Raw genomic sequence first — 57,671 nt, forward strand, 5'->3', positions numbered from 1 at the left:
TTATCTAAATGATCCAAAGCGATAAGATAACCCTCTAATAGATGTATTTTTTTCTTTGCATGTTCCAGATCAAAGGTAGTTTTGCGTACCAATACTTCATGTCTATGGTCGACAAAATGAACAATAAGTGCTTTGAGGTTTAAAATTTTAGGCCTACCCTCTACCAATGCCACATTGTTTACACTAAAAGAGCTTTGTAGCTGGGTTTGTTTGTAAAGGTTATTGAGTACGACATGAGCTATTGCATCGCGTTTAAGGTCATAGACAATACGCATCCCCTCTTTGTCGGATTCATCTCGAATATCGGCAATTCCTTCTATTTTTTTTTCGTTAACCAGCTGTGCGGTCCTTTCTATCATAACCGCTTTGTTTACCTGATACGGTATCTCTGTTACAATGATTTGCTCTTTCCCATTAGTGGATACTTCAACGGTAGCTTTCCCACGCAATAGGATACGCCCCCTGCCTGTTTGAAAAGCTTCACACACCCCACTGTAGCCATAAATTATCCCTCCAGTAGGAAAGTCAGGGGCAATCATATATTCCATTAAGTCAGGAATGGTTATATCATGATCCTCAATATAAGCGACAATAGCACTTAATGTCTCTGATAGATTATGAGGTGCCATATTGGTGGCCATACCGACTGCAATACCAGAAGCGCCATTTAAAAGCAAATTGGGAAGTTTAGCGGGTAATACAACGGGTTCTTCTAAAGAGGCGTCAAAGTTAAGCTGAAAATCAACAGTATTTTTGTTTATTTCTTTAATAAGCTCTTCCGAAATGCGTACCAAACGGGCTTCGGTATAACGCATAGCGGCAGGCGCATCTCCATCGATGGATCCAAAGTTACCTTGTCCTTCTATGAGCGGATAACGGAGTGCCCAACTTTGGGCCATACGGGCTAAGGTTTCATAGACGGGTACATCACCATGTGGATGGTACTTACCCAATACTTCCCCCACAATTCTTGCAGACTTCTTATAAGCTTTACTCTGACTGAGGCCAAGCTCATACATACCATACAATACTCGTCTATGGACAGGTTTTAAGCCATCGCGCACATCTGGGAGTGCCCTAGCGACAATCACAGACATAGAATAATCTATGTAGGCATCCCGCATTTCGTCCTCTATATTAATTGGGATAATACGATCGGCTGATGTTGGCTCCATAAATAGGGAATTAAAGTTTATAAATAGTTAAAAATAGAAATGCAACAGCTATGGTTTATCAGATCATAACACATAAGCTATTTAAGGATACAACCGCTTAGGATCACGCGGAAATAAGCTGCTGTAACGTACATCTGGTAACCCTAAAAAACATTTTAACATCCGTTCTAGCCCCATACCAACCCCTGCATGAGGCGGTGCACCATATTTAAATGCATTCAAATAATGCTCTATGGTAGTGACTTCTATGCCCAGCTGCGCAACACGTTCGGATAAAGTAGCATAATCATCTATGCGCTGCGCTCCGGAAAGAATTTCTACACCGCGTAACATAAAATCATAGGCATGGGTATACCGCGCATCATTTGGGTCAACCATGGTATAAAAGGGGCGTACAGCAGATGGATAGCCGGTAATTACATACAAATCTGTATGATACTTTTCTTTTACAATAGCACCTAGCTGCTTTTCATCCTCTGTAGATAAATCGTCGAAATCTCCTCTTTCCTTTCCATGGGCCTTTAGTAAGGCAACGGCATCTGGGAAAGGTATAACGACCAATTCTGATGCAAAAGTTAGTGGGGGGAGATCAAAACAAAATCGTATAATGGCGATTTCTCGATCATATTTTTTACTTAATGTATCAAACAAATCAACCAATAGCTGATATACGAAATGAACTACTTCCATATAGCTTTGATCGATAACCATCTCAAGGTCAACCCCTATAAACTCTGTAAGATGTCTATTGGTATCTGAGTTTTCGGCACGAAAAACAGGACCTACTTCAAATACCCGTTTGAAATCACCTATAACCGCCATTTGCTTATACAACTGAGGACTTTGTGCCAGACAAGCAGGTTTACCAAAATAATCTACCTTAAATACATCTGCTCCCCCCTCAGAAGCTCCTCCTATTAACTTGGGTGTTTTAATTTCTATAAACCCATGGTTTCGTAAATAGGACTGTATGTAAAAAAGCATGCCGTCATTGATTCGAAAAATAGCTTGTGCCAAATCGGTACGCAAATCTAATACGCGATTGTTTAATCGCTTTACATACTGAATAGAGGAGAATTCTTGACTTTCCCTTTTCTTATCTTCCTTAAGCGCTGCTTCTTTGAGTGTAATGGGTAAGTCTAATACAGATTTACTGAGTATGGTATAACCAATTATATTCAACTCAATCGATTGTTGTGAACAAGCGGATACAGGCTGATCCACACAGTAAATTTGACCGATGATCTCAATAAAAGACTCATTTTCAACTTTACGCAATACATTATAGTCTTCTGTAGATAGATGAGCATTAGCGCCTTCTTTATTTTTTAATAGAACGGCCTGCAAGCTATCCATACCATCCCGTAGAATCAAGAATAATATACGCCCACAATCTTTTTTAGAAAAAACTCTTCCTCTCACCCTAACTATTTCTTGATGATTTAAAATGGAAAGATTTTTTAGCGCTGAGAGTTGATACATATATTTGGTTGTCTGATTTTAAACTATAAAATATATTGAGTTATTTAATCTATCTCTGGAAAATGACAAGCTACCTGATGATTTTCCCCGCCTATTTTAGCCAATTCTGGCTGGATATGGCTACATTTTTCTACAGCCTTCCAACAACGTGGATGAAAACAGCAACCTGTAGGCAGGTTCCTTGGGCTAGGAATATCTCCTTGCAAAATAATCCGTTCCTTGCTCTTGGATGGATCCATAGTAGGTATAGCAGAAAAAAGCGCTTTCGTATAGGGATGTGTAGGGCTTTTATAAATTTCTGCTGCTGGGGCAGCTTCTACAATCTTACCTAAATACATTACGGCAACCTGATCGGCTATAAATTCTACAACCCTTAAGTCATGCGAAATAAAGAGATAGGTTAAGCCTAGTTCTTTTTGCAAATCCATTAAAAGATTAATAATCTGAGCTTGCACAGAAACATCTAATGCGGCAATGGCTTCATCACAAACGATAAAGGTAGGTTCAACAGCTAATGCTCTTGCTATGCAAATGCGTTGGCGTTGTCCTCCAGAAAGTTCATGTGGATATTTGTACAAAACAGTACTAGGCAACTGCACATAATCCAATAGTTGATAGATGCGCTTGGTAAATGCTACTTTTCCATTAGCCATATGGTGAATCTGTATAGGTTCCTCTAGGATTTCCTGAATAGCCATTCTAGGATTTAAAGCAGCATAAGGATCTTGAAAAATAATTTGCATTTTTTTCCGCATGCTGCGCATCTGGCGCGCACTACAACAGGTAATATCTACCCCATCAAAAACAATACGTCCACTAGTAGGCTCAAGCAACCGCAAAATGGTTCTACCCAGTGTGGTTTTACCACAACCGGATTCGCCCACTAACCCTAGTGTTTCTCCTTTATATAGGGTAAAACTTACATTATGCAGCGCAGATACTTTACCAATGGTATGGCCCAAGAGACGATGCAGTACTGGAAAGCTCTTACAAAGACGATGCACTTCTAATAAAACTTCTTTATGTTGCATAGCTTTAATCTTTAGCGATAGCTTGTAAGGGATAAAAACAAGCTACAGAATGGCCAGAACTGACTTCTCGAAGCGGTGGTTTACTAGCCCTACATAGCTCTTTTACATAAGGACAACGGTCTTGAAAAGCACAACCTATAGGCAGATCAGATAAAGGGGGGACTACTCCACCAATGGTACGTAGTCTTTCAGAGTGACTACCATCAGCTAAAGGAGGGATAGCATCCAATAACGCCTGTGTATAGGGATGTAATGGGCCATTAAAAATAGTTTTTACAGCGCTTTTTTCTACAATGCTACCACCATACATGACGGCTACCTCATCACATGTTTCAGCTACTATGCCAAGGTCATGGGTAATCAATATAATGCCCATATTTTTTTCTACTTGCAGTCTTTGTATGAGATCCATAATCTGAGCCTGGGTCGTTACATCTAAAGCAGTAGTTGGTTCATCTGCAATTAATACGGCTGGTTTACAAGCCAATGCAATCGCAATCATCACCCGTTGACGCATGCCACCTGATAGCTGATGTGGATAGTCCAACATGCGCTGATGGGGAGCGGGGATGCCCACAAGCGTTAATAAGGCTATACAACTTATTTTTGCCTCTTTTGGTGTAACCTGTTGATGCAACTGAATCGTTTCCATAATCTGTTCACCAATGGTAAAAACGGGGTTGAGTGCCGTCATAGGTTCTTGAAAGATCATCGCAATACGATTGCCACGTATTGCTTCCATCTCCTTGAGTGAAAGCTGTAAAATATCCTTTCCTTCTAGGAAAATACCCTCTGCGGTAATAGTACCAACAGGGGGAATAATAAGCCGCATAAGTGAAAGGGCCATAGCCGATTTACCAGAGCCAGATTCTCCAACAATGGCTAATGAACGACCTGCACAAAGAGCAAAGGAAACATTATTGACCACTGTTGTTCTCTTATTACTGGTGTAATACTGCGTGACTAAATTTTTAACTTCAAGAACTTCTTCCTTCATGGTTATCGACCTTTTAACTTTGGATCTAATAGATCCCGCAATGTATCAGCTAAAATGTTAAAGACAAATACCAGTAAAAACATGGCGATTGTGGCAAAAAAGAGCTCCCACCAAATACCTCTTAATAACCCTGTTTTGGCATCATTAATCATAATGCCCCAACTAGGCTTGTTTTGAATGCCAATACCCAAATAAGAAAGGACCACCTCATGCTTTATAGCAGTTTGAAAAACCAAAGAAAACTGATAAATCATCAAGGGTAGTAGATTGGGCAATAGATGTACAAAAATTTTACGGGCACTACTAGCGCCAATTGCTGAAGCTGCTTGGATGTATTCTCTAGATTTATGACGCATTACTTCAGCACGTATCAAGCGACAAGTTTCGGTCCATTCTGTTACAACCAGTGCAATACAAATGGTCTGCATACCCTTTCCCAGCACTAAGGCAACCACCATCAATAAAATTATAGTAGGAATAGCTGTTACAACCGTATAGAGCCAAACTATAGATGTATCTACTATACCACCAAAATAACCAGCTACTATACCAAAAGCAGCGCCAAGCAAAACAGCGCATAACGCTACTACACATCCAACAGTCATGGCTACTTCTGTACCATGTAAAATCTTAGCCAAGACACTTCTACCCAAGACATCTGTACCAAAATAATGGAGCCCATTAGGTGGTTGATAAGCGTCCCCCACTGCTCTATGCCAATCAGCGCCCAGCCATCCTACTTTAGTAGATACCGCCACGAGCACGTAGCCCAATAAGGTTACAAAACAAAAAAGATTTAATTTTTTACTTATTAAAATTTTTACACTACAACCAAATTGATGAAGCAGATTACGTTTATACATAGCTATACTATAATTTTATACGCGGATCTACTAAAGTATACAGCAGATCCCCTAGTATGTTACAGAAAATACTGAGCAGCGCAGCGATTATAGTAACGGCTTTAATCGTTGGAAAATCACAAAGGCTTACCGCATCTATTACGAGGTTACCTAGTCCTGGTATGCCAAAAAAATTCTCTATCACTACAGATCCAAATAATAAAGATGGAAAATCTTTTACCAAGGTTGTCAGAATAGGCACCATGATATTTTTAAAAACATGTTTAAATAAAACAACTTCTTCTGACAATCCTTTTGCCCGTGCAGTACGTACATAGTCTTGGTAGACCTCATCCAACATAATCGTTCTATAAAAACGATAGTTATAACAAAAATGGAGCAATACCAGAAGAATGGTTGGCAAAATGATATACGGCAGACAGGCGCAAAAACCATTTTTATAACCCATTATTGGAAAAAGCCTTAACTTAGAGGCAAAAAAGACCTGGCCAACTAGAATATACACCAATATAGAAATGCTACTCATGATCATGCAACCGATAACTAGAAGGCGGTCCCAAATGGTTCCTTTATATTGGGTCATCCAAAGGGAAACATATATCAATAAAGCATTTCCTATCAAAAAAGCAGGTAATGTAACGGTTAAGGAAACCAGTCCACCTTGTTGAAATATTTTTAAAATAGGCTGCTTGGTAGCCCAGGAGGAACCAAAATTAAAGGTGAAAGCAGATTGCAACACCTCCCAATACTGAAGATACCAAGGCCTGTCTAAGCCTAGTTGATGGCTGAGTGCAGCCATAGCTTTCGGTGTAGCATATTTACCCAATAAGATAAGCGTAGGATCTTCTACAAGCATGTTAAAGATCACAAAGACTAAAAAAGTAACACCTACCATAACCGAAAGCGCATAGAGCAACCTTCTTAAGAGATATACAAAAAGAAACATCATAAAAATAAGAAGCGATTATTTACACCTCGGGTAAATAATCGCTTCTATCTACCTACACTACATAAATACAGCATTAAAAATAAATATATGAAACTGAAGCGCTATTGTATACCCGAAGGTAGGATATACCTAGATTTAGGTAAGATTACTTGGTAGCTTTAACCTTTTGGGCCATATCTACTGCCATATATGCATCTAGAGATGCACAAAAGTCATTAGAGGGCACATTATTAACCCAGTTGTAATGTAACATTTGAAGAGAAGGATGAACAGCACAAATCATAGGTACTTCCGTTGCTACTACCTTATTTAACTCTACATATAAGCGCTCTCTTTCTGCTTGGTTGACAGTTTTCATAGCGTTATGAAACAACGCATTAAATGTAGTGTTCTCATATTGCAAACCAGCTAATTGCTTATTGACAAGCAGATCAAAAAAAGTAGAAGGATCAGGGTAATCAGCAGACCAAGTCAATGTATGCATCATAGTAGACCCTTTAGTAAACTTATTATATAATTCTGCCCAAATATTAGTTACAACCTGAACTTGTATGCCAATATGGGCCATACATTGGGCAAAAAATTCTGCTTTATCCTTATAACTTGTTTCTGAACGGGTGTCTAATGTAACAACTGGGAATCCTTTCCCACCTGGAAAACCTGCTTTAGCCAAATATTCTTTTGCACGCTCAAGATTATAGCCATATAGATCCTCCAAGCCATTGACATCATCCATTAATATAGGTGGCACTAGAGATTTTGCTACCTGGGCAGTACCTTTGTAAAATTTTTGGTTATAAGTGGCTCTATCAAAAGCCATAGACATAGCCTGTCTTACATAAGGATTTTTAAAGATTTCATGATTATGATTATAGACAAATAACTCAGTTCTAGCACCGCAAACTCGATCCAATACCAGATTTTTTTTGCTCCACTCTGGTAAAAGTTCACCTTTTGGCCCGGTAAGACCTAATATAAAGCCCGCGTCGTTAACCTGCTGGATATCAATCTTCCCATTGCTCATTTTTAACCAACGCGGCTGCTCTTCAACAATAATATCGGTGACGATTTTGTCTACCAAGGGCAACTTTTTACCGGCATAAGCCTCTATCATAGGCCTATACAAAGCATCTCCTTCAGCAGGAAACAATACTTCCCTAAAGGTAGGATTTTTGAGAAAGGTCAATTGCTTGGCTTGTGGATTAAACCCACCCTCTAGCATAAAAGGACCTGTACCCACCGGATGGTTTAAAAATTCAGGGCCATAATGCATCACCGCCTCTTTAGCAACCACAAAAGCAGCCGGCATAGCTAAAAAATTTAAAAAAAGCACCCAAGGTTCGGTGAGGGTAATCTGTAAGGTATAATCATCCAATGCTTTTAACCCTTCTACCTCTTGCGCATAATCTAACTGTTCCTTCCATCCATCCAATCCTTTGATTTTGCCATCTACCAGACCAAGATAAGGGACTGTATTTTTGGGATCTACCATTCTTTTTAAACTAAAAACAAAATCAACTGCTTTGAGTTCCCTACCTTTTCCATTTGGGAAACATGTATCATCTTGAAATACCACACCTTTCTTAATTTTAAAGGTATAGACCAAGCCATCTGAAGAAACGGTAGGCATCCCTTCAGCAAGGTTGGGCACCAACTGAAACGGCCTTCTTAAACAATGATAGGTATATAACCCTTCATATAGCTTACCAACCACCTCAGAAGAACTCCAATCATCAATTCTTACTGGGTCGGTACCATTAATGGCACGGACTGATATATTGTTTAAAGTAGGGGTAGCAAGCAACTGCTTCTCTTTATAGTCTTGATAGTAGATAGTAGCAAATACCCATACAGATATCAATAATAATATTGTTCGTTTACTAATCATAATTTTGTATAATGTTTGTAATTTTAGCCTTTAAAGTTGGGTACGCCAATGCCTAATGATGAAACGGCATCGAAAAGATTGGCAATAAAATTATAGCTTATAAAGCATAAGAAACATATCCATATATATGGGAGGCAATTTAACGTATTTTACAGTAATAAACAACCGATGAACTATTTTTTAGCTTATACTTATAACCAGAAGATTATCAGATTTTTTGCAACAGAAGCTCCTGTTTCGACTCATATTACAGATCCATTGATTTTTTTTACAATGCCTTTGGGACTATTGCGTATAAAAGAGAGCACCATCTCTTTTTCCTTAGAATGGATCACTTGGTTAGCTACCGCTTCTAATGCCAACGGCAACAACAATTTACTATGATAGATCAAACGGTAGATATGGTGTATCGTATCGGATTGTTCTTTTGTAAAACGATGCCGTTGCAATGCGATCAGATTGATGCCAGAATAGCATAAAGGTTCTCGTCCTACTTTAATAAAAGGTGGGACATCCTTACGCACAATACTTTTAGAAGCGACCATGCTATAGGCCCCTACGCGCATAAACTGATGAAGCGCTGCCATACCACCTATTACGGCATGGTGATGGAGTTGGACATGACCTGCCAACTGTGCAGCATTGGTAACGGTTACATGATCTTCAACGATACAATCATGCGCCACATGCACATACGCCATGAGTAATACATGCGCACCTATAATCGTATCACCCAAAGTGCCTCTATTAAGGGTGACAAATTCACGTATAACGGTATGATTCCCCACTTCTACATAGGTTTTTAAGGTGGTTGACTTGCGATCCTGCGCCACGGCACCAATCACTGCACCGGGAAAAATTTGGCAATTCTCCCCTATACGACTTCCAGACATAATGGTCACATGAGGTCCTATATAGGTACCATCACCTATGACTACATCTTCCTGAATCGTTACAAAATTTCCTATGGTTACCGATTTGCCCAGCGTAGCACCGGGATGGATATCAGATTGATTCATGTTGTTTGACCATTTGAGCCAATAAAACTGCCTCGCACGCCAAATTTTCACCTACAAAAATACGTCCTTTTACCTTTGCAACTCCTACAGACTGTTTTTGCGTAGTACTAAATTTTATAGCTGTCAGCAATACACAATGTAATACTAGGGTATCTCCAGGCACCACCATACGACGAAATTTACAGCTATCAATAGCAAGAAAATAGGTTAGATATCGCCCCGGATCTGGTACTTTATGCAACGCCAATATACCACTGGTTTGCGCCAATGCTTCTATCTGAAGAACGCCAGGCATAATAGGAGTACCAGGAAAATGGCCTTGAAAAAAGGGCTCATTAATGGTTACATTTTTAATCCCAATCACATGGTCCTCACCTAATTCCATAATCTTATCTACCAATTGAAAAGGATAACGATGGGGTAGCATTTTACTAATTTGTTCTATATGCAACCGGGGCGTAGCCTGTAGGTCATAAATGGGGGGGGCTTTGACGGATTGTCTGAACAAGTGATTTTTCAAAGCAGCGACAAAACGTATATTGGCGCCATGGCCGGGCTGATGGGCAACGAGTTTCCCTTGCAAAGGCTTACCCAATAAGGCTACATCACCGATAAGATCTAATAATTTATGACGGGCTGGTTCATTGATATAGCGTAAGACAGATAGACTGGAGGGACTAGGGGTTACTAAATTTTCAACTTTTTTATTAAATAAGTGGATGACCTGCTGCAACTGTTCTGTAGGGTCGGTATGATCAGAGAAAATGACCGCTTTGGTAGGATCTCCTCCCTGTAGCAATCCTTTCTGATACAAGGCAACGATTTCATCCAAATAGATAAAAGTGCGGGCAGCGGCTATTGCTTCCTTAAAATGGGCTAAGGTAAAGAGGGTTGCATATTGATGGCCAATGGGCCATCTATTGTAGGAAATGGTTGCATGTAAGCTATAATCTGTATCGGGATAAAGTGTATAATGGCTGCCTGTATCAGAGTCATCATACACAAACTTTTCCTTGATGGTAAAAAACTTTTGTGGTGCTTCTTGTCGTAGCAGCCCTGCTTCTAATAAAAGGTTTACAAAACCTAAGGCACTACCATCTAAATCTGGTACTTCTGGCCCATCTAGTTGCATACAAATATTATCCACTTGCAGCCCTGCTAGCGCGGCTAGCCAATGTTCTATCGTAGCCACTTGTACCTGATCTTTTTCAAGCATGGTACCTCTTTCTGTTGCGACTACATGGGCTACGCAGGCTTCTATAATAGGTTGATTGGGGAGGTCAATCCGTTGAAATTGTATACCGGTATCAATTGGCATAGGGGTTAATATAGCCTTAATTTTTTTACCCGTATGGAGGCCAATGGCTTCAAAGGAAATGATACGTTGAATGGTCTGTTGTAGCCGTTGCATCATAAATATTTTAAAAAATTGTATAGGAAATGCTTGAAAAAAGTATCATCTACATTCCTTTGCTACTTTTTTGATGGTACGAGATTTTTAAACCTGGCATAGCAAGCTAAGAATTTTTTATTTTCAAAAGCAGGTGTACCGGAAAGCGTAATATTTCCTTTTGGAAAAGAGCGGGTAATGCCGGCCCGACCAACTGCTGTAACATGATCACCCAACTGGAGGTGCCCCGCTACACCTGTTTGACCACCCAACTTACCATAATCCCCTACCCTAGTAGATCCAGCAATCCCGACCTGTGCCGCAATAGCGGTATGTTTCCCTATTTGAACATTATGGGCGATTTGCACCAGGTTATCTACCTTAGTGCCTTTTCCTACTATGGTGCGCCCTACAGTAGCGGCATCTACAGTAGTATGGGCACCAACTTCTACGTCATCCTGCAATAAAACATGGCCAACTGAGGGAATACGTTTGGCACTACCATCTGCATGGGTTATAAAACCAAAACCAGGGCTGCCAATGACCGCGCCAGCATGGATGACACATCGACTACCTATTACGGTATAAGGGGCTATTTTGGCACCACTATAGAGTATGGTATCATCGCCAATGGTTACATAATCTCCTACATACACATGTGGATAAACTTTTACCCCTTTGCCTATAACTACATGGTGGCCAATATAGGAAAAAGCGCCTCTGTAGATATTTTCTCCTACTATAACCTTCCTACCTATATAAGAAGGAAATTCTATGCCGCATTTGGGCAGCATTTTTTCTTGGTACACTTCCTCTATGAGCGAACAAAAACAGCTGTAAGGATCTTCCACAGCTATCAAAGCAGCGGCTACGGGGACAACTGGCTTGAAATCTTTGGCAACCAAAACAGCTGTGGCTTTGGTTTGGTAAAAAGCAGTAGTGTATTGTGGACTTGAAAAAAAACTAAGCCCTCCTGGGCTTCCTTCCGCCAATGTACAGAGATGGGTGAGGACCGCATCGACACCACCCATCTGCTTCGCACCAAATCGCTTTACCAATTCTGGTATGGTCCATTGCATGGTTTTACATTTTATGGTATAAAATTTCTAACATTACGCTAAATAGGCCTAAAGCATTCATAATGGCTAAATGCATCACTGATTCGCACAACCATTATTAAAATGCTAAACCCACTGGCTAGCTTATACTACAATTCCCATATTAGCTACTTCTGCACCAATTTGCTGGATAAAATCATTTAAACCCATACTGATTTGGTTGTTTTGTTTTCGAATGGCAACGGTTTCATCTGCCATTTCTTTTTCACCAACGACTAGGATATAAGGAACTTTGCGTAAAGTAGCTTCACGAACTTTTTTTCCAATGGTTTCACTTCGGATATCTAAGGCAGCACGTATTTCCTTTTCCAATAGCTTTTGGTGGACTACTGTAGCATAGCTGGCATATTTATCCGAAAGGGATAAAACTACTACCTGTTCTGGTGCTAGCCAGAGTGGAAATTTGCCCGCTGTATGCTCTATTAAAATGGCTATAAAGCGCTCCAATGAACCAAACGGCGCACGATGGATCATAACAGGGCGATGCTTTTGGCCATCCGCTCCTATATAGGTTAGGTCAAAGCGAATAGGAAGCTGGTAATCCAACTGTACCGTACCCAATTGCCAACTACGCCCCAACGCATCTTTTACCATAAAATCAACTTTGGGTCCATAAAAAGCAGCTTCCCCTAGGATAAGCGTAGTTTGCAAACCCTTTTCTTGGGCAATGGCTTGAATCGCTGCTTCTGCCAGATCCCAATCTTGGACAGCTCCCATATAGGTATTGCTATTGGGATCTCTAAAAGAAAGTTGCGCGGTGTAGTCCTTAAAACCAAATAGACCAAATACGTAGCGTACCAAATCAATTACTTTGGCAAACTCTTCTGGCACTTGGTCTGAACGGCAGAAAATATGGGCATCGTCTTGGGTAAAACAGCGCGTTCGGGTCAATCCATGCAAGGCACCATGTAATTCATAACGATAGACAGTCCCAAATTCTGCCAAACGGATGGGTAACTCTTTATAGGAACGGGGGGTACTGGTATAAATCTCACAATGATGCGGACAGTTCATAGGCTTTAGGAGGTATTCTTCCTCAGCGGTACGAATGGGTTGAAAGCAATCGGTTTGATATTTTTCATAATGGCCAGAGGTTATATAAAGTGCCTTATGGCCAATATGCGGGGTAACAACTGGCTGGTATCCCCGTTTGATTTGCTCTTTTTTAAGAAACTGGACCAGTGTATCACACAATAGTGCTCCCTTAGGCAACCAAAGGGGTAGCCCTAGGCCTACCTTTTCAGAAAAGGTAAAGAGGCCAAGTGCTTTTCCAATTTTTACATGGCTTCTTTTTTGGGCTTCTTCTCGTCTATGTAAAAAATCAGCTAGTTCTTTTTTAGTTGGAAAACTGATACCATAGATACGGGTGAGCTGTTTATTTTTTGTATCCCCGCGCCAATAAGCAGCGGAAACATTTAAAATTTTAACCGCTTTTATCCACCCAGTATGGGGCAAATGGGCGCCCTTACATAAATCAACAAAATCACCTTGCTGATAAAAGGTAATACTCTCCTCTTCCAGTCCTTCTAACAGCTCTAATTTATAAGGATCTTTTTTTTTAGCAAAAAAAGCAATAGCTTCTTGTTTGGAAACGACTCGACGGACAAATGGATCTTTGCGCTGGGCGATTCTAATCATCTCTTTTTCTATGGCTGCTAAATCTAAGGTATGCGCAGGATGAGGGCCTAAATCGACATCATAATAAAAGCCTTCTGCAATAGGAGGACCTATGCCAAAGGTAACAGCTGGATAAGATATGGCCAATGCTGCAGCCAAAAGGTGGGCAGAAGAGTGCCAAAAGAGCTGCTTGCCTGCTTCATCTTCCCATCTAAGGAAATGGAGGGTAGCATCTACCTCAATAGGGCGTGTAAGGTCATAAACAACCGCATTGACCTGAACCGCTAACACATCAACGGCTGCACCAAGTTGCTGGGCAATGGCTAAACCAGTAATCCCTTTGGGAAATGATTTTGTTTGACCATCTATTAAAATATGAATCATTTTATTGTATTAACTGCTGTTATATGGTACAGGATACGATGGCTATGAAAGGTGCACTGAAAAATTTGCACTGAAGAAAGGAACTACTGCTTTTTTTGCTAAAGTAGTAGACCAAAAGTATAGCTTATGTACAAAGTTACGGAAAGAAAAGCGACTTTAGAACTGGGAAAAATAGAAGGTATACGTGTCGTACCTCTCGCTAAAGGGTTTGGTGCGCTATCTGTAAGCAGTGCTTTTTGACCGCAATCTTTTGCAAGCGCTCTTTTACGCTGAAAAAAGGTTATACTAAGTATGACCAAACTACTGCATAAACCAGAGAGATCAATATAAACACAAACACCATAGTAAAACAGGGAACATCATGTCCCCTGTTTTTTGTATAGGTCTTTAAAAGGTTTCCTTAAGATGGAAATCCTGTAGTTAAGACCTTCGCGTGGCCTAAATAGATATTTAGGTGCTAGTGTTATTCTATTAAGAACTACTTGGCCAATAATTTTATGATCTCATAGTTATTGGAAGCAATGGCATAGTCCAAAGCAGCTTTGTCCGATCTATCCCTCATATTCTTGTTTGCCTGTTTATCTATCAACTCCTTAGCAGACTCTATATTATTGTGTATTACTGCATGCATCAAAGCAGTTTTTCCTTCCTTATCTTGCACATCTAGCTTTGCCTTACTGCTTATCAACTCCTTGACAACATCTGCTTTACTTTGTATTACTGCACGCATTAAAAGAGTCTTGCCTTCATTATCTTTTATATCCATATCTGCCTTCCTCTCTATCAATAACTTAACAGCATTTATACCTGTGTTTGCTGCATACACTAATGCTGTCTTTCCTTGACCATCTTGTACATCCAGACTTGCTTTGCTGTCTATCAATAATGTAGCAATATCTAGTATGTTATTTTTTACCGCATGCATTAAAGGAGTCACCCCTTGGTCACTTTGTGCATCCAGAACTGCTCCACTTTTTATTAACAATGTGATAGTATCTCTTATCCTTTTAGGTTCTATCTTTTGTACTTGTATTACTGACGAAATCAAAGGGGTTCTTTGTTCTTTATCTCTTGTCTCGAGATTTGCCTTTTTGTCTATTAATAATTGTAGAATGTCCACATGCCCAAATATTGCTGCATATTTCAAAGCAGTATGTCCTTCGTCATCTTTTATTTCTAAATTTGGATTATAATTAAGCAATGTTTCGACCATATCTTTTTTATCATTAACTACTGCATGAATCAACGCTGTACGGCCTTCTTTATCTTGTTGGTCTATAACATTATTTGAAAAAAGCCCAATTGTAGGCAATGATCCGCTTTTTTCCAACAGTAACTTTACTGCATCTATTCTATTATCTTTTACTGCATACATTAAAGCAGTTCTTCCATAGTTGTCTTTGGCATCCAGATCTGCCTTCTTTTGTATTAAAGATTTAAGATCTTCTAGACAACCATCTGCGACTGCATCCATTAAAGGGGTCATCCCGTATGGACCACGCTTTGCATTCAGCATATCAATACCAATCGAAGCATTCTTACATCCGTATGGATGTGCTTCAGTTGCGTTGAACACCCCTATCGTTGATAGCTCATATGGATTTAATGTTGTAGCCATAGAAGTAGTATGATTCAACCCAGTTGTATTGGATACAGATGGCGCATTTGTAGGAACAGGTGTAGCCATTCCATTAGAAAATAGAGCGGCGCCTAACATGGTTTGCATCGGTTTTTTAAGCTTCTTTGTACCTATTCCTTGCTTTATGCTGGTACAAGAAGACAAAGCATGGACGGTCAGTAATCCAATGCATAGACCTACTCTACTGTTTATTTTTCTCATAGCTATTAATGTTTAAATATGAATGATACTTTATCGTAAACCATTCAACAGCAAGCAGAAGCATTACAATAGAGTAGACTGCCATCTATACCTAATTATGCCCACTGCTTAAGCTTAATAAAGGAAAAAGCCGCAATTATAAAAAACAAATCATACGGAAATATTTCTTTCCTTTTTTGTTGACTGGTAACTATAATCGTAAGAAAAAATAAATACCATTCCAAATGGAATGGACTAGAAAATAGATATTAAGTATAATACACACGTTTTACCCTTTGGCTTATTTGGGTGAGTAATTCATAAGAAATAGTACCCAACCGTTCGGCTACCCTATCTATTGGATGTTCCGCACTAAAAATAATCACTTCATCACCACGTTTTAACGCTAGACCTGTGACGTCTACCATCGCCATATCCATGCATACATTACCTATAATAGGACATTCATGGCCTTGGATGACCACAGTGGCTTTACTGCAGCCAAATGATCTGCTTAAACCATCTGCATAACCTATAGGTATGGTTGCAATCGTCATCGCTTGTGTAGCTATGGCTTTGCGATCATAGCCTATGCTATCGCCTTTTTGAATAGACTTAAGCTGTGAAATGGTGGTTTTAAGCTTGCTGGCTGGTAATAGATGGGGCTGTATGGTTTGATCAACCCCTACACCATGTAAGCCAATGCCTAGTCGTACCATATCAAATTGAAATTGTGGAAAACGTACAATACCATTGGTGTTTAAAAGATGTTTCAAAGGGTTTATGGCCAGCTGTTCTTCTATATATTGCGCCATTTTTATAAATCTTTCTGCCTGCACGAGGGTATATGCATCGTGCAGGTCTGCTTGTGAAGCAGCTAAATGGCTAAAAATACTCACTATATGGAGGGCAGGTATTTGTTTCAACTGCTCTATCAGCTGGTCTAGCTCTGTTGCTGCTATACCCAAACGGTGCATGCCTGTTTCTAATTTAAGGTGAATGGGTATGGATTGGACTGATCTTTCTGCTATAAAACAAGCCAATGCATCTAATAATGGCAAACTGTATATTTCTGGTTCTAAATGATGATCTAAGATGCCATCAAAATGATCATCGGTTGGGTTCATCACCATAATCGGCAAGGTGATGCCTTTTTGGCGCAAACAGATGCCCTCGTCCATATAGGCGACCCCTAGGTATTCCACACCATGGCGCTGTAGTATAGAAGCTAGTTCAAAGTTACTGCTACCACTGCCGTAGCAGGAAGCTTTTACCATAGCCATAATTTTGGTGCCTACGTTTAGTTGTCTTCTAAAGTAAGAAAGATTATGTCTAATCGCATGCATATCGATCTCTAAAATGGTTCCATGGTTGTTTTGTTCTATTGTTTGCACCACCCGTTCCAATCGAAATGTACGTGCTCCCTTTACTAAGATGGTTTCATCTTTAAAGGATGGCTTTTCTGCCAAATAATCTTCTATCCCATTAAAAAACATGGTTTCTGGTATGGAAAAAAGCGTTTTATACTGGCAGATAATGGGGCCAATACCGATCAGTCGATGGATGGTATGTTGGGTCAATAAGGCAGATAGTTCCTGATAAAGTTCGTCATCAGGTGTAGCAGATTGTAGTATATCAGTTAAAATAACGGTTCGTTTCATTGGCTGTTGTTGTTGCATAAAATCTAATGCAATGCTTAAACTGACCATATCATTGGTGTAGGTATCATCTATGATCTGGCAACGATGGATGCCCGCTTTAAGGGTCATACGCATTGGTATAGAGGTAAGCTGCAGCAGTGAACGTTGCAATAGGTGGGGATCAAATCCATTGTCTAGTAGGTAGACCAGACAATGGGTTATATTCTCTATCGAAGCCTTATCCCGAAAGGGAATTACAAAAGTGTTGCTTTGGGTGGTTCTAGTAATTTGTAGGGTGGTTTGGTTGCTTAGCCGTTTGTAACGCACCCTATAATCTGCTTTTTGCTTATGAAAAGACCAATTTACCAGTACTTTTTTCCTACCATATAGCTGCACCATGGCTAGATGAATCAGATGATGGTCTTTACAATAATAAATGGTTGTACAGCTGCTAAACAATTTTATTTTCTCTTCAACTTTTTGAATGATGTTTTGAAAGCCTTGGCTGTGCGCAGGTCCAATGTTGGTAAACAGTCCATGCGTCGGTTGAATCAGTGCGGCTAATTTAGCCATTTCACCTGTTTGCGCAATACCCGCTTCAAAGACACCATATGCATAGCTGGGTTTTAATAGGCTTATTGAAAGTGGTACGCCAACCTGAGAATTGTAACTTTGAGGGTTGCTAACCGTTTTATACTTTCTGGATAAAAATTCATGCATCCATTCTTTTACAATTGTTTTGCCATTGCTACCCGTAACGCCCAATAGAGGTAACTGATATTTTGAACGGTAAAAAATAATAAATTGATGTAAGGCTTCTAAGGTATTGGTTACTTGTAGGATATTAACCGCATTGAATTTTTCTATGATCGCGCAATGGTATGGGTGGATTACAACAAACTGCCGTATGCCTTTTTCATAAGCTGCTGCTATATAATCGTGTCCATCGTGGTTAATGCCTACAATGGCAAAAAAAATAGGAAATGGGGTAGTGGTTTTATTTCTGCTGTCTATGCTTAATTCTGTTATGGGAAAATTAGCTGCTTTAACAACTACTCGGCCAGCGGTAACGACTACTAAATCACTGAAGGAAGCAAGGGTGTGATGAAGATGCATCTTTGACTAAATTGGGTTGTATATGCCAAATGATAGTCCCCTTAGGGAAAAGTAATGTAGCTTATACAGCAGCAAAGTTATTATCTTTCTCTGAATAAGGAATCAAGGTGATCGGTTGGATACCGATCACCTTGATTAGACCAATAGGTGGTAGTCAAACAATAGGTTACATCATGCCACCCATTCCACCACCCATTTGAGGCATAGGAGCAGCTTTTTCATCTTCCGGATTATCTGCTACTACACAAGCTGTTGTCAGTAAAAGAGAAGCAATAGAAGCTGCATTCTCTAGCGCCAATCTAGTTACTTTAGTTGGATCAATAATCCCCGCTTTGTAGAGATCTTCAAACACATCTGTACGCGCATTGTATCCAAAAGAATCGGTACCTTCTTTTACACGTTGGACCACTACAGATGGCTCACCGCCTGCATTGTCTACAATGGTTCGCAAAGGCGACTCCAATGCAAGCCTCAAAATTTTGATACCTGTTTGTTCATCTTCATTTTCTACAGCTAGCTTATCCAATGATCCAGAGGTTGCTGCACGCAACAATGCAACGCCGCCACCTGGTACAATACCTTCTTGTACAGCAGCTCTTGTGGCATGCAACGCATCATCTACACGGTCTTTTTTCTCTTTCATTTCTACTTCTGTAGCTGCACCAATATACAAGATGGCTACACCACCAGATAACTTTGCTAAACGCTCTTGCAGTTTTTCTTTATCATAATCAGAAGTAGCATGTGCTATTTGTGCCTTAATTTGCGCGATTCTGGCTTCGATATCTTTCTTATTTCCGCCACCATGTACAATAACCGTACGATCTTTATCGATATTGATTTTTTCTGCACTACCCAAACAGTCCAAAGTAACACTCCCCAGTTTGCAACCTTTTTCTTCCGCAATTAAGGTACCTCCTGTAAGTACCGCAATATCTTCTAACATTGCCTTTCTTCTATCACCAAAACCAGGTGCCTTTACAGCAGCTACACGTAAAACACCTCGAATTTTATTTACAACAAGGGTAGCCAATGCTTCACCATCTATATCTTCGGCAACGATTACCAACGGTCTTCCACTTTGAGAAACAGCTTCTAAAATAGGCAGCAGATCCTTCATAGTAGAAATCTTCTTATCACAAATCAGGATATAAGGATTGGAAAGCTCTACTTCCATTTTTTCTGTATTGGTTGCAAAATAAGGAGATAGATAGCCGCGATCAAATTCCATTCCCTCTACTACTTTTACTTCTGTTTCTGTACCTTTTGCTTCCTCAACTGTAATCACGCCATCTTTACCTACTTTTTCCATAGCATCTGCAATCATTTTACCGATTTTGGAGTCGCTATTAGCGGAAATAGTGGCTACCTGTTCTATTTCCTTGGAGTCATTAATTTTTTTAGAGATTTCTTGTAACTTTTTAACAACGGCTGTTACACCTTTGTCTATACCACGTTTGATATCCATCGGATTAGCCCCTGCAGCCACATTCTTAATACCATGTGTAAAAATAGATTGGGCCAATAGGGTGGCAGTAGTCGTACCATCTCCAGCGCTATCTGCTGTTTTGGAAGCTACTTCTTTCACCAGTTGTGCACCCATGTTCTCTACAGGATCTTTTAGACTAATTTCTTTTGCGACCGATACACCATCTTTGGTCACACTAGGGGCACCAAATTTTTTATCTAAAATAACATTCCTACCTTTTGGACCTAGGGTAACCTTCACTGCATTGGCCATGGTATCAATGCCTATTTTTAGCTTTTCTCGTGCTTCTGCATCAAAAATTATATTCTTTGCCATTGTATATTAGTTTAATAAGGTTATAAGAATTTAATTGATTATGTATACTATGAATTAGGTAATAGCATAAATATCTGATTCTTTCATAATGAGATAGGATATACCATCTATATCTAACTCTGTACCACTATATTTTCCATAAAGCACCTGATCCCCCACTTTAACCGTGATAGGCTCATCTTTCTTTCCTGGACCTACTGCAACCACTTTTCCTTTTTGAGGTTTTTCTTTAGCACTATCAGGAATAATAATTCCGCCAACTGTTTTTTCTTCAGCTGCTGCAGGTTCTACTAGAACTCTATCAGCCAATGGTTTTATATGAACTTTGCTCATAACTTATATATTATAATAATAGTTGATCGTATACATCTACATTAAGATATGTGTACAACAGACGAACTTGCTTCCACACATTTTAATCTGACCTGTACTAAAGCAGATTTCATGCCAAACCCTTTAAACGGATAAAATTATAAAGTATAGATGAAGAGGTGCTGACAATTAGTCAGTGTTTAGCCATCATGCAATTGTGTCGACATCCATTCAACGATGTTATAAAGGCGTTTCAGGCTATGCAGTGACCATATAATTCATAGCGATAAGTAATGATTTTGGATAAAAAGCATCTAAATTTAGAGTCGTATATTTTTAATTTAAAATCTAGTAAGCAGTTTGCACTACAAGAAGCATATGTTAAACGCCTTATCCATTACGCCTACTGAAATACTGAATGACTATCGAATAGCTTGTGAGAGCAGAGCAGCAAGTGTCTTGGCACGCAAAGAAGTCTTTGCAGGAAAGGCCAAATTTGGCATTTTTGGAGATGGTAAAGAAGTGGCTCAACTAGCTATGGCTAAATATTTTCAAGCTGGAGATTGGCGTTCCGGCTACTATAGAGACCAAACTTTTATGTTTGCCATTGGTGCCCTGAGTTTGCAGCAATATTTTGCGCAATTATACGCACATGTTTCTATAGAGGCTGATCCGGCTTCTGGGGGAAGAATGATGAATAGCCATTTTGCAACAAGATTTATAGATGGAGCAGGCAATTGGTTGAATCAACTCACCCGTAAAAACGTTTCCGCTGATCTATCCTGTACGGCCTCACAAATGCCCAGATTATTGGGCCTAGCCTATGCTTCTAAATTATACCGCGCTACTGCGTTTCAGAATATACAAAAAAATTTCTCTCATAAAGGGAATGAAGTGGCTTTTGGCACCATTGGTGATGCAAGTACTTCAGAGGGTATGTTTTTTGAAACCATTAATGCAGGGGGGGTTTTACAAGTACCTATGTGTATTTCTATTTGGGATGATGGATATGGTATCTCTGTTCCCCAACCCTATCATACTACTAAGGGAGACATTTCTGCCGTTTTAGCAGGCTTTAAACGGACGAAGGAAAAAGCTGGCTATGAAATATTTGTTGCGAAGGGGTGGGACTATCTAGCTTTATGTCACACCTATCATCAGGCGGTAACCATCTGTAGAACGGAACATGTTCCTGTATTGATTCACGTTAAAGAACTTACCCAACCACAAGGCCATTCTACATCTGGCTCTCATGAACGATATAAGTCGGCAAAACGATTAAGATGGGAAAAGGCATATGACTGCCTACCAAAGATGGCAGCATGGATGATAGAAAGTGGCATAGCCAATGAGGAGACAGTTCAAAAAATTGCTTTAGAAGCATATAAAAAAGTAAAAGTAGCACAACAAGCTGCATGGAATAGTTGTATCCATGACCGCAACCAAGCAAAAAATGAGCTACTTGCCTTGTTAAACGATATCGTATTACCCCAAGAGATAGCAGACGCCAACGAGTGGCCTAGTATTAGGCATACCCTTGCACAACCACATCTCCGTCACTTAGATATCAGCCAAGCAGTAGATAAAGCTCTCTATGCATTACGGGAGATACCTTATATCCATAAAAAGGGTCTACTGGCTTGGTGGCACAAAAATATAAGAAACAACACAAACAGATTTAGTAGCCATCTTTATAGCCACTCTAGAAGTGCTGCTTTATATGTAAAAGGAATACCTCCTATTTATACAGAAAATCCTCCACAGGTAGATGGTAGAGAAATATTATGCAGTTGTTTTAAATCGTTATTAGCGCGTGATGGTCGTGTTTTTGCGATTGGACAAGATTTAGGCAAAATAGGTGATGTAAACCAGGGTTTTGCAGGTCTACAGGCGTTATATGGTCCACTACGCGTAACCGATACCAGCATTCGAGAATGTACTATGATCGGCCAAGGCATTGGTGCAGCGATGCGTGGGCTAAGACCAATCGTTGAAATACAATATTTAGACTATCTTCCTTATGCTCTACAGATTATACAAGATGACTTAGCTACGCTACTATATAGAACGAAAGGAGGACAAAAAGCACCTATGATTATTCGGACAAGAGGCCATCGACTAGAGGGTATTTGGCATGCTGGTTCTTATATATCAAGCATTATGCATGCCATAAGGGGAATCTACCTACTAGTGCCCCGTAATATGACCCAAGCAGCTGGTTTTTACAATACTATGATGCGTTCAGATGACATTGCTTTAATCATTGAGTGTTTGAACGGTTACCGCTTAAAGGAGCCTATGCCTAACAATGTAGCAACCATGGCCATACCAATAGGTGTACCAGAACTACTTCGTGTAGGCAAAGATGTGACGATTGTGACCTATGGTGCGATGTGTCGAATTGTTTGTGCCGCAGCGGATAGACTCTCAAATTTAGCCATTGAATGTGAAGTCATTGATGTACAGACCTTATTACCCTTTGATATACATCATAGCATTGTACAATCATTGGCAAAAACCAATCGTATTGTTTTTGCCGATGAAGATGTACCAGGCGGTACAACTGCCTATATGATGCAACAAGTATTGGAAGAACAGAACGGTTATGCTATGTTGGACGAAGCACCGGTAACAATTAGCAGCAAACCACATCGCCCAGCCTATGGAGACGATGGAAACTATTTTTCTAAACCTAACGTAGAAGAAGTAGTCGGTAAAATATATAGAATGATGCATGAAGTGGATCCCTTGCGCTATCCAGCTATTTTATAGGTGAGACAGAGGCTACGCAAGGCGCATAAAAATTTTTAGATCTATGAAAATTTCTTAAAAATCTATGGCACGCTTTTGGGGTGTGATGCCGCTTGCTTAGTACCCATATCTACTGCTTTGAGTTGAGCGATCACCTTGGACTTTTTTTGCTTCGCAACTGCAATATTCTTTTTATTTTTCGATTGCTGAATCACAGAGTCCAAAGTAGCTTTAGCTTGTATAAGATTTCCTAACATTATGTAATTGTCTGCCATTAGCAAAAAAGCTCCATCTATATAATGTATATTGTGCGGATATTTTTCCACTAGATCAAATAAAATATCTAAAGAAGTGGTATAAGCTTTTTCTTTAAATGCTGTATGGGCCAATAGATATTGTGCCTCTGATGCGGTAACGGTATGCAATGGCTTACTAGCTTTTAAAAAATGGCTTGCAGCACGTTTATATTCTGATCGTTGCATCGCTATTTTGCCTAGATAAAGCGAAGCCTGTTGCATGATTTCAACTGGTGCATCCTTAGGACTATTCAACAATTGTAAACAAGCTGGTGTGGTAATTTGATATTTTTTTAGGACAAAACTAGCTTTTATAAGCCGCATTAAGGTATGATGATATTCTTTGTTTGTCAGTTCCATCTTCTGTAATTTTTGGTAATGGGTAATGGCTTCTTGAAAATGCTTGCCTTGATAAGCTAGATCAGCCATTCTTAACCATGCTTTTTTATGGAAAGTAGTTTGAGGGTCAGCTATTATCTTTTTATAATAACGTATAGCTGGACCCTGCTTTTGCAGCCTATAATAGCTTTCTGCTATTAAAAAATAGGCTTCTGGAAGCCAGTGACTAGAGGGATAGTGCTTATCAAAAGCAGCCAGTTTTTGCAACACTTTATGATAAGCCTGATTATAAAAGAGCTGTTTGGCCACACCAATGGTCTGCTCATCGGAATGGCTAGCCAGTTTTTGCGTTACATGGGCATACTTTTTTAAATATACATCTGATTTTTCAGGGATTCCTTGCGCAGCAAATAGGTTGCATAACGCCATTAAAGCACTTTCTGCATGGAAGTGAGTAGGATATTCGTCTAAAATCGCCTGATAGTCTGCAGCAGCGGATTCATATCTTTGAAGATTTTCATAAGCAAGTCCTCGTTTGATTAATAACTCTGGTTGTAAATCACTGGTTGGCTGCCGTTGAATAAGATGGCTAAATGATTGAATGGCTGCTTCATAGTGGCCTGCGTTGAATATAGTACAAGCTTTATGATAACATGCTTTTTCATAATACTTGGTCTCTGTATGATGGATGAATATTTCTTGTAGGCAACGCTCTGCCTGCAGTTTGTCTCCTAATATCTGGTAAATCAGAGCTTCTTGGTAGCGAACATGAGCAGGATGATAGGTATACACAGGTGCATACAGCCTAAGCGCTTCCTTGTAATCTTTCTTTACATAATAACAATCAGCCAACCGAAGCATGGCATCATAGTGGGTAGCAGCAGGCTGTTTTTGGGTAATCGTTATATAGGCTTCAAAGGTTTGGGCTGCAGTGGTATAATGGCCTGTTTTAAAGTAACTATAGGCTAATCCATATAGGTTTTTTGCATAATAAAGTGTATTCACATCATCTTGTTGCCGATATTTTTTATAAAAGCTTAAAGCTTTTTCATATGCGCCAACGGCAGAAAATGCTTCTCCTAACCAAAACTGGGCTTGTAATACCAAAGCAGGTTTAAAAGGAAAAAGTAGCGATTGATTTAAGTATTGTATAGCAGCATCGAATTTATCTGCATTGTATGCTGCTAATCCTTCATAAAAGAGTACTTTTTGGTATAATCTTAAGAGTGGTTCTGTTTTATAGGATAGTGCCGCCATATAATCTATGGCCCTTTGATACGCCCTTATTTTATAGTAACAGGTTACCAGTAAGGTTTGTGCAGCGGAAAGATTTTTACTGTCTGGTCGGGCTTGAATAAAAGCCGTCATTGTTTCTATAACCTCTGCAATGGCGCCCTGTTGGTAACGTAAGCCTGCAGCTTTGATAGCTGCTAAATCGCTTATAGCCGGATCAAATTTTAGCCGTGCAGCTTGGAAAAAAGCAGCTATTGTGGCTGGAAGGTTACCTTCTTTTTCATAGATTAGGCCACTATAGTAGGCAGCAATTTGACCGGCATGATCCTCCTTTTCTAACAATTGCTGAAAACAAGTTTTTGCTTGAGGGTATTGTCCCGTTTTATATAACGCATGGCCCAGCTTAGCCCATGTCATACGGGCGGTATCTTTATCTAAGGCTGCCTGATAGTGGACAACAGCTGCTTGATATTGCTTGAGGAAAAAATAGGCATCCGCAATAAGAAGTTGATCTTGTTTGCCAAAAGATGAGCCCGGACAACTTTGTACATAGGCTAATAATGATGAAAAGTTGCCTGCTTTATGGTATACCTTTAAGGTCAAACTTTGGGTTTCCTGTCTATATTTTTTCTTGGCTGCTTGTAGTGCAACCAACGCACCATCATAATCTCCTTGCTCAAAAGCTATATAAGCCATCTGTAATTGTGCAGGGTAATAGTAAGGATGGGTTTTGTGGTTAATAGCTAAAAAGCTTTTTTTTGCATTTCCCCAATCTTTTAATTGCAAATAGGTATGTCCTATCGCATATTGAAAAGCTGCGCCTGCTTTAGGTGTTAAGCGATCTAGATTAATATTTTGATATAGGACAAGGCTTTTATCCCACAAGCCTGCTTGAGCAAAACAATGGGCCAAATGATAACGCACAGTTTCTAGATGTGGACTGGTAGGATGCTTTACTATAAAATATTGTAATAGCATAACTATATTTGGATCTTTGTTTTCTAAAGCAGATAAGACTAAATAATAAGAAGCTTCTTCTTGCTTATATTTTTTGGACTGCTGGTTTGCATAGCTTTCAAAGTACTTTTGAGCCGCTTCATATTGCTGTTCGTCAAACTGCACCAGCCCTTCATGAAAGATAGCCTCTGGAAATGCAACAGAGGAATGATTGGTTAAAGCAGATCCTTTATAAGGGATACTCATTAAGAAAATGGCCATTGCCATAACCACATATATTGGTTGTATCATAAGTATATTAGCTTCAAAGTAAACCACGATAACAGTTTTGGTGCTATAGCAAGCTGGTCAATGTGCGTATACCACTAAACAGCATAGAAAGCGCCCACAATGTACTACTTTTATAAAAATGGTTCGTACATGCTATAGCTCCAAAATAGGAATTTCTATTTTATCTAGCTACGCTAGCATAGCTATTTTACATTTTGTATGCAAAATAGCAGTTACTGAATAGAACTTCTTGGCTTTTTACAAGTCAATTTAAGGGTGCATTAATTTAAAAATTAATTCTTTCATAATTTGGTAATCATCTATATTGGAATCAATGCCTTTTAATTGTAGATCCGCTTGATGGAGATAGGTTATGTTATGCATGGTTTGGTGCAACGTATACTTTTGAACTGCATCAAGATACCCTTTTATAAAATAAGGATGTATATCAACTTGTTGGGCAATCTTAGTAGGAACAGTTTCTTTGGTTTGGTGCAGTACCAGTAGCTTAGCAAAAAGATTGTATAAAATGGTTAGAATAGGCAACGCAGCATGTTCTTTGCCACTAGATGCACAAATACCAATCATTTGGTAACTTTTGGGATAATCTTTCTGCATAATCGCTTTTTGTAGTTCAAACATATTAAAAGGCTTGTGCAGCCCTATATAAGCTTCTACGGTATCATCGGTAATTGTACTGTTTGGGATGAGGTTAATACGTAACTTATGGAGTTCACTAGCTATTCTTGTTAAATCATTACCTATATAGGCCTCTACTAAGCAAACCGCTTGTTCTGTGATAGATAGCTGAAGGTTTTGTACAAAGGACTTGATAAAAGAAGGCAATTGTGCATCATATAGTTTTTTAGAAGTAATCAACATATTGTGTTTGTTTAACGCTTTTCCAAAAGTACTCCTTCCATCTATTGTTTTGTATTTGTGTGCAAAAACCAATAGCGTAGTAGGTTGTGGATGCTGCACATAATGTAATAACAGCTGTTGCCCCATAGCGTTTTTTAAGTCTGCCATCTCTTGTGCTTCTTTGACGATAACCACTTGTAGCCTAGCGGCCATTGGAAAACGGCGTGCTTGGGTAAGCAGTGTAGCCATGCTGCATTCTTTCCCATAGAAAATGGTTAGATTAAAATTTTGTTCAGCTGGCGTCAGTAGTTTTTCTTCGAGATATTGCGTAATCGCATCGATATAATATACTTCTTCTCCTTGCAAAAAATAAATAGGGGCATAGCTATTTTTTTGCAAATCGTCTAGAATCATTTGTGGAGATTGCATGATAGGGTTGGTTTTTTATACTTAAAAACGAACTATTTTTTTACGCTTTAAGCGATCCTAATCGCTTTATGCTTTAGGATTTCCCGCTAGAGCTTTAAGTGGGCTGCAATATACCATCTTCTAATAATAAAATTTTATCTGTAATAGTTGCCAACGATTGGTTATGGGTTACCAAAACGAAAGTTTGCTTTAGCCGCTTAGAAAGATCTAAGAAAAGCGCATGTAGCATTTCTGCATTTTTCGAATCAAGATTACCACTGGGTTCATCAGCAAAAACAATAGATGGGTGATTGATCAATGCCCTAGCCATAGCGGCACGCTGTCGCTCTCCTCCAGAAACAGCCTCTGGTAAGTGATTTTTTCGATGGCTAATACCGAGTAAATCTAAAAGTTGACTGGCTTTTTGTACCACCTCTTTTTTAGAAAAAGCGCCAATATAACCCGGCATACAAATGTTTTCAAAAAGTGTAAATTCGGGTAAAAGGTTATGAAACTGAAAAACAAATCCTATTTTTTTATTTCTAAATGTCGCCAATGAATGGCCCTTCAGTGCTATAAGATCTATGCCATCTAGCGTTAAAAGGCCACTATCTGGTTTGTCTAATGTAGATAAAAGATGTAATAAGGTAGTTTTTCCAGCTCCAGAGGGGCCCATAATGGCCACCATTTCCCCAGTATGAATGGATAGATCGATCTGTTTCAGGATTTTATATCCATGATAAGATTTACAGACTTGTTTGGCTACAAGCATATATATGCATAAAATTTTGTATTTTTAGCTGAGCTTTAAGACTCTGCTGTAAAAATAGACTGTAAATATATAAATTTTGGTCACGCGCTCGTAGTTCAACTGGATAGAACGTCGGATTTCGGCTCCGAAGGTTGAGGGTTCGAGTCCTTCCGAGCGCACAATCTGAATTATAAGGAATCCACACGACTAGTCTAAGCAAATAAGGTGTAAAAATAGACCCAATCTCCCTCAATGGGTAATATTGTCCTCCTAGCGGAAGGAATCCTCATCAACCAATTGGATATCTTTTTGAATGTGATGTCGTGCCAATAGATTGGCTACCAAAGCGATAAATGGAAAAAAGATGCCTATTTTATAGCTGCTATATCCATCTGGCAAATAGGCAGCATTAGCCTTGTTAACCAACATCCAAATACCCACCCCTAGTATAATTAATAGCAAGCTGATATGGGTAGTTAAATGGAGTTGTAATTTTCTATGGTTATGCCGCATGATGGCATACACTGCTGTTCCCATAAGGTAACAGCAGTATAAAGCGCAACAGCCATAGGGGAATATAATACATTGATCTGTAGAAAGAATAAGCGCATAGGGCTTCATGGTACAAATACCGTCTAAGCTTACCTTTACCCAAACTGAAACGTTCAAAAAAGCAGCCATAGCCATACAAACTATACCTAAATATAGCGATTGAATTCTTTGAATCATGTGCAATGGTATAAAAAAATAGAAAAAGCCAGGGAAGTAGCAGGTTAAATAGCGATGTGAATAGGCCATACATCCAAATATTTAGCTATGATTTATAGAACTAACTACTACCTTATTCATCGATTAGGCTATTAATGTATAGCTTATACTACATCTACATATAACTTTATCTATATAGGAAACTTTTATATGTATTAGCAGAACGGTTTTTCTATCCTAATCTCGGATAAAAGCGGTCTGGACGGGACTCGAACCCGCGACCTCCTACGTGACAGGCAGGCATTCTAACCAACTGAACTACCAGACCGTAAAATTTCTACGAACTGCTACGGTGAAGTACAAATTTAATGTATAAATTATTATTTATCAAAAATAATAATCGTTTTATATAGGAAAATAATTGCAAGTTCAAACTGTCTCATGTAAATTCACAGCATAATAATGAACTTGTTATCATAGCATAGTGTGAATGGGTTTAACACTAACCCACCCATCTACATAAATGGCTATATAATTTTTAAATCTGTATATACCATGACCAAATCAGAAGTAATTTTAGCAATCGCTCGGAAAACAGGAATTGATAAAGAAGATGTTAAAAATACGATCGATGAATTATTTCGTGTTATTCAAGATGCTGTAATAGATGATCATCGCGTACATTTTAGTGGTTTTGGTAGTTTTTCTAAAAAGAAACGTGCTAAAAAAATTGGGCGTAACATTAGTACGAATACAGCTATTGTTGTAGAGGAACACTATATTCCATTTTTTAAGCATTCTAAGTTTTTTGCAGCAAAAATTAAAGCGGCTGGTGCTACATGTTAAATAAGAAAATAGTATCTTCTTTTGCGATGGCGCTCTGAAAATAGCGCCATCACAAAAGAAGATTAAGTGTTACTTTTTGATTGCTTAGTGGCCTTGATGAAGTAAAAGGTGGTGTGAACATAGCGGGGCTGTTAGGTGCTAGGAAGCGGCAAGTAAAGTTGATGACTTTAGTAGCCCTTATGGTATATCTGTTCAGTCAGCTGTAAACATTAGTTTTTTAAGAAGTACAAAAGTGGCGCTGTATAAAAAGTTTTTAAAGCGCTGCTTATAGCTGGAAAACAAAAGCCACTCCTTAGATTCCGTACTAAACGGGTTGGCGGGCTATCTACAAGCACTGGCTGCAAATTTTTTTAACAAAACTTGACTTATATTTTATTTTTTGATCCACCGAATTGATCTAAATAGATACGCTATATTTTGTTTAATTAAACAAGTTCATAGCATCTACAATGCCTTTATTACACCAAGTCATTAATATTTCACAAGCTTTATCCAAGTGGTCATCTATTGTTTGTAATTCTTTTTCATTAAAGTTATTTAAAACAAAATTCGAAAGTTTCCCTTTGGGAAAATCATTCCCAATACCTATTCGAAGACGTGGGTAGTGGTTTGAAGCTAAAGCATGGGAAATGCTTTTTAAGCCATTGTGGCCTGCATCAGCGCCTTTCCTCCGCAAACGCATTGTACCGAAAGGGAGGGTGATGTCATCTACAATCGTCAAACTTTGTTCAACCGGTATTTTTAAGTAGTCCAACCAATAACGAACCGATTTACCACTATTATTCATATAAGTGGTAGGTTTAATCATATATACTTGATATGGATAGTGGGCAAAAGAAGAGATAGTAGCCAACCGACTTACTTGAAAAGCAACTTTTTTTTGAACTGCTAGATGGTCCACCACTAAAAATCCCATATTATGCCTAGTATGAACATATTCTAGACCAATGTTTCCCAATCCAACTAGTAGTAATTTCATAGGTTATTTTAGACGCTATGACTATTGATGGTACTTCTTCAAAACCATCCCAAAAGGCAATTTATGATTACTTCCCTTTTTTCTCCTCTTTACTAGCTGCACTACGCAATGCCCTTGGAATCTCAATAGAGGCTACTGGTGTATTAGGCAAGGCTAAAATAGTATAATTTGCCATTGGAATTTGATGCACCCGTACAATTTGCCCCAAATCAAGATGCGAAACATCGATATCCACCATCGATGGCATATTCTTTGGATAAGCTGAAATAGACAGTTTTCTTTGCTTTTTAGAAAGCACGCCTCCTTTGGCTACACCAATTGCTTTGCCAACAAATGCGGTTGGGATATCCATTTTAATTTTTTTACTATCAAAAATTTGCAAAAAATCCACATGCAACATCATTTCACTTACTGGATGGAATTGCATTTCTTGTAAAATACATCTGTAGATAGAGCCTTCAATATTGAGGTCTACAAAATGGGCATGAGGCGTATAAATCAAATCACGTAAAAGCACCATAGGTACATGGAAATGTACTTGCTCGGTACCACCATATAATACCCCTGGGACTTGTGCCACTGCTCTTAGTTTTTTAGATTCAGCCTTACCGAGATTTGCTCTTTTATACCCTAAAATCTCTATTACTTTCATATTTGTGCCTTGTGATCAATTAAAAAGTTAACCCACCCTCTATTGCAAATACAGGGCTTAAAATTACGCGATGAATGGCTTGGCTACAGCTGGTTTTCAACTTGAAAGTATCCAATTTTCTTTTCTCTTGATTTATATATATCAATATAATTCTTGATCATTTCATACTGCACCTATACATTCTATATATTGAAACGACGCACTGCAAGTGCGGGGTTTTTCTCCCAAAGTCGGACAATAAAATCTTCCTGATGGGTATATATCTAGAATGTAATGCATGACTAGTAGGTACCATCATGTAGCCATTACACTGAAGAACCAAATTTAATAAAAAAAGCGTGCAGATAAAAAGTATAGTGGAATGAAAAAATAGTAACCCGAAAAATTCGGCTAAACTTTTATAAATTTTGTTTACTTCTTTTTCCTATTTCTTAGCCATATAAATTGGTAATTTACTAATCTGATTTACAATAAATTAGTATTACTTACTTAGTATTTACACTTATTTAATAAGTATTTTTTCTGCCTTTATTAGGGTATTATATATTAATACCAAAGCCGTTGCAATAGAAAATTAAATTTTATAAAAAATATTCATTTAAAAGTTTCTTATATGTATTTAACAGGAGCTCAAAATATTTTTTAGTCCTAAAGGTTTACAAAAATGTCGGTAAAAAGGCTAATTTTTTATGATAAATCTGTTAAGGTTATATCATTAGCAAAAAAACAGATCTAATATAACGTTACCTGAAAGCACTTAACAAACACTTAGGTCATTATCTTGCTTTTTATTAAGTTTGGATGATTTATTTTTGAAAAGATAGAAAAGTGTGTAAACGAATTATTTATTTTGTGGCATATCTACTTACTTTGCCCCTTTCTATTTGGGCTGAAGTGCTGACCTACAAAGCGGATCGGTTAAAAAGCGACGTGATAGATAATAAGCCTTGTAAGAAACTAGAAGGGAATGTGGTCTTTACTTTCCATACGAGTGGTATGGTATTGACTGCAGATAAGGCCTATCAATATGATGATCAAGAGCTTATAAAAGCGCAGGGCAATGTCAAAATTATGGATCAAGAAGGTGGCATTGTAGAAAGTGTTTTCTTAACCTATTACTTACTACAAAAGCGAGCTATTTTCGAAAAAAATGTACGCTGTTCATCTAAAAAATCTACATTTTATACTCCTAAATTAATCTACGATGTGGAAAAAAAACAAGGTAAGTTTTTGCAAGGGGGAAAGTTGGTACAAGATCAAATGGTTTTAACCAGTAGTATAGGCCTATATGATGCTGCCCATCATCAAGTTACCTTTTCCGATAAGGTGGTCTTAGTAGACCCTAGTTATACCTTCCATTCTGATCAGCTGGACTACGAAACTGAATCAGAGGTCGCTCACTTTCGAGGCGCTACCAAAATTATTTATCGTGATGGGATACTTACGACCCCTAAGGGGGGGTATTATTCATTACCTAAAAAACAACTTGCTTTTGAACAAGGAGCACTTACTACAGAAAATATAAGGCTTGCTGCAGACCACTTAGAGATTGTTAATGGAGAAGATTGCGCAGCTACTGGCCATGTCTCACTTCGTTCGCAAAAGCATGATGCATTAATAACCGGTGCTAAGGCTAGTTATAGTAGAAAAGGGAAAAAAGGGGTAATAACAGGTAGCCCATTATTAACGAAAGTAGTAAATAATGAAACGATCTATTTGCGTGCAGATACTTTTGTTTTTTTGGAAAAAAATGAGCCACCCGAGCAAGAAATTCATGCTTTAAACCATGTTAGGCTCTACCAAGAAGTTTTACAGGCTGTTGCAGATGGCGCTGTTTACAATACCAGTAAAAACACAATTTATTTACATAATAAGCCGGTTATTTGGTGCGGTCAATACCAAATTACAGGAGAAGCAGTACACTTGGCTATAGAGGAAGGAGAACATGTACGTATGTTTGTAGATAAAAATCTATTTATGGCCTCAGAAAGTTTAGTTGGTCACTACAATCAAGTAAAGGGGAATAAACTAGTTGGAATTTTTAAAGAAGGTGTAATTGAGAAAATGTCGATAAGTGGTAATAGTGAGAGTATATATTTTGCGCTCGGGGATAACAATGAGTTGGTAGGTATGAACCATATCAAGTGTAATAGTATGGAAATGACTATGGTTGATAATACATTGGCGCAAATGACTTGCCAGCCTAAACCAATAGGGGTCTTTTATCCAGCAGAAAGTTTAAAAGAAGCGCAAATGAAATTACCTGGTTTTATTTGGTTTGGTAAAAAATGGCCTACGAAAGCAAATATCTTAGAAGGACCTGCTTAAAGATGTAACGGATCAAAATCCCTAGTTTTAATTTGTAAATAAGATTGTGTAAATGCTTATTAAGGTCAGTTTTGGATTAGATATTAAAAAAAGAGAGTAAAAATCGGCTCTGTCGCATCTGTATTTAATTTTGTATAGTTCTCTCCCTTGTCTTCAAATTTGGATATTATGGGGTCATTAGTTGTATCTATATATTTTACTTAATATTATGAATATCAGAAGGGTATAAACCAGTAAGGAGCGTAATGTGTAGTAGTCAGGATTTAATCTGACAGGCAATAAAAAATTATTAGTTTATAGTTGTCAGTTAAGTCTAGGTTGTCAGCCATGTTTTTAATATAGGCGATTTGATTATTTTTTCAAGTACTAATTTTTACTATCCTCCCAAGTTTGCATCGGAGTTTTTCCGTAACAATATTTTCCAGAGTGAGGTCGCTCATAATTGTAGTAATACAACCAGTAATCTAAATCTTCTTGTAAATCATCTAGATTGCTATAGATTTTTTTACGCATGGCTGTATCAAAAAAATTCCTGTTTCATAGTTTTATTAAAACGCTCACAAAATCCATTGGTTTGCGGTGAATAGGATTTAGTAACCGTATGCTCTATACCTTCAATACTTAAAAATAACTCAAAAGCATGATGTTCTATTTTTCCTTTATACTCCGTACCTCTATCTGTTAGAATACGTAAGATTGGTATGCTTTGCTCTTGGTACCAAGGTAATACTCTGTCATTAAGAGAATCAGATGCTGTTAAAGCTGTCTTATCAGTATATAGTTTTGCATTAGATACTCTAGAATAGCTATCTTAAATACTTGCGTATATACTTACCTATACCTTTATAGGTACCCACATAATAAGTGTCTTGATAACCTAAATAAACAGATGTGCCGTATCTATTTCTCCACATGATTCTTGTTTATTTTTACGTCTTTCTAAGGCTGATAACTGGGATTCAGTCAAAACAATACCATCTTGAGTCATCTTGGCTTCCATAGCCTTAAGACGTTTCTTTATATTATTTAAGTCATTGCGTAACCAGATAGATCTTACTCCTCCAGGAGAAACAAGTATACCTTGCTGCTTTAACTCGTTTGATACCCTAAGTTGACCATATGCCGGATAATCTATGGCCATATCAATTACTGATTGTTCTATCTTAGAATCTACTCTATTAGCTAATATAGGTTTCTTGCGACTTATCTCATGTAGGCATCCTGACCACCTAGTTCATACAAGGACTTAAAACGGTAATAGCTATCTCTGCTATAACCCATGCTTTTACACGCTGATGAGATGTTACCCAACGTTTTGGCTAACTCTAATAAACCTAGTTTCGGTTTAATTATTTTTTGATCTAAGTTCATAATAATTAGTCCGTATTTATATCAACACAATTTAACAATTGTTAGATTAAATCCTAACTACTACATATTATGCGGCCATAAGTTTAGAAAAATTCTCAAAAGTAGATACCTGTTTTTTAGCTCCGAATTAGTTGTCCTTTTTGAAATGATTCTAATATTTTCTATTCCTTAATGCTAATGTTAGCCGAATGGAAACTTTTAAACCCTAGAATGGGTTTTATCCATTTTAATGAATCTATGATCTTGTTCAACTCTATTGTTCAAGTATTTGTTTTGAAATATTTGAATCTTGTGACCTTTATTCCAATTCTATATTTAAAGCATCAAGAGCAGCCTTATTACTACCGCTTTTGTCAACTACCACTTTGGATGGAGTGTTATTATCTTTGATAGCCTTACGAAAAAAAGAAAGAGCTGCAGAATTGTCTCTACGTGCACTTAGAAAAAAATCAACTGTATCTCCTAACGATCTACTGCTCTATATAAATAAATCCACTTACCATTTAGTTTTACGTAAGTTTCATCCATTCTCCAGCTACTACCAACTGGGCGTTTTCTTTTTCTTACTTCTTGATCTATAAGGGGAATGAACTTAATGACCCACCTTTGTAAAGTAGAATGATCAATATTTGCGCCTCTCATATGCATCATCTCTTCCAAGTCTCTATAGCTTAAAGAAAAACGACATTTCATATACACAATAGAAGGATTAACTCGGGTGATGAACAAAATCCTTTAAAATAGCGCAATAATCTACGGGTAATAGTAAACATTTTAGTCAATTTTTAACTAAAATTACTAAAATAAGAGATCCCTTGAAACAAACGCGACAGAATCATACAAACGTACGACTCACGTTAAAATACTACTACCATGTTCAATATAGATCAAAATCGCTTAACTAGTTGGTGGAATAGCAAACTATTAAAATTGAATCAACCATATCCTAGTAACGAAGGATACGATACTACTTCTAAAGACGAAGATGATTTGATAGTGGTTTTATATGGAGGTCATTATAATAATCAAAATAATAGTACTGTCAAGTTAAAATCTATTTTTCCTGCACTGATCATAGATCCTAATGCAAAGATAATACTTCATTATTGTGACCTATTAGATAATGATGAAAAGACTAATAAATATTTTGAGTGTGCTATATATATAAATGAAATTGCAAAAAACCATGATAATGTACAATTAGTTCTTGCTATCAGTTGTAATAATTTAGAAAAAGGATATGTGTATAATGTACCTTCTTGGTTAAGTTTTTCCCATTTTAGGGTTGATCCATCACGTATAAACTATTTTTCTATTGGAGTTATAACATTTGATATTCAGAATGTAAAAAATAATACCAATTGCATAAACCTATCCTCTACAGGTATTTCCACTGCAAATATACAATCAACTATTGTTGGTTTACTTAAAGGATGGAAACCTATTTCTAACGGAACACACGTACTAGAACCTAATTACAACACGACAAAAATAATTATTGAAGATTTATTGCGAAGATATAGTGGAGATAAAGAATATCCATTTGTCTTAAACCTACGTAATACTCCTATAGTTTCAGATGATAGAATTATAGTTCAGAATGACACAGATCTATGCAGTGCACTAGTAAAAATAAATCAAAATTTAGTAGATTTTTTTGTAATGAAAATTCACAATCATGTTATTGCTATAGAAAATAGTTCAAATGATTACCAATATATACATAGTGAACTCCAATTAGTAAAATCTAATCTTGAAAATATTATTATTAAAATAACTAATCATTCTCTTATTACTATACCTTTGGTGGAATCAGTTATTAAAAATTTAAACTTGACTATTTCGGAAAAAGATGTACAATACATTAGAAATAGTAATCAAGTTATAAACTTTGTACTTGACATAAAGAAACGTTCTGATGAAGAATATAGGGGAAATATATCTAGTTGTAATTCACTACAACCATACGAAATAAAAGAATTATTTAATAATAGAGAAATTGTTCATGCAGTAACGTATTATAATTTTTTAAATGAACTATATACTTGGTTATCAGAATATTATGTACAGAAAAATACTAATCAATATAATGAAGGATTAAATCATGTTCAGGATGAAATTAAAAGATCTCTTAACCCTAGTGAAACAGTAGACATCAATAATGTTATACATCAATTTACCACTAAATTCGCTTCCAATTCTGATAGGTTGCAAATAACTGATAGTATTAAAGATGTTACGTTAAGCCCAAAAAGAGTTGCTTTTTTAAACAAAATATTAGACTGGACATTAAAAGATGAAACTAAGTTATTTTGTAATGATAAAGAATTAGTTATAAAAGGAAAATATATTATACTAAGTAATTTTACCAACCATTACTGTATTGAAGAAAAGGAAAATATAAAAATATATGCATTAAATACGATATTTGTTGATGCTGACCTTAATTTAACTCAAATAAGTTTTGATGACCTATATGTTTATATGATAGCACCCAAATGGGAGGTTGTAGGTAATCATACAATAACATTAGATGGTAGTGATAATAATTATTATCAACATAAAAAACCAGTTAGGCCCACTACTTCAGGCTCTAGTGGAAAATATGGTGATCCAGGATTACCTGGTTATTCTGGTGGATATTTTTTAGGTATAGGGAAAACTTTTATTAATTCTGAAAATCTAGTTATTAGTTCTAATGGTGGTCAAGGTCAACGGGGACAAGATGGCGGGGATGGTAGTGATGGTATTGATGGTAAGGATTTTATATCAGATGATACAGTAGAATTCGAATATGTTAAGTTATCACGTAAAAACTGCCAACGTTATGGAATAACATTTACTCTAAAAAATAAAAATGATCCTGATGCTAATGAACCATTATTTAGCAAAAGAAATGCCTTGGTATCAAACTATTTTTTGTACTATACTAATCGTAATTGCTATTCCCAATGTTATATTGAACCTAAAAATGCATTATCATATACTAACTATACAAATAAATTACTAAGAGAATATTTAGGAGAAAGAGATCTAGACATACATATAAGTACAAATAGAAAATTAGAATATAAGAATGTAAGAATTTATAAGTATTGTATTTATGGTACACAAGGTACAAGAGGTGGAGATGGAGGAAATGGTGGATCTGGTGGAATAGGAGGTAAGCCAGGGATAATTAATATAATTGGATTAGATAGTAATAATATCCCGAAAATTTCAGTTAATAATTTTTCAGGGTTAAAAGGAAAAGATGGTCTTGCAGGTAAGGGGGGTAAGGGAGGTAAATATGGTGATGATATTATAGCATATTACATAAATTTCTATCCATATGAAGATGGTTATCAAGGTTTTTGTTATTCAAGATGGTTTGACGAGAAAGAAGTAATTTCTTCAAATACTTATGCTTTACCAGGTACTCCTGGTATTTATGGTAATAATACTAAAGGTATTATAGAACCTAAAGAAGTAGTTTCGTATGATCGTAACGTAACAAATGAATATACAAGTTATGTAGTAGAAAACTTAAATGGATTAGATTTTGAACCAAAATTAACAGATTTTTTTAATGATTTAAAAAATAATAAGGATATAATATTTACTACAAAATATAATAAAAGAAAACGTCGTAGTGTAGATTCATATCAAAGTATTGAAAATATAAGACCTATAAGTAGTGGATCTAGTAGTAATATGCATTCTTCACTGATAAAAAGTATATCTGATTTATTCCATAAGAGTTTTCTGAGATTAAACCCAATAAGTCGAATATCCAATTGGTTTAGTAAGGATAGAAATAATGTTTATCAAGAAATCCTAAATATGTTAGATAACAATCTACTTTATGGAAAAATGATAAATATTGAATATTCTTCTATAGAATTACCACCATCGTTACCAAGAATTTCAGATAATAAATCATCTACTAATGTAAAATAGCATAGACAATAATTTAGTAAGCAATAGCACTCTATTATTAAGTGACTTCTTTATTCGCTTGAAAACAGGTGTTAAATACAGAAATCGTTACTATTTCAGAAAAAAATAATAGGCATACTGCGTATGCTCAAACATTAGCCTATAGAGGATATCTACCAAAAGACCTAAAAGAATCTACTCATGGATCCTAATTACCAAGAACAAGCATTAACATAAATCTGATGGTCAAGAATGTAGTGCAACGCTTCAGTTTATCAGAATCTGGTCCATTCTATGTCATCTTTACCTATAAATAATAATATAGGATATGGGTCAGACAACAGGTTTACATTATGGAATCGAACTCCTTTAATAAATAACATAAGTGATGGATCTGAGGAATCCTTTAACGCATCTTGCGAACAATTTAAGTATAAGGTAGCATAAGTGGTTCTGTCGCGTTTATTTTATAAATAATAGGTTATCTATTGAAGCCCCTACATTTTGTAGTGGTTTTATAAGGTATATAATATACCCAAAATGTTTAATCATTTAAGGTCCGTTTAACTTATACAAAGTATGGCCGAAATAGCGATATTAGATTCTTTTTTAGAAGTATAGACCTACTATAAGCCTAAAAGTTATTATATTGAGCGTTTGTGATTGATATCTCTTTTCTATCCCTATTGGTAACTTCAAGTTTTTAAGTCCAAGAACGACGTAGCCTTTCGTAAGATATTTGGTAGCGAAAAACATAAAGATATTCTTATCCACTTTATCAATGATGTGCTCAATTTAAAGGCTCAGATAAGGTTGAAAAAGTTAACATTCTTATCCACGATTCAGGATCCAGATATTGCCTATAGAAAGAAAGTGTAGTAGATGTCTATGCACAGACCAGTATGGGAAGCAAATAATTGTAGAGATGCAGGTTTCCCCCCAACAAGGTTTTGAAAAAGAGCGCAGTATTATGCCTCTAAGGCCTATTTCGAGGCAACTCAACTCAGGACAAGAATATAGGAGGTAGATACCAAGATCTTAAAGCAGTGATCTTTATAGCTATTACGGATTATGTTATATTTCCTGATAAAAAGATTACTTATCTAATCATGTTATTCTAGACGCAAAAACGTATGAAAGAGATTTAAAAGACTTTTCATTCACTTTTATAGAGTTACCCAAATATTAATATCAAGTTGTATAGAAAGAACTCTCTACTATTATAGAAAAGTGGTGGTTACTTTTTTAAGTATGCTCCTTCTACTAGAGGAGAAGACCTAAAAAAACTAATAGGCTCTGATTAGTTATCCAACGCGCCTATGAAGCGTTAAAATAGATTCAACTGGTCAGAAAAAGAATTGTTTACCTATGAACAAGAGATCAAGCGCCCATCATGGATAATCAAGCGGTAGAAGATTATATGAAACAAAAAGCTAGACAAGAGGGTAGAGAAGAGGGTAATCCGAATAGGGGAAGAAAAGGGTGAAAAAAAGAAAATCTCTTTCTATAGCTAAGGCTATGCTTAAAGATGGCTTCCAATTAGATAAAGTAATTTTATTTACTGGACTATCTAAGTATGATATTCAGTCTATTATGTAGATTTTTGTTCTGTCTCATCAAACAATCGTTTTTTAATTACTTCATAAATTCGCGTTCCATTTAATATCACGAACTATCAAAAATGAGTCTAAAATCGAATGATCTTTTATAACTCATTATCTATTGTATTGTTAATCCATACAAATTAATTACTGATTTCATAAATAACGAATTAAATTCGTAAATTTCAAATTTTTACGAACTTAAACGAAATGGTTCTGTCGCATCTGTTTTAAGGGGTCGGTTATTTTAGTAATTTTAGTCAAAATTTACTAAATGTTTACTATTACCCATAGATTATTGCCCTATTTTAAAGGATTTTGTTCTTCACCGGAGTTAATCTTGTTATTCTGTCTACATGAAATGTCGTTTTTCTTTAAGCTATAGAGATATAGAAGAAATGATGCATATAAGAGGCGCAATATTGATCATTCTACTTTACAAAGGTGGGTGAATTAAGTTCATTCCCTCATAGATCAAGAAGTAAGAAAAAGAAAACTCCCAGTTGGTGGTAGCTGGAGAATGGATGAAACTTACGTAAAACTAAATGGTAAGTGATTTATTTATATAGAGCAGTAGATCGTTAGTGAACCGTAGAGACAAGTCTGCAGCTCTTTCTTTTTTTCGTAAGGCTATCAAAGATAATAACACTCCATCCAAAGTGGTAGTTGACAAAAGCGATAGTAATAAGGCTGCTTTTGATACGTTAAATACAGAACTAGATCAAGATCTACAAGATTCAAAATATTTCAAAACAAATACTTAAATAATAGAGTCGAACAAGATCATAGATTCATTAAAAAACGGATAAAACCTATGTTAGGATTTAAGAGTTTCCATTCGGCTAACATTAACATTACAGGAATAGAAAATATTAGAATCATTCAAAAAGGACAACTAATCGGAGCTAAAAAACAGGTATCTACTTTTGAGAACTTTTCTAAACTTATAGCCGCATAATATCCAAAATTCAAGACAAGGGAGAGAACCATACAAAACTAAATACAGATGCGACAGAACCATTTTTATTGATGGTTAAAGTAAGATTTCAATAATTCATAGCATTTTATATGTCCATTCTGTAATGCCAAATAAGCAGGTGTGCGATTAAATTTATTTTTCTTTGATAAAGCCGCTGCACTTATTAGTTCTTGCACTACTTTAGTATGACCATTTTGAGCAGCAAGGTGTAATGGTGTATTTTTATAGCGATCCAATGCATTAATGTCTGCATTTGCTGCTATGATAGCCCTTGCGGAAACTGCACAGCCATTTTGAGCAGCAATATGTAAAAGCGTTTTCCCCCCTTTTACTTTAATATTTACCTTTGCACCATGACGTATAAGCAATAAGACACAATCTATATGTTCATTTTTAACTGCAGCATACAAAGGGGTTTCATTAAACTGATTCGCTACATCTAGTTTAGCCTTGTTTTTGATAACTTTATTCAGAAGTGGTTGATCCTGGAATTTTTTTTTGATCTTTTTAGTAATAGCGTCCTGACCCTGATCGGCTTCAATCAATGCCTCTAGACAATCCAAATGACCATTAGCAGCTGCTAAATATAATGGACTTTCCTTAGCCTGATTGTAGACCCGAACCTTTCCATTTGCTTGTAGCAATTCTTTCAAACAAGCCAGATGCCCTCTTTTTGCAACTACATGCATAGCAGTGGCGCCTGATTTTTTTGCAGTATTTACTTTAGATTTTGCTTTGATAAGTGCTTGTAAAGTAATCAAGTCTCCTTCCCTAGCAGCAATATGTAGCGGTATGATTCCCCATTCATTGGGGATATTTACTGGTGCACCTGCTTTTATAAGTTCTAAACTAGCATCTATATTTTGAAATGCCACAGATACATGCAAGGGTGTATTTTTAAATCTATCGACAGCAGAGCGCTTAGCACCCGCTTCTAAGAGTATTTTTAAACATTTTATATTGCTACTTTTAGTGGCCATATGTAATGGTGTAAATCCTATATGAGTAGTAGCATGGAGATTTGCACCAGCTTTTAAGAGGGTAATCAGACATGTATCATGTCCATAGAAAGCACTTAGGTGTAGAGGAGTTTTATTGTGAAAATCTCCTACATTTATAGCTGCCCCTGCTTCGATAAGCTGCTGAACACAAGTAACATGACCCAATCGGGCCGCCCAGTGTAAAGGCGTTCGCTGCTTTTCACCTGTTAATTGTACATATGTTTCATTAATGGCTATCAATGCTTGTAAACAATCACTTTTACCATAATAAGCTGCCAAATGTAAAGGAGTATTGCGTTCTTTATTGCGAACAGATGAATTGCCCCCTTCCTTTAATAATAGATTCAAACAATCTAAATGACCATTTAAAGCGGCAGCATGTAAGGGTGTATTGAGACCTTCTACTGCTTGGATATCTGCTTTATAATGTAATAGTTCTTTTAATACGGCAAGGTTACCATGTTGCGCCGCGCAATAAAGGGGGGTAAGGCCATCTTGGCTAATAGCATTTACGTTCGCATGATGATGGACCAATAACCGAATCGCTTCTACACTACCACCTTGTGCGGCAGCATGTAAAGGGGTAAATTTATCTTGCTTAGTAAATACTTCCACCTTTGCACCTGCACGTATTAGGGCTTCAATAGATAAAGATGAACCTGATAAAGCAGCACAATGTAAAGGTGTAAGCTGTTCTTTATCAAATCCATTTACATATGCGCCTTTTTGAATTAAGTAGTGTATACATTGGGCTTTCCCCCCTTCTGCAGCAAGATGAAGTGGGGTTCTACCTCGGTAATCGGCAGACCGAATAGTGGCACCAACTGCAACCAACTCACGAATAATGGCCAAATGACCATTCTGAGCAGCAAAATAAAGTGGTGTCCTTCCTAGAGAATCTACTACATTGATTTTAGCACCGACATTAATAAGCTCTTGTACACAAAGCAAATGACCTTTGGCTGCAGCAATATGCAATGGAGTAATTTTATTTTTGTCCAACACTTGTATATTCTTACCATCAGCAATTAAAGAACGAAGATGGACTACATCTCCTTTAGCAGCTGCTAGATGCACTGGTATAGGCGCAACATGGCTTTGTATAGGTGGTGATTTACCAATACTTATTGTCTGATCAAGTGGTGGTACAACCACTTGCTGGTTGTGGGCATAAATGGGATATATGGAGTGAATATATAACCCAATAGAAATTAGCAATAGGAAGACTTTTCTATGAACCATATGATTTTTTCGTAGATAGCGAATTTATAGCTACAGTGTAAACTTTTAAAGTATAACCAACATGGTATGGTTACAGTAATAGCAAGCAATTTTTTGATAAAAACGGAGGAAAAATTTGATAGAAAACTCAAGTAAAAAAATATCTATCATTTTATATCTTAACGCAACATAAAGCCTTTGTTTAACTTCAATAAAGCAAACATTAGATCTATCCATTTATCTATTACTTCATAGCTACGCTATGCATTAAGTGCTTCTAAACTAGGTAATTTTCTATTTGCTGCAATATAGGCCAGTAAAGCTCCTCCCCCTGTAGAAATATAAGAAACATGATTTTCATATCCTATTTGTTTAATGGCAGCAGCTGTGTCTCCACCACCTACTATGCTATAGGCACCCTGTTGCGTAGCTTTTGCAATGGCCTGAGCAATAGCTACTGTTCCAGCCGCACATTTATCCCATTCAAATATCCCTATAGGCCCAGCCCATAATATGGTCTTAGCTTGTAGGATCAATCCAGCAAAGTGTGCTTGTGTAGATGGCCCTATATCTAATACATAGGTACCGTAGGGTATATCAGTAAGCGATAAGGTAGATACCATAGCTTCTACATGTATTTCAGGAGCAGTTATGGCATCGGTTGGCAACCACAGTTGACAGTGGCTGTTGTGCATCAACAGATCAAACAACCTACTGGCAATTACCTCTGCTTGTTCATCAATACGGGAAAGATGTAGCCCCTGTTTTGCACGGGAAAAAGGTAGTATAAGGCCTCCAGCAATCAATATATGGTCTACATAAGATATTAAGCCTTCAATAGGCTTTGCTTTATCTACCAGTTTATTGCCCCCCATAATGGCCATAACAGGAGATGATTCTTTTGAAAAAAGTTTATCAATAATGGCTATTTCCTGTTGCAATAAATAGCCCGCATATCGTTCTTTAAAATAAGTAGGTAGTAAACTAGTAGAAACATGATTTCTATGGATGGTTCCAAAAGCGTCATTAATATAGACATCTGCTAATCCAGACAACTCTTGCGCAAAATGTTTATCATCTAATAGTTCTTCTGCATAAAAACGTATATTCTCAAGCAATAAAATACTTCCTGGTTTTAGTGCTTCTATGCAGGTTTTTACCGCGGCGCCTACACAATAAGGTACAAAAGCAATAGATACTTGCAATAAACTAGATAGTGTAGGTAAAAGCTTACTTAATGAATAACGTACATCATATCCATTTTTGGGTCTACCAAAATGGGTCAGTAAAATAGCTATTCCACCATCCTTTATTACTTTTTGAATCGTTGGTAAACTACTTCGAATACGTCGGTCATCCGTAATGATACCCTGATCCGTTATAGGTACATTAAAATCAACCCGTATAAGTACTTTTTTATTCTTAAAAGAAACACACTGAATACCAATCATAAAAATATATAATCATCTGCGTAAAGGTAATAGAACACAACTAAATAGCAATATTTTACATAAATATTAGATACTATTATGCGTCAATATATCATAGCCAAAGCCACTGTTCCATTTGAATAGTCTACTTGTTAGCTACCCCATCCTGCTCGATCTAAGCTACGATACTGAATCGCCTCTGCCAAATGTACCTCTGATATATTTGCACTACCCGCTAAATCGGCAATCGTTCTGGCTACTTTTAAAATCTTTTCATATGCTCTTGCGGAAAGACCCAGCTTTTCCATAGCCGCTTGTAACAGCTTTTGTCCAGCTATTGAAATAGGACAAAACAGCTTAGTTAGCTTAGAAGACATCCGTGCATTGGTATAGAGTTGTACATGATCTTGAAAACGCTTTTGTTGTATTTGCCTTGCCTGCACAACACGTTCCCGAATCAAATGACTTGCTTCATTTTTTTTTGAAGCAGTCAATGTTTCAAATAGTATAGGTACGACCTCTACATGGAGATCTATTCTATCCAATAGTGGTCCACTAACCTTATTGAGGTAACGTTGCACATGAACCGTACTACACATACATGGTTTTTCAGGATGATTATAATAACCACAGGGACAAGGATTCATGCTGGCAATAAGCATAAAGTTAGCTGGAAATTCAATGGAAAACTTAGCTCTTGAAATGACTACTTTACCATCTTCTAAAGGTTGACGCATAACTTCCAGTACGCTCCGTTTAAACTCTGGCAATTCATCTAAAAAGAGGACTCCATGATGGGCCAAAGAAATCTCACCAGGTTGTGGGAAAGTACCTCCTCCTACTAACGCTACATCACTAATCGTATGGTGTGGCGCTCGAAAGGGTCTTGTAGAGAGTAGTCCACCACTACTATCCATACGCCCTACTATCGAATAGACTTTAGTAGTCTCTAATGTCTCAGCCAAAGTAAAAGGGGGTAAAATAGAGGGCAACCGCTTGGCCAACATGGTTTTACCTGCACCAGGAGGTCCAATCATAATAACATTATGTCCGCCAGCTGCTGCAATTTCGAAGGCTCTTTTAATATTTTCTTGTCCTTGTACATCTGCAAAATCTACTGCATATGCATCTGATTGGGCTGCAAAGAGTTTACGTGTATCTACCTCTATAGGATGAATGGCACGTTCTCCAGACAAAAAGGCGATTGCTTCTGTAATATGGTTGACAGCAATGACCTCTATTTTACGTACAACAGCCGCTTCTACCCCATTCTTTTCTGGAACAATCATACCTTTAAATCCATTTTTATGGGCCTCAATAGCAATAGGCAATACCCCCTTTACCGGTCTAAGCGCTCCGTCTAAAGCCAATTCGCCCATAATAATATAAGTAGACAAACGAGCTAAATTATATTGTTCTGAAGCATGTAAAATAGATAAAGCAATCGGTAGGTCATAAGAAGCGCCCTCCTTGCGTATATCCGCAGGAGCAAGGTTTACAATGACACGTTGCCGAGGCATCGTACATTTAATCTGCTTTAATACCGACTCTATTCGGTGTTGACTCTCCTTAATAGCACTATCTGGAAGCCCTACCATAAATAGGCTTGTGCCATTCACAATGCTTACCTCTATAGATACAACAAAAGCGTTTACACCATATACTGCACTGCTGAAAGATCTAGTGATCATCTTAAAAAAAATTACTCAACAACAACAATAAGGTAGTAATTTTTTTTACCTTTTTGGACCAATAGATAACGATTATGCAATAAGATAAAATCTGGCTTTTGGTAAGGATCGGTTATCAATACCTTATTTACCTTTATGCCACCTGATGTGATCACGCGTCTTGCTTCTGACTTAGAAGCCATAATACAATTTTTTGTAGCCACGGACAATAAAGAGACTACAGAGTCTATTGCACTTAATGCAATGCGTGTGATATGGACCTTAGGTATGGTTGCACAGACACGCAATATATCTTCTTCGCTTAGGGCACAGAGTGCATCTGTTGAAGCAGTATGGCTAAAAAGAATATTACTACAGATTATGGCTTGCCTACAAGCTGCTTCTGAATGGACCATACTGGTGACCATTTTAGCCAATGTTTGCTGTAAGAGTCTTGTTTCGGGTTTGGATTGATGTGTTAAAATAAGTGCTTCTACTTCTTCTTTTTTAGCAAAAGAAAAAATTTTAATTAATTTTTCCACTTCATGATCTCCACTATTCAACAAAAACTGATAGAGCTCATAAGGAGACGTTTGGGCTGGATCTAACCATATATTGGTGCCAGCATCTGTTTTCCCAAATTTAGTTCCATCCGAACGGGTAAGCAAAGGAGCCGTTATGGCAAAAGCATGACATTGAGATTTTTTACGAATAAGCTCAACACCTGTAGTTAAATTACCCCATTGATCAGATCCACCCATTTGTAGGGTTACATTTTTATGTAGATGGAGATGGTAGAAATCATACCCTTGTAGCAATTGATAAGCAAATTCGGTATAAGAGATACCGGTCTCTATGCGTTTTTTTACACTATCTTTAGCCATCATATAGCCAACAGATATATGTTTTCCTATGTCACGTAGAAATCCTAGGAAAGAGCAGTCTTTAAACCAATCAAAATTATTTAATAAAATAGCTTTGTTGGGACCAGTAGAAAAATCTAAAAATTTTTCTAACTGTTTGGCAATAGATGCTTCGTTGTAACGCAATACTTCTTCTGTTAAAAACACTCGCTCTTTGCTACGCCCAGAAGGATCGCCAATCATACCGGTAGCACCACCTACTAATGCAATAGGCTTATGCCCCGCTTCTTGAAAGTGTTTTAACAACATAATAGGAACCAAATTCCCTAGATGTAAAGAAGGCGCAGAAGGATCGAACCCAACGTATCCGATAGCCATCCCTTCGTTGAGATGTGCTGCTGTACCTGGAACCATATCATGAATCATACCACGCCAGTATAAACTGGCAATAAAATCTTTCATAGCATCAAAAAATAAAAGAGCAAAATAGGTAATATTATAAAGAATGACAATAAAATAGCAGTGCCATCAGATGGTACACTACACCGTATAAAGCATGAGTCAAATAAAATCATAGAGAAACATTTGTAGGAGATGGTTATTTTTAAATGATAAATCAGATAAACAAACGAATATATATAGATTAGGTTTCTAACATAAAATTTTATTTTTAGATTGATAGCCTTGCATAGGCTAAAAAAAATTAGCTTATTGGTATATGGTTAAACACACAAAATGGATTTCCTATGCTCTGTAATAATCTTATAGCAATTTTTGTCCGTTTTTCAATAGTTTCTATTTTATACGTCTGTTTATATGCTGGATCTTGTAAAAATCGAACCGCTTCTAACAAGACTAATCTTATAGTTAAAAAGCATCCAAAAAAACATCGAACTGTTTTTAATGACGTAGAAATGAATCAAGAAAAGGATGATATCGTTTCTGAAAACAATCCTGAAGGACAAAAAAATCATAGCCTATCAGAGGATTCGGCACCAACGCATCAAGTAAATAGACCACCAACCTTTACACTAAAAGACATTACTACTATAAAAGCTGGAACAACTTCATCTATGTCACTAGAATCAACTGGCCACACAGAAGGCTATATCATTAAATCTGTTTCAGTAAAACGAAATGGATCGTATTATACAAATAAATTTAGGGTTAAATCAATTGAAAACCAGCCTATACCGGCTACTGGTTTATCCATCACCCTAACTACTGATCCAAACTTAAAAACGGGGGCTTATACATTGAGAATGAAAATAGGAAAAACAGGAAAAGGAAGCAAACCAACAGAACAATGGGTAGAATATATGATTCATGTTAGCAAAGATGAAGTAAAAAATGAATCAGAAGATTCATCATGTAGTGACGTACCACCGGTACAAGTATCGAATAATGAAAGACTACCAGAAAATACTGCTAAAAACAAAAAGAAACATTCGGCGAAGAAGCATACCCCACCTACTCAACTCAGTTTTACACCAAAATTAACGCAATAATCTAACCCCAAGTTGACGTTATAATACGAATACAAAGGTACGACGTACGACACGGAAACAAAGTTTATAAAACTTTGTTCGGTTTTTTAGGGGCACTATACATTTTTCAATTCCCCAAATTTAAAACACAAGGGAGCTTCTTTAAACTCAAATATTAAAATCTAATCTATCGTTCACGTTAAAAAAATTCTTCATATAAAAATATATTCTATGGAAAAATACATTCGTACTTTTTTGCCAACAGATTACGTCATCACAGATTGGGCGTCCATTGAATCCTTTTACAGCCACTTACTGGCTAGAGACCTTTCTTCATTGGATGGTCTAAAACAATTTTTAGCCGATTGGAGTGAGCTAGAAGGGGCGCTAGAAGAGGAGGCAGGCTGGCGTTATATTCGCACCTCTTGCAATACGATTGATGCAGTCGCTAAAGAGCGTTATGAATACTATATTACAGCCATAGCCCCTCATCTAGCTGCTGTTACAGATCAATTGAATCAAAAAGTTTTAGATGCAAAAGTGGGACACATATTACGTAAAGAAACGCAATATGATATCTTTTTTCGAAAGATCGAAAATCAATTGCGTTGCTACAGACAAGAAAACATACCTATTCAAACTGAAATTCAGTTAAACGAAAGTAAATTTGGTGTGATGGCAGGTGCAATGGCAATAGAGATAGCTGGGGAAGAATGTACTTTGCAACAAGCTGTACCCCATTTAGAATCTACCGACCGAGCCTTTCGACGTGAGGTATATGATAAGATACAACAACGCAGGTTGCAAGATAAAGATGCACTTAATGTACTCTACTCAAAGCTGATTCAGCAGCGCCATCAGTTGGCTTTAAATGCTGGGTTTAAGAATTTTAGAGACTACGCCTTCGTATCTATGGATCGATTTGATTACACCGCAGCAGATTGTTTGACCTTGCATACAGCGATCCAAGAAGAAATAGTTCCGCTGCTCAATGAATGCGCAAAAGCGCGCAAAGCAGAGCTGGGATTGGCGATACTGCAGCCATTTGATCATGCAGTAGATATACAAGGCAGAAAGGCATTGCGTCCTTTTACAGATGCCGAAGAACTCGTTGCTAAGACCATTACGGTATTTGAGCAGTTGGATCCTTTTTTAGCAGATTGTTTGCGTACCATGCAACAAATGGGGCATTTGGACTTGGCCTCCCGTAAGGGAAAAGCGCCTGGTGGATATAATTATCCTTTGGATGAGACCGGTGTACCTTTTATTTGTATGAATACAGCTTCTACTGTAGATGATGTAAGAACTATGTTCCATGAAGGAGGTCATGCGATTCATTCTTTTTTAGTCCATAACTTGTCCCTAAATGCTTTTAAGCATTGTCCATCAGAAATTGCAGAATTGGCCTCTATGTCTATGGAGTTACTTACTATGCCGTATTGGGATGTTTTCTTTGTTAAACAAGAGGAGCTTAATCGTGCTAAAAAAGATCATTTGATACATGTGATCAGTTGTTTGCCTTGGATAGCTGCCATTGATTCTTTTCAGCATTGGGTCTATACGCATCCTGATCATACTTTATCAGAAAGAGCAGAAAATTGGAATCGTATCTTTAGTAGCTTTTCAGATAGTGTAACGGATTGGACAGGTTACGAGGTAGTGAAAAGCCATTTATGGCAAAAACAATTGCATCTTTTTGAAGTGCCCTTCTATTACATAGAATATGCTATCGCACAGCTTGGTGCAATAGCAGTATGGAAGCATGCGCAAACAAACCCTAAACAAACATTGAATAGTTACCTAAATGCATTAAAATTAGGCTATACCGCATCGATCCCTGAGGTTTACCAAACAGCCGGTGTTGGTTTTGATTTTAGCAAGGGACATATTCGTTCCCTTGCGCAATTCGTGCGTAAAACTTGGACGAAGCTTTAGCCTTAGCGTTGCACTTTTCTCAATAAAAGTCACTTTCTTTTGTATGCATTTTTACTATGTCATGGGTGTTTTATTGGATCAGCTGTATTTGGGTACTTGACATTCAGATGTCATAGAATGACTAGACCTTGTGCGAATCTAGTAGAATCCAATTATGTATATAATTAACTTAGGAAGTGGTCATGTAAAATCGTTGGTTCTGTCGCATCTGTATTTAATTTTGTATAGTTTTCTCCCTTGTCTTGAATTTTGGATATTATGCGACCATAAATTTAGCAAAGTTATCAAAAGTAGATACCTGTTTTTTAGCTCCGATTAATTGTCCTTTTTGAATGATTCTGATATTTTCTATCCCTGTAATGGTAATGTTAGCCGAATGGAAACTCTTAAATCCCAGCATGGGTTTGATCCGTTTTTTAATGAATCTATGATCTTGTTCACTCTATTATATTAAAGTATGTTTGAAAATACTATATGGATATCTTCTGATCGATCCTGTTCTGTATTTAACACATATCAGAGTGCAGCTTATTACTACCCATTTGTCAACTACATCACTTGGGACGGAGTCATATTTAATCTGATAGCCTTCACGGAAAAAAAATAAAGGAGCTGAACAGACTTGTCTCTACGTGCCACTTAGAAAAAATATCACTGTATCTCCTAACGATCTACTCCTCGTATATGAAATAAAGTCCACTTATCCATTTAGTTTACGTAATTTCATCCATTCTCCAACTCACTACCAACTGGCGTTTTCTTCTTACTTCTATCTATAAGGACTTGAACTTAATACCCACCTTTGTAAAGTAGAATGATCAATATTTGCGCCTCTCATATGCATCATCTCTTCTAACTCTCTATAGCTTAAAGAAAAAACGACATTCATGTAGACAAATAACAATATTAACTCCGTGAAGAACAAAATCCTTTAAATACCGAAATAATTTCGTTAATAGTAAAACATTTTAGTCAATTTTAACTAAAATTACTAAAATAAATACCTCTTTAAAACAAATGCGACAGAACCTTTCCTAAACCGATTTAGCTGTGTTTAAAACCTTATATTTAACTATTAACTATCGCACAGAAAGATGACCCATGCCAATTCACCAATGGAGTGCAGCTAAGCACATTTTTTTAATTAAATTCGAAAATAGAATTTAAAAACATAAAAAATTTTACACAGTTAAAATGGACCATAGGGTCAAGTTAAGGAATTATATAGCTAATTTTTATCATATTAGAGTTTATAGTTCTTTTTTATATACTGCTCTTTCAGGCAAAATATTGGACCAGTTTAAGAATAATTTAAAAAAAAATATATGTTAAATCATCTAAACCTTTAATTACCGATCCCAATATAGTTCTTTGCTCCTTTTTTTGAGTTCAATTAACGCTTTAGTTAATAACTAACTTCTCTATCAGTTCCAGTTTACAGCTACTATGCCATGAAAAAATAAGTTAATTACACAGAATTTGCAATAATTCACATAATATTCTTGCGCAGAGTTTATTTACCTTGTAATTCACTTCTCATAGCCTAACATGCTTCTACTAATAAGCTTAAAAACAGCTCAAATTTGCCCATCTAACTCATAAAATAGACCTTTATATTCACTAGCTATCTTACTAACTGAATATTGGTTAATCCATTATTGTCCAATCAAGTAATCGTTGTTCTTTGGGACATAGGATATCCACGACTCTTAGCTAACATATTACTTTCTTCTCCTTTTGATGAGTTTGTGTCACCCTGTTTAATTTATGCAGATTCATTCTAACCGGAGCTAAATCCTTTCCTAGCATAGAACCTCTTTTCTAAGAAAATCTTTTGATTGCTAACAAGGTTAATTAAATCTATCATCTTGATTCATTTGTCATCATTACTTATATTAGCTGTCGGAGTTCATAAGCGGCCTGATAAAGTAAGCACCTGTTTCTATTAAATTTGCTTTAAACTAAATTAGAACAAAATATCCTAAGTCGGCTAATATAGATCATTACCTTTTTATATCTTCCCAAAATAGTTCGTCTATCTGACCTACATACCTCAGTTACTCTAACCTATCTACTCTTGATTAGATAGTCCAAATAGTACCTGTAATTAAAGAAATTTTAGCCTATTAGGTCGTCCCTTATTAACTAGATCCCATCCTTTATAAAATACTTTCCATACTGTATAATGGCTAAGGCCTATCCTTGACTACTATCAAGCAGCCTTACACTATAATTGTTTCCAAAAATGTACAATCAATCGCAATCTGCTTTAGAATATCGTAAACATTCTCAATATACATTACTTGCAGTGAACCAGTAACAGCAATTGATGAATTTTAGATAACTTAAACCTTGATTGAAATTTACATGATCTTCATGCAACAAATCTACACATGTTTCTAAAGCTCAAATCCCGTACCTCCCACTATACCAATACTAATTGTTTAATAAAAGACAGAACCTGTAAGTTCCTATTCCTTGATAAACCTTAATAGTGCGGCATACATTCATTTAGCTGTTCTTTACTAAAAAAAATTCTTTTAAATATTACCCGATAATGTTATACTTATGCATAGTATAAGCTTACTTGATTAATCATTGAAGATAATCAACTGTACTACTTTAACTTTTTTTATCCTTATACCATATAAAAAATTGATAAAATTTTATCTTGTGCTTTTCTTATAAAAATCATATCTTTAAATTCAAACACCTATATTCCAAAAACAGACCCATATAAATATTTTTATGGTAATTAAAATCATTTAATATCAGTACTATATCCTTAACTTGACGCCTATGGTTAAATGGACAGAGCCGACTATAAAGGCTTGTTTTTCTGTATGATTTTATACACCTATTGCTATGTTTTGTGCAGACCTATATCGATCCACTATTTTTAGCAATTTATCCTTGTATTCCTCTTTGATGGTCCCTTTTTTCCATAAGCCATTAATTTCATTAGCAATAGATTCCCAATCCGTTGTAGCCAAATTATTCTCTACAGTGGACAAGATAGATTCGAACATCTTTACATTATTTTCAAAAATACCAACCCATCTTTGTGTAGTATGTTTTGGCAAACAAGCACGGGCGAATACAGAACGCCCTTCTTTATCTTTCTCAAAAAGTTTACTAATGGATGTACTTTTATCGTTACACAAATGCTCTATTCTATGAAAGACTACTTGAAATACATCTGTATGGTTATCACGCACCGCCATATGTAGTGGCGTTCTTCCCTTTTTATCCTGCGCACATAAATCTGCTACAGCAGAAAGTCGGTTTACCAGCAATTTTACTAAATGGTCAAGATTATGTTCTATTACCAGATGAAGTGGTGTCTCATATTGCTTATTTTTTTCTTTTAAACCTTGCTGATCGAGCTTATTAATGAGTGATAAAGCTATATCTTGGTATTTTTGTTCAATCGCCAAATGTAATGGGGAAGAATCTGAAGTTGCATCTTTGGTACAGATATCTGTTTTAGAGTAATTTAATAAAATGGCAGCTATTGCTTCCTTTTTATGCAAGAGTGCTTCCAAAAGTGGAGTTGAGCCTTTTTTTGCTTTATTGATATCAATGTGCTTATTGGCAACCAGCTGCTTAACGATTTCTGTATAACCTTTTTCTATAGCTATACCCAGTGCAGTTTTGTTGCTCTTTTTATGATATATATTCGCAAAATCTTTATTCTTATATTCAAAACTAGATGCAATATCTTCATCTATACGCTTTAAGATATGCTTTACTTTTTCAAGCTGATTGTAACTTACTGCAGTGTAGAGCCAGTTCTTACCTGTTTCTCTATCTGGTATACTAATATCTTTTTTGTTTCCTATTTCATCACAAAACTCCTTGTTCGTTGTTGTTTTTACGATTCTGTCCTGTATGCCACTACCTGACTGACAGCTTCTACCTTGCAAGACAAACGATAGCGATAGAACCGCAATGCTTTTTGCAAAAAAACAAGACTGTTTGGTATTTAAATTAAGCTTCTTTATCTGTTTTTTTGGTTCATTATTCATAATATTATATGTTTTCTTTAAAAACTAAAACTGAATTTTAGAAAAAAATAGTCCTTTTGGTAACTATACGGTATCGCTTATAGGAAAACTTTTACTTTTTTCTAAAAGGATTACCTGTTTTATTATAAGCAATCAAATGGTAAAAAACTAGATACCATCTCGTATTTTACCATTTTAAAACAGATGATTATCGTAAATTTGGTTTGTAGGGGCATCGATTTAGACCAAATTACTTAATTTAAGATCCTTAATATATTTAGATGGTATAATTTTATTGTTATGTCAAAATCGGTTGATTCAACGCCATTAATGCGGCAGTATTGGGCGATTAAAGAAAAGTATCCCGGCGCATTGTTGCTCTTTCGAGTGGGTGATTTTTATGAAACCTTTTTGGAAGATGCGGTTAAAGCCAGTAAGGTGCTAGATATTGCGCTTACGAAGCGGTCTAATGGATCAGCTGCTAGTGTGGCGTTAGCAGGATTCCCCCATCATGCTTTAGATATTTATCTACCTAAATTGGTAAAAGCAGGTTATCGTGTAGCCATTTGTGATCAGTTAGAAGATGCCAAACAGGCTAAAGGTATTGTACAAAGAGGCGTGACTGAACTAGTTACGCCTGGTCTTTCTTTTAGTGAAGCGGTTTTAGATACAAGAGCCAATAATTACGTAGCATCCATTTTTTTTGACAAAACATTGCTAGGGATGGCTTTTTTAGATCTTTCTACTGGAGAATTCTTTGTCACAGAAGGTACGACTGATTACATGCAAAAAATATTGCATCATTTGGCACCATCTGAAATTGTTTTTAACAAAAAACAGCAAACTTTATGGAATGATTTTACGCAAGATTTTTTTCATACGTATGGATTGGAAGATTGGATTTTTCAATTTGATTATGCGTATGGTTTGTTGAACGACCATTTTGGAACCCATTCTTTAAAAGGTTTTGGCATCTCAGATTATCCTGCAGGTATTGTAGCAGCAGGTGTTATTTTACATTATTTATCAGAAACGGAACATAAAGCAATCAAACACATTCGTTCAATGGTCCGACTAGAGGCCCATCAGTATGTTTGGTTGGATCCATTTACCGTTAGAGCTTTAGAGCTGCTAGTTCCTCAGCAAGTAGGCGGAACAGCACTGATTGAAATATTAGATAGAACAGTTACCCCTATGGGGGCACGATTGCTTAAAAAATGGTTGTTGTTTCCGCTTAAGGAGGTGGTTGTGATTCAAGAGCGGCTCGCTATAGTAGAATATTTGGTGGAAGATGCGCCATTAGCCACTTTACTAGTTAACCATTTGAAACAAATAGGTGACTTAGAACGGCTTATTTCCAAAGTAGCAGTTGGCAGGGTGAATCCACGGGAGATGGTAGCCTTAAAAAGGGCATTGCAGCAAGTGCAATCCATACAAACAGCGTTGCAAAGCATTCCATTTCCTTTGCTACAAAAAATGAATGCACAGCTGCATGGGTGTCATACTTTGGTGGACCGTATCGACGAAACACTACAAGAGCAGCCTCCCCTACTTACCCATCAAGGCGGCCTTATTCAACCTCATGTCAATGATCAATTGGATGCTTTAAATAAAATTATGCGTACGGGTAAGGATTACTTGGTTGAACTACAGAAGAAGGAAAGCCAGCGTACCAACATTCCTTCTTTAAAGGTTGCGTATAACCGTGTATTTGGCTATTACCTTGAAGTACCCAATGCGCATAAAAATAAAGTGCCGACGGATTGGATCCGCAAACAAACCTTAGCCCATGCAGAACGGTATAGCTCAGAAGCCCTAAAACAGTATGAAGCACAAATTCTACATGCAGGTGAAGAGGCGCAACTTCTAGAGCAACAACTCTATCAAGCGCTAGTAGCAGAAGCCGTAGAATATATTCCTCAAATTCAAGAAAATGCAAAGCATATTGCAGAATTGGATTGTTATCTTTCGTTTGCCAAACAGGCTTCTGAATACCATTATAGCAAGCCTATGGTAGATGATGGAACCTTGCTCCATCTGAAAGGCAATCGACATCCTGTTATTGAACAACGCTTACCCATAGACAAAGCCTATACGCCTAATGATATTTATTTGGACCCCTCATCACAACAAATCATAGTGATTACAGGGCCTAATATGGCTGGTAAATCAGCTTTATTGCGTCAAGTTGCCCTAACGGTATTA

General features: G+C 37.0%; 35 protein-coding genes, 2 tRNA genes and 4 pseudogenes (2 of these 41 only partly in view). 11 read left to right on the forward strand and 30 right to left on the reverse strand.

Going from position 1 to position 57,671, the window contains the following annotated elements; translation table 11 throughout:
- The 15 genes from gyrA to ACRRVD_RS01035 all read right to left on the reverse strand — a co-directional run.
- A protein-coding gene (gene gyrA, locus ACRRVD_RS00965; RefSeq protein ID WP_432461317.1) for a DNA gyrase subunit A crosses the window boundary here: on the reverse strand, positions 1-1,175 show its 5' end (the start). It extends 1,414 nt beyond the left edge of the window; only the first 1,175 of its 2,589 coding nucleotides appear in the window; its start codon is at positions 1,173-1,175; the stop codon falls past the left edge of the window.
- An 81-nt stretch (positions 1,176-1,256) separates the two neighbouring features.
- On the reverse strand, positions 1,257-2,657 hold the full coding sequence (gene aspS, locus ACRRVD_RS00970; protein ID WP_432461318.1) for an aspartate--tRNA(Asn) ligase: 1,401 nt from the start codon (positions 2,655-2,657) through the stop codon (positions 1,257-1,259).
- A 44-nt stretch (positions 2,658-2,701) separates the two neighbouring features.
- Complete coding sequence (locus ACRRVD_RS00975; protein ID WP_432461319.1) at positions 2,702-3,688, reverse strand: ABC transporter ATP-binding protein; 987 nt, start codon at positions 3,686-3,688, stop codon at positions 2,702-2,704.
- A gap of 4 nt (positions 3,689-3,692) precedes the next feature.
- Positions 3,693-4,685 carry an ABC transporter ATP-binding protein gene (locus ACRRVD_RS00980; RefSeq protein ID WP_432461320.1) on the reverse strand — a complete coding sequence of 331 codons (993 nt, stop codon included), beginning with the start codon at positions 4,683-4,685 and terminating at the stop codon, positions 3,693-3,695.
- Between the two features lie 2 nt (positions 4,686-4,687).
- Positions 4,688-5,548, reverse strand: coding sequence for an ABC transporter permease (locus tag ACRRVD_RS00985; RefSeq protein WP_432461321.1), 861 nt, complete (start codon positions 5,546-5,548; stop codon positions 4,688-4,690).
- A 7-nt stretch (positions 5,549-5,555) separates the two neighbouring features.
- Positions 5,556-6,497 carry an ABC transporter permease gene (locus tag ACRRVD_RS00990; RefSeq protein ID WP_432461322.1) on the reverse strand — a complete coding sequence of 314 codons (942 nt, stop codon included), beginning with the start codon at positions 6,495-6,497 and terminating at the stop codon, positions 5,556-5,558.
- 145 nt (positions 6,498-6,642) lie between these two features.
- Positions 6,643-8,385, reverse strand: coding sequence for an ABC transporter substrate-binding protein (locus ACRRVD_RS00995; RefSeq protein WP_432461323.1), 1,743 nt, complete (start codon positions 8,383-8,385; stop codon positions 6,643-6,645).
- Positions 8,386-8,627: 242 nt separating this feature from the next.
- Positions 8,628-9,404, reverse strand: coding sequence for an acyl-ACP--UDP-N-acetylglucosamine O-acyltransferase (lpxA, locus tag ACRRVD_RS01000; RefSeq protein ID WP_432461324.1), 777 nt, complete (start codon positions 9,402-9,404; stop codon positions 8,628-8,630).
- A complete protein-coding gene (locus ACRRVD_RS01005; RefSeq protein ID WP_432461325.1) occupies positions 9,391-10,818 on the reverse strand; it encodes a bifunctional UDP-3-O-[3-hydroxymyristoyl] N-acetylglucosamine deacetylase/3-hydroxyacyl-ACP dehydratase in 1,428 nt (475 codons plus the stop codon). Before ACRRVD_RS01005 ends, lpxA begins: the two co-directional genes overlap by 14 nt.
- 59 nt (positions 10,819-10,877) lie before the next feature.
- Entirely contained in the window at positions 10,878-11,873 is a 996-nt protein-coding gene (lpxD, locus tag ACRRVD_RS01010) for a UDP-3-O-(3-hydroxymyristoyl)glucosamine N-acyltransferase (protein ID WP_432461326.1), read from the reverse strand.
- A gap of 123 nt (positions 11,874-11,996) precedes the next feature.
- Complete coding sequence (gene thrS / locus ACRRVD_RS01015; RefSeq protein ID WP_432461327.1) at positions 11,997-13,913, reverse strand: threonine--tRNA ligase; 1,917 nt, start codon at positions 13,911-13,913, stop codon at positions 11,997-11,999.
- A 478-nt stretch (positions 13,914-14,391) separates the two neighbouring features.
- Positions 14,392-15,753, reverse strand: coding sequence for an ankyrin repeat domain-containing protein (locus ACRRVD_RS01020; RefSeq protein WP_432461328.1), 1,362 nt, complete (start codon positions 15,751-15,753; stop codon positions 14,392-14,394).
- A 248-nt stretch (positions 15,754-16,001) separates the two neighbouring features.
- Entirely contained in the window at positions 16,002-18,488 is a 2,487-nt protein-coding gene (locus tag ACRRVD_RS01025; RefSeq protein ID WP_432461329.1) for a bifunctional UDP-N-acetylmuramoyl-tripeptide:D-alanyl-D-alanine ligase/alanine racemase, read from the reverse strand.
- Positions 18,489-18,654: 166 nt separating this feature from the next.
- Positions 18,655-20,292: a chaperonin GroEL gene (gene groL, locus ACRRVD_RS01030; protein WP_432461330.1), complete on the reverse strand. Its 1,638-nt coding sequence runs from the start codon at positions 20,290-20,292 to the stop codon at positions 18,655-18,657.
- Between the two features lie 54 nt (positions 20,293-20,346).
- A complete protein-coding gene (locus ACRRVD_RS01035; RefSeq protein WP_432461331.1) occupies positions 20,347-20,625 on the reverse strand; it encodes a co-chaperone GroES in 279 nt (92 codons plus the stop codon).
- Positions 20,626-20,982: 357 nt separating this feature from the next.
- On the opposite strand from ACRRVD_RS01035, the gene ACRRVD_RS01040 reads away from it, so the two are divergent.
- Entirely contained in the window at positions 20,983-23,376 is a 2,394-nt protein-coding gene (locus ACRRVD_RS01040) for an alpha-ketoacid dehydrogenase subunit alpha/beta (RefSeq protein ID WP_432461332.1), read from the forward strand.
- Between the two features lie 62 nt (positions 23,377-23,438).
- Here ACRRVD_RS01040 and ACRRVD_RS01045 read toward each other — a convergent pair whose 3' ends face one another.
- From ACRRVD_RS01045 to ACRRVD_RS01055, 3 genes are all read right to left on the reverse strand, one after another.
- Positions 23,439-26,471, reverse strand: coding sequence for a tetratricopeptide repeat protein (locus ACRRVD_RS01045; protein WP_432461333.1), 3,033 nt, complete (start codon positions 26,469-26,471; stop codon positions 23,439-23,441).
- 249 nt (positions 26,472-26,720) lie between these two features.
- Entirely contained in the window at positions 26,721-27,740 is a 1,020-nt protein-coding gene (gene holA / locus ACRRVD_RS01050) for a DNA polymerase III subunit delta (RefSeq protein WP_432461334.1), read from the reverse strand.
- Positions 27,741-27,834: 94 nt separating this feature from the next.
- Entirely contained in the window at positions 27,835-28,491 is a 657-nt protein-coding gene (locus ACRRVD_RS01055) for an ABC transporter ATP-binding protein (RefSeq protein WP_432461335.1), read from the reverse strand.
- A gap of 84 nt (positions 28,492-28,575) precedes the next feature.
- On the opposite strand from ACRRVD_RS01055, the gene ACRRVD_RS01060 reads away from it, so the two are divergent.
- Positions 28,576-28,649: transfer RNA gene (locus tag ACRRVD_RS01060), tRNA-Arg, on the forward strand.
- Between the two features lie 91 nt (positions 28,650-28,740).
- On the opposite strand, the gene ACRRVD_RS01065 is transcribed toward ACRRVD_RS01060, so the two are convergent.
- Positions 28,741-29,199 (reverse strand): DUF4293 family protein, encoded by a 459-nt coding sequence (locus tag ACRRVD_RS01065; RefSeq protein WP_432461336.1) that lies wholly within the window; start codon positions 29,197-29,199, stop codon positions 28,741-28,743.
- A 233-nt stretch (positions 29,200-29,432) separates the two neighbouring features.
- A tRNA-Asp gene (locus ACRRVD_RS01070) sits at positions 29,433-29,506 on the reverse strand.
- A gap of 227 nt (positions 29,507-29,733) precedes the next feature.
- Between ACRRVD_RS01070 and ACRRVD_RS01075 the strand changes: the two genes are divergently transcribed.
- Positions 29,734-30,024, forward strand: coding sequence for an HU family DNA-binding protein (locus tag ACRRVD_RS01075; RefSeq protein ID WP_432461337.1), 291 nt, complete (start codon positions 29,734-29,736; stop codon positions 30,022-30,024).
- A 421-nt stretch (positions 30,025-30,445) separates the two neighbouring features.
- On the opposite strand, the gene pth is transcribed toward ACRRVD_RS01075, so the two are convergent.
- Together pth and ACRRVD_RS01085 are read right to left on the reverse strand one after the other, a co-directional pair.
- Positions 30,446-31,003 carry an aminoacyl-tRNA hydrolase gene (gene pth / locus ACRRVD_RS01080; protein WP_432461338.1) on the reverse strand — a complete coding sequence of 186 codons (558 nt, stop codon included), beginning with the start codon at positions 31,001-31,003 and terminating at the stop codon, positions 30,446-30,448.
- A 67-nt stretch (positions 31,004-31,070) separates the two neighbouring features.
- Complete coding sequence (locus ACRRVD_RS01085; RefSeq protein ID WP_432461339.1) at positions 31,071-31,655, reverse strand: 50S ribosomal protein L25/general stress protein Ctc; 585 nt, start codon at positions 31,653-31,655, stop codon at positions 31,071-31,073.
- Positions 31,656-32,483: 828 nt separating this feature from the next.
- Between ACRRVD_RS01085 and ACRRVD_RS01090 the strand changes: the two genes are divergently transcribed.
- Positions 32,484-33,983 (forward strand): OstA-like protein, encoded by a 1,500-nt coding sequence (locus ACRRVD_RS01090; RefSeq protein WP_432461340.1) that lies wholly within the window; start codon positions 32,484-32,486, stop codon positions 33,981-33,983.
- Positions 33,984-34,246: 263 nt separating this feature from the next.
- On the opposite strand, the pseudogene ACRRVD_RS01095 reads toward ACRRVD_RS01090, so the two are convergent.
- Together ACRRVD_RS01095 and ACRRVD_RS01100 are read right to left on the reverse strand one after the other, a co-directional pair.
- Positions 34,247-35,354 (reverse strand): annotated as a pseudogene (locus ACRRVD_RS01095) (IS481 family transposase).
- Between the two features lie 67 nt (positions 35,355-35,421).
- Positions 35,422-36,127: pseudogene (locus ACRRVD_RS01100) on the reverse strand (IS6 family transposase).
- Between the two features lie 100 nt (positions 36,128-36,227).
- Between ACRRVD_RS01100 and ACRRVD_RS01105 the strand changes: the two are divergent.
- The 4 genes and pseudogenes from ACRRVD_RS01105 (at position 36,228) to ACRRVD_RS01115 (ending at position 41,831) form a co-directional block, all read left to right on the forward strand.
- Positions 36,228-39,293 (forward strand): hypothetical protein, encoded by a 3,066-nt coding sequence (locus ACRRVD_RS01105; RefSeq protein WP_432461341.1) that lies wholly within the window; start codon positions 36,228-36,230, stop codon positions 39,291-39,293.
- 747 nt (positions 39,294-40,040) lie between these two features.
- Positions 40,041-40,151 carry a hypothetical protein gene (locus ACRRVD_RS01110; protein ID WP_432461359.1) on the forward strand — a complete coding sequence of 37 codons (111 nt, stop codon included), beginning with the start codon at positions 40,041-40,043 and terminating at the stop codon, positions 40,149-40,151.
- Positions 40,152-40,754: 603 nt separating this feature from the next.
- Positions 40,755-40,871: an Rpn/YhgA-type helix-turn-helix domain-containing protein gene (locus ACRRVD_RS04295; RefSeq protein ID WP_490036321.1), complete on the forward strand. Its 117-nt coding sequence runs from the start codon at positions 40,755-40,757 to the stop codon at positions 40,869-40,871.
- A gap of 276 nt (positions 40,872-41,147) precedes the next feature.
- Positions 41,148-41,831, forward strand: a pseudogene (locus ACRRVD_RS01115) (IS6 family transposase).
- Between the two features lie 65 nt (positions 41,832-41,896).
- Here ACRRVD_RS01115 and ACRRVD_RS01120 read toward each other — a convergent pair.
- From ACRRVD_RS01120 to tyrS, 4 genes are all read right to left on the reverse strand, one after another.
- Positions 41,897-44,095, reverse strand: a complete 2,199-nt coding sequence (locus ACRRVD_RS01120) for an ankyrin repeat domain-containing protein (protein WP_432461342.1) — start codon at positions 44,093-44,095, stop codon at positions 41,897-41,899.
- A gap of 239 nt (positions 44,096-44,334) precedes the next feature.
- A complete protein-coding gene (locus tag ACRRVD_RS01125; RefSeq protein WP_432461343.1) occupies positions 44,335-45,525 on the reverse strand; it encodes a phosphoglycerate kinase in 1,191 nt (396 codons plus the stop codon).
- Between the two features lie 131 nt (positions 45,526-45,656).
- Positions 45,657-47,195: a YifB family Mg chelatase-like AAA ATPase gene (locus tag ACRRVD_RS01130; RefSeq protein ID WP_432461344.1), complete on the reverse strand. Its 1,539-nt coding sequence runs from the start codon at positions 47,193-47,195 to the stop codon at positions 45,657-45,659.
- An 11-nt stretch (positions 47,196-47,206) separates the two neighbouring features.
- A complete protein-coding gene (gene tyrS / locus ACRRVD_RS01135; RefSeq protein ID WP_432461345.1) occupies positions 47,207-48,499 on the reverse strand; it encodes a tyrosine--tRNA ligase in 1,293 nt (430 codons plus the stop codon).
- Between the two features lie 452 nt (positions 48,500-48,951).
- Here tyrS and ACRRVD_RS01140 point away from each other — a divergent pair, with 452 nt between their 5' ends.
- Together ACRRVD_RS01140 and ACRRVD_RS01145 are read left to right on the forward strand one after the other, a co-directional pair.
- Positions 48,952-49,545 (forward strand): hypothetical protein, encoded by a 594-nt coding sequence (locus ACRRVD_RS01140; RefSeq protein WP_432461346.1) that lies wholly within the window; start codon positions 48,952-48,954, stop codon positions 49,543-49,545.
- Between the two features lie 210 nt (positions 49,546-49,755).
- Positions 49,756-51,459, forward strand: a complete 1,704-nt coding sequence (locus ACRRVD_RS01145) for a M3 family oligoendopeptidase (protein WP_432461347.1) — start codon at positions 49,756-49,758, stop codon at positions 51,457-51,459.
- 256 nt (positions 51,460-51,715) lie between these two features.
- Here ACRRVD_RS01145 and ACRRVD_RS01150 read toward each other — a convergent pair.
- Positions 51,716-52,416 (reverse strand): annotated as a pseudogene (locus ACRRVD_RS01150) (IS6 family transposase).
- A 1,892-nt stretch (positions 52,417-54,308) separates the two neighbouring features.
- Complete coding sequence (locus ACRRVD_RS01155) at positions 54,309-55,487, reverse strand: ankyrin repeat domain-containing protein (protein WP_432461348.1); 1,179 nt, start codon at positions 55,485-55,487, stop codon at positions 54,309-54,311.
- Positions 55,488-55,766: 279 nt separating this feature from the next.
- Here ACRRVD_RS01155 and mutS point away from each other — a divergent pair, with 279 nt between their 5' ends.
- A protein-coding gene (gene mutS / locus ACRRVD_RS01160) for a DNA mismatch repair protein MutS (RefSeq protein WP_432461349.1) crosses the window boundary here: on the forward strand, positions 55,767-57,671 show its 5' portion. The gene runs 693 nt beyond the window's last position; only the first 1,905 of its 2,598 coding nucleotides appear in the window; its start codon is at positions 55,767-55,769; the stop codon falls past the right edge of the window.

The sequence above is a fragment of the Candidatus Cardinium hertigii genome (assembly GCF_050864915.1).
Taxonomy (GTDB): domain Bacteria; phylum Bacteroidota; class Bacteroidia; order Cytophagales; family Amoebophilaceae; genus Cardinium; species Cardinium hertigii_D.

What these genes read in the sequence shown, in the direction of transcription:
- ACRRVD_RS01125 (WP_432461343.1), bottom strand. Translation starts at nt 45,525, where the DNA reads ATGATTGGTATTCAGTGTGTTTCTTTTAAGAATAAAAAAGTACTTATA.
- ACRRVD_RS01145 (WP_432461347.1), top strand. Translation starts at nt 49,756, where the DNA reads ATGGAAAAATACATTCGTACTTTTTTGCCAACAGATTACGTCATCACA.
- lpxA (WP_432461324.1), bottom strand. Translation starts at nt 9,404, where the DNA reads ATGAATCAATCTGATATCCATCCCGGTGCTACGCTGGGCAAATCGGTA.
- ACRRVD_RS00985 (WP_432461321.1), bottom strand. Translation starts at nt 5,548, where the DNA reads ATGTATAAACGTAATCTGCTTCATCAATTTGGTTGTAGTGTAAAAATT.
- ACRRVD_RS00990 (WP_432461322.1), bottom strand. Translation starts at nt 6,497, where the DNA reads ATGATGTTTCTTTTTGTATATCTCTTAAGAAGGTTGCTCTATGCGCTT.
- ACRRVD_RS01035 (WP_432461331.1), bottom strand. Translation starts at nt 20,625, where the DNA reads ATGAGCAAAGTTCATATAAAACCATTGGCTGATAGAGTTCTAGTAGAA.
- lpxD (WP_432461326.1), bottom strand. Translation starts at nt 11,873, where the DNA reads ATGCAATGGACCATACCAGAATTGGTAAAGCGATTTGGTGCGAAGCAG.
- ACRRVD_RS00975 (WP_432461319.1), bottom strand. Translation starts at nt 3,688, where the DNA reads ATGCAACATAAAGAAGTTTTATTAGAAGTGCATCGTCTTTGTAAGAGC.
- ACRRVD_RS01130 (WP_432461344.1), bottom strand. Translation starts at nt 47,195, where the DNA reads ATGATCACTAGATCTTTCAGCAGTGCAGTATATGGTGTAAACGCTTTT.
- ACRRVD_RS01005 (WP_432461325.1), bottom strand. Translation starts at nt 10,818, where the DNA reads ATGATGCAACGGCTACAACAGACCATTCAACGTATCATTTCCTTTGAA.
- groL (WP_432461330.1), bottom strand. Translation starts at nt 20,292, where the DNA reads ATGGCAAAGAATATAATTTTTGATGCAGAAGCACGAGAAAAGCTAAAA.
- ACRRVD_RS01155 (WP_432461348.1), bottom strand. Translation starts at nt 55,487, where the DNA reads ATGAATAATGAACCAAAAAAACAGATAAAGAAGCTTAATTTAAATACC.
- ACRRVD_RS01020 (WP_432461328.1), bottom strand. Translation starts at nt 15,753, where the DNA reads ATGAGAAAAATAAACAGTAGAGTAGGTCTATGCATTGGATTACTGACC.
- ACRRVD_RS01040 (WP_432461332.1), top strand. Translation starts at nt 20,983, where the DNA reads ATGTTAAACGCCTTATCCATTACGCCTACTGAAATACTGAATGACTAT.
- ACRRVD_RS01140 (WP_432461346.1), top strand. Translation starts at nt 48,952, where the DNA reads ATGAATCAAGAAAAGGATGATATCGTTTCTGAAAACAATCCTGAAGGA.
- ACRRVD_RS01075 (WP_432461337.1), top strand. Translation starts at nt 29,734, where the DNA reads ATGACCAAATCAGAAGTAATTTTAGCAATCGCTCGGAAAACAGGAATT.
- tyrS (WP_432461345.1), bottom strand. Translation starts at nt 48,499, where the DNA reads ATGAAAGATTTTATTGCCAGTTTATACTGGCGTGGTATGATTCATGAT.
- pth (WP_432461338.1), bottom strand. Translation starts at nt 31,003, where the DNA reads ATGAAATTACTACTAGTTGGATTGGGAAACATTGGTCTAGAATATGTT.
- ACRRVD_RS01025 (WP_432461329.1), bottom strand. Translation starts at nt 18,488, where the DNA reads ATGCATCTTCATCACACCCTTGCTTCCTTCAGTGATTTAGTAGTCGTT.
- ACRRVD_RS01120 (WP_432461342.1), bottom strand. Translation starts at nt 44,095, where the DNA reads ATGGTTCATAGAAAAGTCTTCCTATTGCTAATTTCTATTGGGTTATAT.
- thrS (WP_432461327.1), bottom strand. Translation starts at nt 13,913, where the DNA reads ATGATTCATATTTTAATAGATGGTCAAACAAAATCATTTCCCAAAGGG.
- holA (WP_432461334.1), bottom strand. Translation starts at nt 27,740, where the DNA reads ATGCAATCTCCACAAATGATTCTAGACGATTTGCAAAAAAATAGCTAT.
- ACRRVD_RS00980 (WP_432461320.1), bottom strand. Translation starts at nt 4,685, where the DNA reads ATGAAGGAAGAAGTTCTTGAAGTTAAAAATTTAGTCACGCAGTATTAC.
- aspS (WP_432461318.1), bottom strand. Translation starts at nt 2,657, where the DNA reads ATGTATCAACTCTCAGCGCTAAAAAATCTTTCCATTTTAAATCATCAA.
- ACRRVD_RS01065 (WP_432461336.1), bottom strand. Translation starts at nt 29,199, where the DNA reads ATGATTCAAAGAATTCAATCGCTATATTTAGGTATAGTTTGTATGGCT.
- ACRRVD_RS01085 (WP_432461339.1), bottom strand. Translation starts at nt 31,655, where the DNA reads ATGAAAGTAATAGAGATTTTAGGGTATAAAAGAGCAAATCTCGGTAAG.
- ACRRVD_RS00995 (WP_432461323.1), bottom strand. Translation starts at nt 8,385, where the DNA reads ATGATTAGTAAACGAACAATATTATTATTGATATCTGTATGGGTATTT.
- ACRRVD_RS01105 (WP_432461341.1), top strand. Translation starts at nt 36,228, where the DNA reads ATGTTCAATATAGATCAAAATCGCTTAACTAGTTGGTGGAATAGCAAA.
- ACRRVD_RS01055 (WP_432461335.1), bottom strand. Translation starts at nt 28,491, where the DNA reads ATGCTTGTAGCCAAACAAGTCTGTAAATCTTATCATGGATATAAAATC.
- ACRRVD_RS01045 (WP_432461333.1), bottom strand. Translation starts at nt 26,471, where the DNA reads ATGATACAACCAATATATGTGGTTATGGCAATGGCCATTTTCTTAATG.